This window comes from Streptococcus parasanguinis (assembly GCF_016648855.1).
In the GTDB taxonomy this organism is placed as follows: Bacteria; Bacillota; Bacilli; order Lactobacillales; family Streptococcaceae; genus Streptococcus; species Streptococcus parasanguinis_L.
Genome location: NZ_JACLQU010000013.1, coordinates 1 through 57,671, shown reverse-complemented (window position 1 = coordinate 57,671; position 57,671 = coordinate 1). Strand labels below are relative to the sequence as shown.

Annotated in this window: 49 protein-coding genes and 1 pseudogene (1 of these 50 running past the window's edge); 43 read left to right on the top strand and 7 right to left on the bottom strand. The window is 44.2% G+C overall.

Translation table 11 applies throughout. From position 1 onward, the window contains the following. The 3 genes in view from rexB to H7T92_RS08335 are tightly spaced (at most 3 nt apart) and all read left to right on the top strand, a layout consistent with a single transcriptional unit that may run on beyond the window. Window positions 1–2,375, top strand: partial view of an ATP-dependent nuclease subunit B gene (gene rexB, locus H7T92_RS08345; RefSeq protein WP_201037517.1) — the 3' portion only. The gene continues 892 nt to the left of window position 1, outside the view; the window shows 2,375 of its 3,267 coding nt (coding positions 893–3,267); the start codon falls outside the window, past its left edge; the stop codon is at window positions 2,373–2,375. After that, window positions 2,372–6,037, top strand: a complete 3,666-nt coding sequence (gene addA / locus H7T92_RS08340) for a helicase-exonuclease AddAB subunit AddA (RefSeq protein ID WP_201037523.1) — start codon at window positions 2,372–2,374, stop codon at window positions 6,035–6,037. Before rexB ends, addA begins: the two co-directional genes overlap by 4 nt. Before the next feature lie 3 nt (window positions 6,038–6,040). After that, complete coding sequence (locus H7T92_RS08335; RefSeq protein ID WP_201037516.1) at window positions 6,041–6,358, top strand: DUF4298 domain-containing protein; 318 nt, start codon at window positions 6,041–6,043, stop codon at window positions 6,356–6,358. 357 nt (window positions 6,359–6,715) lie between these two features. Here H7T92_RS08335 and H7T92_RS08330 read toward each other — a convergent pair whose 3' ends face one another. Beyond that, the gene (locus tag H7T92_RS08330; protein ID WP_003002781.1) at window positions 6,716–6,886 is read right to left on the bottom strand and encodes a DUF3042 family protein; all 171 of its coding nucleotides are present in this window, start codon (window positions 6,884–6,886) and stop codon (window positions 6,716–6,718) included. Between the two features lie 83 nt (window positions 6,887–6,969). Between H7T92_RS08330 and miaA the strand changes: the two genes are divergently transcribed. From miaA to H7T92_RS10465, 9 genes are all read left to right on the top strand, one after another. Next, entirely contained in the window at window positions 6,970–7,857 is an 888-nt protein-coding gene (miaA, locus tag H7T92_RS08325) for a tRNA (adenosine(37)-N6)-dimethylallyltransferase MiaA (RefSeq protein ID WP_201037515.1), read from the top strand. Next, on the top strand, window positions 7,850–9,097 hold the full coding sequence (gene hflX, locus H7T92_RS08320; RefSeq protein WP_031576943.1) for a GTPase HflX: 1,248 nt from the start codon (window positions 7,850–7,852) through the stop codon (window positions 9,095–9,097). Before miaA ends, hflX begins: the two co-directional genes overlap by 8 nt. Continuing rightward, complete coding sequence (locus H7T92_RS08315; protein ID WP_201037514.1) at window positions 9,081–9,710, top strand: cystathionine beta-lyase; 630 nt, start codon at window positions 9,081–9,083, stop codon at window positions 9,708–9,710. The genes hflX and H7T92_RS08315 overlap by 17 nt, the downstream gene beginning before the upstream one ends. A gap of 3 nt (window positions 9,711–9,713) precedes the next feature. Continuing rightward, window positions 9,714–10,643, top strand: a complete 930-nt coding sequence (rnz, locus tag H7T92_RS08310) for a ribonuclease Z (RefSeq protein WP_003011107.1) — start codon at window positions 9,714–9,716, stop codon at window positions 10,641–10,643. Window position 10,644: 1 nt separating this feature from the next. Beyond that, window positions 10,645–11,400 carry an SDR family NAD(P)-dependent oxidoreductase gene (locus H7T92_RS08305; protein ID WP_201037513.1) on the top strand — a complete coding sequence of 252 codons (756 nt, stop codon included), beginning with the start codon at window positions 10,645–10,647 and terminating at the stop codon, window positions 11,398–11,400. Window positions 11,401–11,410: 10 nt separating this feature from the next. Then, on the top strand, window positions 11,411–12,121 hold the full coding sequence (locus H7T92_RS08300) for a class I SAM-dependent methyltransferase (RefSeq protein WP_021153521.1): 711 nt from the start codon (window positions 11,411–11,413) through the stop codon (window positions 12,119–12,121). A 1-nt stretch (window position 12,122) separates the two neighbouring features. Continuing rightward, on the top strand, window positions 12,123–12,527 hold the full coding sequence (locus tag H7T92_RS08295; protein WP_201037512.1) for a GNAT family N-acetyltransferase: 405 nt from the start codon (window positions 12,123–12,125) through the stop codon (window positions 12,525–12,527). 240 nt (window positions 12,528–12,767) lie between these two features. Then, a complete protein-coding gene (locus H7T92_RS08290) occupies window positions 12,768–14,159 on the top strand; it encodes a hypothetical protein (RefSeq protein WP_201037511.1) in 1,392 nt (463 codons plus the stop codon). A 34-nt stretch (window positions 14,160–14,193) separates the two neighbouring features. Beyond that, window positions 14,194–14,958 (top strand): hypothetical protein, encoded by a 765-nt coding sequence (locus tag H7T92_RS10465; RefSeq protein WP_260314294.1) that lies wholly within the window; start codon window positions 14,194–14,196, stop codon window positions 14,956–14,958. Window positions 14,959–15,013: 55 nt separating this feature from the next. On the opposite strand, the gene H7T92_RS10375 is transcribed toward H7T92_RS10465, so the two are convergent. Continuing rightward, window positions 15,014–19,204 carry a Spy0128 family protein gene (locus H7T92_RS10375; protein ID WP_201037509.1) on the bottom strand — a complete coding sequence of 1,397 codons (4,191 nt, stop codon included), beginning with the start codon at window positions 19,202–19,204 and terminating at the stop codon, window positions 15,014–15,016. 513 nt (window positions 19,205–19,717) lie between these two features. Between H7T92_RS10375 and recJ the strand changes: the two genes are divergently transcribed. From recJ to H7T92_RS08250, 5 genes are all read left to right on the top strand, one after another. Continuing rightward, window positions 19,718–21,943: a single-stranded-DNA-specific exonuclease RecJ gene (gene recJ, locus H7T92_RS08270; RefSeq protein WP_201037508.1), complete on the top strand. Its 2,226-nt coding sequence runs from the start codon at window positions 19,718–19,720 to the stop codon at window positions 21,941–21,943. Then, window positions 21,940–22,533, top strand: coding sequence for a TipC family immunity protein (locus tag H7T92_RS08265; RefSeq protein ID WP_201037507.1), 594 nt, complete (start codon window positions 21,940–21,942; stop codon window positions 22,531–22,533). Before recJ ends, H7T92_RS08265 begins: the two co-directional genes overlap by 4 nt. A gap of 154 nt (window positions 22,534–22,687) precedes the next feature. Continuing rightward, complete coding sequence (locus H7T92_RS08260) at window positions 22,688–23,200, top strand: adenine phosphoribosyltransferase (RefSeq protein ID WP_003007878.1); 513 nt, start codon at window positions 22,688–22,690, stop codon at window positions 23,198–23,200. Between the two features lie 101 nt (window positions 23,201–23,301). Beyond that, window positions 23,302–24,246: a homoserine O-acetyltransferase MetA gene (metA, locus tag H7T92_RS08255; protein WP_201037506.1), complete on the top strand. Its 945-nt coding sequence runs from the start codon at window positions 23,302–23,304 to the stop codon at window positions 24,244–24,246. 9 nt (window positions 24,247–24,255) lie between these two features. After that, the gene (locus H7T92_RS08250; RefSeq protein ID WP_049483308.1) at window positions 24,256–24,939 is read left to right on the top strand and encodes a DnaD domain-containing protein; all 684 of its coding nucleotides are present in this window, start codon (window positions 24,256–24,258) and stop codon (window positions 24,937–24,939) included. Between the two features lie 318 nt (window positions 24,940–25,257). On the opposite strand, the gene add is transcribed toward H7T92_RS08250, so the two are convergent. Beyond that, entirely contained in the window at window positions 25,258–26,277 is a 1,020-nt protein-coding gene (gene add, locus H7T92_RS08245) for an adenosine deaminase (RefSeq protein WP_049472316.1), read from the bottom strand. Window positions 26,278–26,413: 136 nt separating this feature from the next. Here add and yghU point away from each other — a divergent pair, with 136 nt between their 5' ends. The 16 genes and pseudogenes from yghU to H7T92_RS08165 all read left to right on the top strand — a co-directional run bounded on the left by yghU (window position 26,414) and on the right by H7T92_RS08165 (window position 41,703). Beyond that, window positions 26,414–27,202, top strand: a complete 789-nt coding sequence (gene yghU / locus H7T92_RS08240; RefSeq protein ID WP_049472313.1) for a glutathione-dependent disulfide-bond oxidoreductase — start codon at window positions 26,414–26,416, stop codon at window positions 27,200–27,202. Between the two features lie 270 nt (window positions 27,203–27,472). Beyond that, entirely contained in the window at window positions 27,473–28,162 is a 690-nt protein-coding gene (locus H7T92_RS08235; RefSeq protein WP_049472311.1) for a tRNA (adenine(22)-N(1))-methyltransferase, read from the top strand. Next, a complete protein-coding gene (locus tag H7T92_RS08230) occupies window positions 28,149–28,946 on the top strand; it encodes a Nif3-like dinuclear metal center hexameric protein (protein ID WP_049472310.1) in 798 nt (265 codons plus the stop codon). Before H7T92_RS08235 ends, H7T92_RS08230 begins: the two co-directional genes overlap by 14 nt. A 6-nt stretch (window positions 28,947–28,952) precedes the next feature. Next, entirely contained in the window at window positions 28,953–30,044 is a 1,092-nt protein-coding gene (locus H7T92_RS08225; RefSeq protein ID WP_375788570.1) for an NAD(P)/FAD-dependent oxidoreductase, read from the top strand. A gap of 252 nt (window positions 30,045–30,296) precedes the next feature. Continuing rightward, window positions 30,297–31,123 (top strand): annotated as a pseudogene (locus tag H7T92_RS08220) (ZIP family metal transporter). A 118-nt stretch (window positions 31,124–31,241) separates the two neighbouring features. Next, the gene (locus H7T92_RS08215) at window positions 31,242–31,676 is read left to right on the top strand and encodes a hypothetical protein (RefSeq protein ID WP_049472464.1); all 435 of its coding nucleotides are present in this window, start codon (window positions 31,242–31,244) and stop codon (window positions 31,674–31,676) included. A gap of 144 nt (window positions 31,677–31,820) precedes the next feature. Next, window positions 31,821–32,690: a glucose-1-phosphate thymidylyltransferase RfbA gene (gene rfbA, locus H7T92_RS08210; protein ID WP_003002772.1), complete on the top strand. Its 870-nt coding sequence runs from the start codon at window positions 31,821–31,823 to the stop codon at window positions 32,688–32,690. Then, window positions 32,690–33,283 (top strand): dTDP-4-dehydrorhamnose 3,5-epimerase family protein, encoded by a 594-nt coding sequence (locus tag H7T92_RS08205; protein WP_049472463.1) that lies wholly within the window; start codon window positions 32,690–32,692, stop codon window positions 33,281–33,283. Before rfbA ends, H7T92_RS08205 begins: the two co-directional genes overlap by 1 nt. Before the next feature lie 405 nt (window positions 33,284–33,688). Next, entirely contained in the window at window positions 33,689–34,735 is a 1,047-nt protein-coding gene (rfbB, locus tag H7T92_RS08200; protein WP_201037504.1) for a dTDP-glucose 4,6-dehydratase, read from the top strand. Between the two features lie 125 nt (window positions 34,736–34,860). Then, a complete protein-coding gene (locus H7T92_RS08195) occupies window positions 34,861–35,940 on the top strand; it encodes a hypothetical protein (RefSeq protein WP_201037503.1) in 1,080 nt (359 codons plus the stop codon). Window positions 35,941–36,052: 112 nt separating this feature from the next. After that, window positions 36,053–37,144 carry a DUF1720 domain-containing protein gene (locus H7T92_RS08190; RefSeq protein WP_049498022.1) on the top strand — a complete coding sequence of 364 codons (1,092 nt, stop codon included), beginning with the start codon at window positions 36,053–36,055 and terminating at the stop codon, window positions 37,142–37,144. 141 nt (window positions 37,145–37,285) lie between these two features. After that, window positions 37,286–37,924: a uridine kinase gene (gene udk / locus H7T92_RS08185; protein WP_003002524.1), complete on the top strand. Its 639-nt coding sequence runs from the start codon at window positions 37,286–37,288 to the stop codon at window positions 37,922–37,924. A gap of 193 nt (window positions 37,925–38,117) precedes the next feature. After that, the gene (locus tag H7T92_RS08180) at window positions 38,118–38,798 is read left to right on the top strand and encodes a YoaK family protein (protein ID WP_049472456.1); all 681 of its coding nucleotides are present in this window, start codon (window positions 38,118–38,120) and stop codon (window positions 38,796–38,798) included. Between the two features lie 495 nt (window positions 38,799–39,293). Then, the gene (locus H7T92_RS08175) at window positions 39,294–39,791 is read left to right on the top strand and encodes a GAF domain-containing protein (protein ID WP_311626416.1); all 498 of its coding nucleotides are present in this window, start codon (window positions 39,294–39,296) and stop codon (window positions 39,789–39,791) included. Continuing rightward, window positions 39,791–41,467 (top strand): DNA polymerase III subunit gamma/tau, encoded by a 1,677-nt coding sequence (dnaX, locus tag H7T92_RS08170; RefSeq protein WP_201037501.1) that lies wholly within the window; start codon window positions 39,791–39,793, stop codon window positions 41,465–41,467. Before H7T92_RS08175 ends, dnaX begins: the two co-directional genes overlap by 1 nt. Window positions 41,468–41,505: 38 nt before the next feature. Then, on the top strand, window positions 41,506–41,703 hold the full coding sequence (locus tag H7T92_RS08165; protein ID WP_003002577.1) for a DUF3272 family protein: 198 nt from the start codon (window positions 41,506–41,508) through the stop codon (window positions 41,701–41,703). A 42-nt stretch (window positions 41,704–41,745) separates the two neighbouring features. Here H7T92_RS08165 and H7T92_RS08160 read toward each other — a convergent pair whose 3' ends face one another. Further along, the gene (locus H7T92_RS08160; RefSeq protein WP_260314293.1) at window positions 41,746–43,290 is read right to left on the bottom strand and encodes a helix-turn-helix domain-containing protein; all 1,545 of its coding nucleotides are present in this window, start codon (window positions 43,288–43,290) and stop codon (window positions 41,746–41,748) included. Further along, window positions 43,271–44,938, bottom strand: a complete 1,668-nt coding sequence (locus tag H7T92_RS08155) for a sensor histidine kinase (protein ID WP_201037499.1) — start codon at window positions 44,936–44,938, stop codon at window positions 43,271–43,273. Before H7T92_RS08155 ends, H7T92_RS08160 begins: the two co-directional genes overlap by 20 nt. A 195-nt stretch (window positions 44,939–45,133) precedes the next feature. Between H7T92_RS08155 and H7T92_RS08150 the strand changes: the two genes are divergently transcribed. From H7T92_RS08150 to H7T92_RS08110, 9 genes are all read left to right on the top strand, one after another. Then, complete coding sequence (locus H7T92_RS08150) at window positions 45,134–46,051, top strand: ABC transporter permease (protein ID WP_195529361.1); 918 nt, start codon at window positions 45,134–45,136, stop codon at window positions 46,049–46,051. Between the two features lie 15 nt (window positions 46,052–46,066). Further along, complete coding sequence (locus H7T92_RS08145) at window positions 46,067–46,963, top strand: carbohydrate ABC transporter permease (RefSeq protein ID WP_023918477.1); 897 nt, start codon at window positions 46,067–46,069, stop codon at window positions 46,961–46,963. Window positions 46,964–46,972: 9 nt separating this feature from the next. Then, window positions 46,973–48,535, top strand: a complete 1,563-nt coding sequence (locus H7T92_RS08140) for a type 2 periplasmic-binding domain-containing protein (RefSeq protein WP_031575601.1) — start codon at window positions 46,973–46,975, stop codon at window positions 48,533–48,535. 105 nt (window positions 48,536–48,640) lie between these two features. Further along, window positions 48,641–49,279, top strand: a complete 639-nt coding sequence (locus H7T92_RS08135; protein WP_201037498.1) for a YesL family protein — start codon at window positions 48,641–48,643, stop codon at window positions 49,277–49,279. A 329-nt stretch (window positions 49,280–49,608) separates the two neighbouring features. Next, window positions 49,609–50,871: an ABC transporter permease gene (locus H7T92_RS08130; RefSeq protein ID WP_049491955.1), complete on the top strand. Its 1,263-nt coding sequence runs from the start codon at window positions 49,609–49,611 to the stop codon at window positions 50,869–50,871. Window positions 50,872–50,880: 9 nt separating this feature from the next. Further along, the gene (locus tag H7T92_RS08125; protein ID WP_201037522.1) at window positions 50,881–51,519 is read left to right on the top strand and encodes an ABC transporter ATP-binding protein; all 639 of its coding nucleotides are present in this window, start codon (window positions 50,881–50,883) and stop codon (window positions 51,517–51,519) included. 12 nt (window positions 51,520–51,531) lie between these two features. Then, complete coding sequence (locus H7T92_RS08120; RefSeq protein ID WP_024055723.1) at window positions 51,532–52,908, top strand: ABC transporter permease; 1,377 nt, start codon at window positions 51,532–51,534, stop codon at window positions 52,906–52,908. Between the two features lie 72 nt (window positions 52,909–52,980). Continuing rightward, entirely contained in the window at window positions 52,981–53,634 is a 654-nt protein-coding gene (locus tag H7T92_RS08115; protein WP_195187747.1) for a response regulator transcription factor, read from the top strand. Continuing rightward, window positions 53,631–54,956 carry a sensor histidine kinase gene (locus H7T92_RS08110; RefSeq protein ID WP_201037497.1) on the top strand — a complete coding sequence of 442 codons (1,326 nt, stop codon included), beginning with the start codon at window positions 53,631–53,633 and terminating at the stop codon, window positions 54,954–54,956. The genes H7T92_RS08115 and H7T92_RS08110 overlap by 4 nt, the downstream gene beginning before the upstream one ends. 184 nt (window positions 54,957–55,140) lie before the next feature. Here H7T92_RS08110 and H7T92_RS08105 read toward each other — a convergent pair whose 3' ends face one another. Next, entirely contained in the window at window positions 55,141–55,830 is a 690-nt protein-coding gene (locus H7T92_RS08105; RefSeq protein WP_070675743.1) for an ABC transporter ATP-binding protein, read from the bottom strand. Window position 55,831: 1 nt separating this feature from the next. Further along, window positions 55,832–56,935, bottom strand: coding sequence for an ABC transporter permease (locus H7T92_RS08100; RefSeq protein WP_201037496.1), 1,104 nt, complete (start codon window positions 56,933–56,935; stop codon window positions 55,832–55,834). Between the two features lie 98 nt (window positions 56,936–57,033). On the opposite strand from H7T92_RS08100, the gene H7T92_RS08095 reads away from it, so the two are divergent. Next, window positions 57,034–57,210, top strand: a complete 177-nt coding sequence (locus H7T92_RS08095) for a hypothetical protein (RefSeq protein WP_201037495.1) — start codon at window positions 57,034–57,036, stop codon at window positions 57,208–57,210. Window positions 57,211–57,671: the final 461 nt, after the last annotated feature.

Sequence of the window (57,671 nt, the reverse complement as noted above, 5' to 3'; positions counted from 1 at the left end):
AAACCAATACGCAAAAAGAAGAGTTGGAATTTGTTGCCAAATCCATCCGTCAGCGTCTTCATGATGGGGCCCGCTATCGGGATATTCGGGTCTTGTTAGGCGATGTAGAAGCTTATCAACTGCAGCTCAAGACCATTTTTGACCAGTATCAGATCCCCTTTTACTTGGGACGAAGTGAGGCCATGGTCCACCATCCCTTGATTCAGGTCATTGAATCGCTAGGGCGGATCAAGCAGTTCAATTACCAGACGGAAGACGTCATCAATCTGTTAAAAACGGGTCTGTATAGTGATCTGACGCAAGAAGAAGTTGATGCTTTTGAGCAATACCTTCGCTTTGCGGAAGTAAAGGGTGCTACAAAATTTCACAAGCCTTTTACCAGCAATCGTCAAGGTAAGTTTAATTTGGAAGAGCTCAATACTCTCCGGCAACGCGTCGTCGAACCTCTAGTCCCTTTCTTTTCACAGCGCAAACAAAAGGTGACCCGTCTCTTAACGGCCTTTACAGAGTTTCTGCAAGAGGCCCAACTTTCTCAGAATCTCCAAGCTTTGATCAAGGATCTAGCCTTGGAGGAGCAGGAGCGCTATGATCAGGTCTGGAAGGCTTTTCTCCATGTCTTAGAGGAGTTGAACCTGGTCTTTGAGGACCAAGAGCTGACAGTGGATGACTTTTTGGCCCTCCTCTTATCGGGGATGCAATTGTCTCAATACCGGACAATTCCTGCTACGGTCGATGTGGTGACGGTTCAGTCCTATGACTTGATTGAACCCTTGACAGCGCCTTATGTCTACGCGATCGGGCTGACCCAGGAGCGTTTTCCAAAGATTGCTCAGAACACCTCTCTACTCAGTGAAGAAGAGCGCCAGCAGCTCAATGAGGCCACCCAAGAAGGAGCAGAGCTCCAGGTGGTGACCAGCGAAAATCTCAAGAAAAATCGCTTTGTGGCAGTTTCGCTCCTCAATGCGGCAACCAGCCAACTGGTCTTATCGGCTCCTAGCTTAGTCAATGAAATGGAAGATAGTGTCTCTCCTTACCTTGTAGAATTGGCCAAGGAACCTATTGCCATCGAGTGGACAACCAAACAAGCCCAAGCTTCGAGTGATGACATTGGGACCTACCGTGCCCTCTTAGCGCGCGTGATCGAACTCCATCAAGAGGAGATCGCTAGTGAGTTGTCTCCTGAAGAAGCCAGCTTTTGGGGTGTGGCGGTACGGGTCTTGCGTAAGAAATTAGCCGCTAAAGGCATCCAGATTCCTCAGATTTCAACGGAATTAAAGAGCCGTCAGCTTCAGTCGGATACGCTTCAAGCGCTCTATCCAGAGGGCAAAGCCTTGACCTTATCCGCTTCTGCCTTGAATGAATACTACAAGCACCAGTATGCCTTTTATCTGCGCTATGTCTTGGGCTTACAAGAGGATGAAACCATCCGGCCAGACGCCCGCAGTCATGGGAATTTCTTGCACCGGATCTTTGAACTAGTCTTAAAAGATGGCTCCGATCAAGCGTTTGATCGGCGTTTAAACGAGGCGATTCGAGAAACCAGCCAAGAAGCAGAGTTTCAGCAATTGTATGGAGAAAATGGAGAGACCGAGTTTATTCGCAACTTGCTTCTTGATACCGCGAAAACAACGGGGCGTGTCCTCGCCCAGCAAAATGGTATCGAGACCATCGGTGAGGAGACCCTCTTTGGTGGAAGTACCCACACCTCTTATCCATTGTCCGATGGCCGTCTCCTGCAGCTACGAGGCAAGGTGGACCGTATTGATCAATTGAGGGATCGGGGAGCCCTCGGAGTCGTGGACTATAAGTCCAGTCTGACGCAGTTCCACTATGACAAGTTCTTTAATGGACTGAATTCTCAATTGCCGACCTATCTCTCTGCGATTCAGGATTTGAAGGAATACCAAGAGGAGCAGGGGATTTTCGGGGCCATGTATTTGGAAATGGGAGACCCCCTAGTGGATCTGAAAAAGACCAAGACAGTAGAGGATGCCATCAACCAAACCATGAAAAGTCAACAGTACAAGGGGCTCTTTATGGCAGATCAGGCCCCTTATCTGGGCGAAGCCTATGATAAGAATAAGGCTATGATGCTGAGTAAGGAAGAACTGGACTTGCTTCTCTTGTACAACGCTTATCTCTATAAAACAGCAGCAGAAGGGATCCTCAAGGGGCAATTTGCCATCAATCCCTATAGTGAAAATGGGCGCAATATCGCACCATTTGTGGAGCAGTTTAAATCCATCACGGGATTTGAAGCCGATCGTCACCTAGGTCAGGCACGGTTCTTGACCAAACTAGACCAAAAAGGAATACGCGGTGAAAAGGTGAAAGCCGCTTGGATCGAGAAGATGAAGGAGGTCTTGAACAAATGATCAAACAAGCATTTTTGACAAGAGAAGAAATCAAGGCCCTTCAGGCCCAAGAGGCAGCTTCTACCAAAGAGCAAAAGCGGACGCCAGAACAGATCGACGCCATCTATAGTTCGGGGACCAATATCCTGGTGTCAGCCTCTGCTGGATCAGGAAAGACCTTTGTCATGGTGCAGCGGATACTGGATCAGATCCAGCGAGGCATTTCGATTAAGGAGCTCTTTATCTCGACCTTTACGGTCAAGGCAGCAGGAGAGCTCAAGGAGCGTTTGGAAAGTGAACTTGGAAAAGCCTTGCAAGCAAGTGATGACTCAGAGCTCAAGCAACACTTGGCCCGTCAAATCGCAGATGTCGCCACCAGCGATATTGGAACCATGGACTCCTTTACCCAAAAGGTCCTAACGCGCTATGGCTATTTGCTTGGGTTGGCGCCTCAGTTTCGCATTTTACAAAACGCCAGTGAGCAACGCCTCTTACAAAATGAAGTTTTTCAAGCTGTTTTTGATCGCTATTACCAGGGAGAAAACCAAGAAGCCTTTGTGCAGATGGTCAAGAATTTCACCGGCCAGCGCAAAAATTTGACCTTGTTTAAAGAACAGGTCTACCAGATCTATGACTTTCTTCAGTCGACCAGTGATCCGGAGAAATGGCTGGAAGAGCATTTTCTAAAAGGCTATGAGGAGACCGATTTTGAACAGGTTGAAGGCGATCTAATGGAGAGCATCCAGCAGGCCCTTTATGAGGCAGAAAGCTTTTTTGCCTTTCATTTGTCCAATGAAGGCCAAGCATTTGGTAAGGCTAAATATTTGGAAGCTGTAGAAGAGGTGCTCGATCAGATTGGAAGCCTGACAGGTCGCACCAATAAAGAGCAATTGACCTCTGTCCTAAAGGCGGTCGTGGCGATTAGTCGGGCTTCAAATGGGGGAGCCTTGACCAACAGAGCCCGAAAAGAAGAGTTGAAAGAGTTAGTCACGGCTTATAACCAGGATAAAACCATACATATCAACCGCCTCAGAGACTTGGAAAATCAGCTCTATCAGCTGGAATTTCAACAAGCCTACCACCAAGAAGAAGGCCCCATGCTCTACTTGCTAAGGGACTTTATCAGAGACTTTGCTCGCGCTTATCTGGAGCGAAAAATCCAAGAAAAAGCTTATGAATTTGGGGATATCAGTCATTTTGCCATTCAAATTTTAGAGCAATTCCCAGAGGTGAGACAAGCCTTTCAAGAGCGTTATCATGAGGTCATGGTCGATGAGTACCAGGATACCAACCACACCCAAGAACGGATGTTGGACTTGCTGTCAAATGGCCACAATCGCTTCATGGTGGGAGATATCAAGCAATCCATTTATCGCTTCCGTCAGGCAGATCCACAGATTTTCAATGATAAATTTAAAGCCTACCAAGAAGAAGGGGCGAAAGGGCGGTTGATCCTCCTCAAGGAAAATTTCCGGAGTCATGTGGAGGTATTGGACGCGACCAATGATGTCTTTCGCCATTTGATGGACGAAGAGGTAGGAGAGATTGACTACAATCAAACCCACTATCTGGTCGCAGGAAGCGACAAGCAACGGATGGCCTTGCCACAACATCGGGCAGAATTTTTGCTCTATGATGGCTCCCAAGATCAGGAAGAAAAGACCGAAGACGAGGAAGCTCCCCTTGGAGTCGAGACGATTTCCAAGGGAGAAATTCTCCTAGTCATCAAAGAAATTTTACGTCTCCATCGGGTGGAAAAAGTGCCCTTTAAAGAGATCACGCTCTTGACTGCGTCTCGAACGCGAAATGATGCGATACTGGAAGCCTTTGACCTGTACCATATTCCGATTGTGGCAGATAGCGGACAGGCGCATTATCTTGAGTCACTGGAAGTGATGGTCATGCTGGATACCTTGCGGACCATTAACAATCCCTTGCATGATTATGCCTTGGTTGCTCTCATGAAATCCCCCATGTTTGACTTTGATGAAGATGAGCTGGCACGGATTTCCTTACAGACGCTTCCAGAGCAAAAGCAAATGCCCTTCTACCACAAGGTCCAGTTAGCCCTTGAAAAGACCGCAGAGCATGCAAATCTGATCGATGCCAAGCTCTTTGCTAAAATTGAGAACTTCCTCAAGGTTTTATCCGCTTGGCGGGCTGCTGCCAAGACCCATTCGCTCTATGATTTGCTGTGGAAAATCTATGAGGATCGCTATTACTATGACTATGTAGGCGCCCTTCCAAATGGGGCCCAGCGCCAGGCCAATCTCTATGCCTTGACGCTTCGGGCCAATGATTATGAGAAGGCCAGCATTAAGGGTTTGTCGCGCTTTATTGCCATGATCGACAAGGTGATCGAAAATGAACACGATTTGGCCAGCGTCCCTCTTGCGACTCCAAAAGATGCCGTCCAGCTCATGACCGTCCATAAGAGTAAGGGGCTGGAATTCAAGTATGTCTTTATTCTCAATATGGACAAGGCCTTTAACCGTAAGGATCAATCGGGGCCAATTATTCTCAGTCGTCAAAAAGGGATTGGCTTTAAATATGTTGCGAACCTGCCGGTTGAGACAGAGAATCCAGCTGCTCCAAAATCCATTCGCCTGCAGATCGAAACGCCTTGCTACCAACGGAACGTGGAAGAAACAAAATTGGCCACGATTTCTGAGCAGATGCGTCTTCTTTATGTCGCCATGACACGGGCTGAGCTCAAGCTCTATCTGGTCGGAAAAGGCCGCGAGGACAAACTGCGTGATACCGATTGGGGGACTAGTCGCAATGGCAAGTTGGATCCGGAAAAACGAAAAGCATGGACCTCTTATCAGGACTGGCTCTTTGCTATTCAAGATGTGTTTACTAAGAATACCCTGGCTTATGACACGCGTTTTGTGACAGATGAAGACTTGACACCAGACCACCTGGAACCTTTAGAAAAGGAAAAGGATGCCCGGCTGGATCAGCTCAAGGATGTCCGTCAGTCAGAGGATATTCGTCGGGCCTTGGATATCTTGGAAAATGTTGATCGGCTCAATCAGCTCTATGCTCCGGCCATTCATTTACCAAGTGTCCGTACTCCTAGTCAGATCAAGAAATTCTACGAGCCGGTCATGGATGCCAATGGCGTCCAAATTATGGATGCAAAGACTGTGACGCCTGACTTTGAGCTCCCAACTTTTGGTCAAGAAAAAGCCGTGACAGGGGCCCAGGTCGGTAGTGCTGTCCATGAACTCATGCAGCGCGTGCCTCTTGAGGAAGAAATCACGCTGGATAAGCTGCGTCAAGCCTTGGAGCAAGTTCAAGCAGAGCCAGCGGTCAAAGCCCGCATCAAGCTAGAGGCCATCCTTGCTTTCTATGAGACACCTTTGGGGACCTTGCTTCAAAAAGAAGCCTCTCGAGTCCGCCGCGAAGCTCCTTTTGCCATGCTGAAGAAAGATCCAGCTAGTGGTGAGGACTTTGTCGTGCGGGGGATCTTGGATGGTTATTTGGTGCTAGAAGACCGGATCTTGCTCTTTGATTATAAGACGGATCACTACAAGGTTCCTAGCCAATTGGTCGAACGCTACCGGGATCAGCTCGATCTCTATGCAGAAGCTCTTCGTCGTTCTTATGGCAAAGAGCAAGTAGAAAAATACCTCGTGCTTCTAGGTGGCCCCCATCTAGAAGTGGTAAAAGTGGAGTAAATCATGGCAATTGCACAGAAAAACATCGAACGGATCCAAAGAATGGAAGGTTATTTGAATGACTATGCCAAAACTTTGGAAGAAACCAAAAAAGCAGTGGATCAGCTAAGAGAGCATCAAGAAAGCTATATCCAACTGCGCGATTATTATAGTAGTCAGGTCTATTTTGATGATTTGGATTTTTCCAATCAAGCTGACTTTCCGGCAGATCTTCCTTGTGGTGTCCTGTCCGAAGATGCCGTCTATGATTTGTTAGACGAGCACTTTCAGATGGGAGTGGAGCTCTTGGAGATCGCAACGAAGATGATCAAAGAACGGTGAAATTTCAATCTAAAAGCTCAGGTTTCCCGAGGCTTTTAGATTGAAGACAAACGTCATCATAGAAACTTTCCTTAGGTGAGTACGGACGTCAGCGAACTTCGAAGAAGTTCCATGACTTAGTTTTGAACCTAAAGTTTCAAAACTACCGAGTGCTAGAAACCATAGTGTTTCTAGCACTTTTCTCACGGCGGAAAGTTTCAGTATATGTTTGAATAAGCATAATATATATCATTCTAATTCTTTTAGCATTACTTGTGTTAGCATATCGTGACAAACCCTACCAGTAAAAGAAAATTTTCCAAAATGGACTTTTTCTTCAGCAAAAAAAGCTCCGGTTTCCCGGAGCTTTTTGAATGATTAGTGTGAGACACGGCGACGTGCTGCTTTTTTGCGGTTTTCTTCGATGAAAGCTGCTTTTTGTTCTTCTGGTTCGATTACTTTCTTCTTGAATGTGTAAACTGCACCTGCGACAGCAGCAACTGTACCAGCAACACCAGTAACAAAACCTTTACCAAATCCTTTAGCCATGAGAATTTCTCCTTTTCTGAACTTTAAATATTTATGTTATAATATATGGTAACGAAAAAACGTGAATTTTGCAAGGAAAAACGATGAAAACCAAGATAATTGTGATTGTGGGACCAACTGCTGTTGGGAAAACAGCTCTTGCGATCGATTTGGCGCAAGCCCTCAATGGTGAAATTATCAGTGGCGATAGCCAGCAAGTCTATCGCAAGCTGGATATTGGAACAGCCAAGGCGACACCAGAAGAGCAAGCTGCAGCTCCTCATCATTTGATCGATGTGCGGGAGGTGACCGAGTCTTACTCGGCTTTTGATTTTGTAAGAGAAGCTAAGACTGCGATTGAGGATATCACAGCTCGAGGCAAGCTTCCTATCATTGCTGGTGGAACGGGCCTTTACATCCAAAGTCTGCTCGAAGGTTATCATCTAGGTGGTGAAGTTCCTCATGAAGAGATTCTGGCCTATCGCGCTCAATTGGACTTGCTGTCGGACGAAGACTTGTACCAAAGGGTAGCGGAGCAAGGACTTGTGATTCCTCAGCTCAATCGCCGTCGGGCCATGCGGGCTCTTGAAATTGCGCATTTTAGGCAGGACCTCGCAAACGAAGAGACGGACTATGAACCTTATCTCATCTGTCTAGATGATGAACGGTCCTTGATCTATGATCGCATCAATCGCAGGGTTGATCGCATGCTAGAGGAGGGCTTGCTGGATGAAGCTCGGTGGCTCTATGATGACCATCCGGAAGTTCAGGCAGCTAAAGGCATTGGTTACAAGGAACTCTTTCCTTACTTTAAGGGAGAGCAGAGCCTTGCGGAAGCCAGTGAGATCCTCAAGCGCAATACGCGTCGTTTTGCCAAACGGCAGCTGACCTGGTTTCGAAATCGGATGGAAGTAAAATTTTACGCCATTTATGCCCCCCACTTCAAGGAGCAGGTTCTTGCAGATGTAAAGGAGTTTTTACAGCATGATTGAAACAGAAAAAAAACAAGAACGCATCCTTTTGGTCGGTGTGGAACTTCAAGGCATGGACAATTTTGACATGTCTATGGAGGAGTTGGCGAGCCTGGCTAAAACAGCTGGTGGAGATGTCCGGGGTTCCTATACACAAAAGCGGGAGAAATATGACACCAAGACCTTTGTCGGCTCAGGAAAACTAGAAGAAATCGCTCAAATGGTCGAAGCAGATGAGATTACGACCGTGGTGGTCAATAATCGCCTGACCCCCCGTCAAAATGTCAACTTAGAAGAAATCCTTGGGGTTAAGGTCATTGACCGGATGCAGCTGATTTTAGATATCTTTGCTATGCGGGCTAGGAGTCATGAAGGCAAGTTGCAGGTACACTTGGCCCAGCTCAAATACCTCTTGCCACGCCTTGTCGGTCAAGGAATCATGCTCAGCCGTCAAGCTGGGGGAATTGGTTCTCGTGGTCCAGGGGAAAGTCAGTTGGAGTTGAACCGCCGGAGCGTTCGCAATCAAATCACCGATATCGAGCGCCAGCTCAAGGCAGTTGAAAAAAACCGGGAAACCCTTCGTGAAAAACGCTTGGAATCACCTGTCTTCAAGATTGGTTTGATCGGCTATACCAATGCAGGAAAGTCGACCATTATGAATCAGCTGACCAGTAAGAGTCAGTATGAAGCCGATGAACTCTTTGCGACATTAGACGCCACAACCAAGAGCATCCATCTAACAGGCAATCTGCAAGTGACACTGACCGATACGGTTGGCTTTATCCAAGATCTACCAACAGAGTTGGTATCGAGCTTTAAGTCGACCTTGGAAGAAAGTAAGAATGTAGACCTTCTGGTCCATGTCATCGATGCATCTGATCCTAATCACGAGGAGCATGAAAAGACCGTGCTTTCGATCATGAAGGACCTGGATATGTTGGAGATCCCTCGCTTGACGCTTTACAACAAAGCAGATAAAGTGGCAGACTTTACACCAACCCAGACACCTTTTAGCTTGATTTCAGCACGCTCTGAGACAGCCCGTGAAGATCTCCAGGCTTTGCTTCTAGAAAAACTGAGAGAACTCTTTGTTCCCTTTACCATTCGCGTTCCTTTTTCAAAATCTTATCGGACACATGATCTAGAAACAGTAGCGATCATTGACCAGCGCGAATTTGAAGAGGATGTCGAGGTCATTCAAGGCTATATCGCAGAGAAAAATAAGTGGAAGTTGGAAGAATTTTATGACGGATTACGTTGATTTAGCAATAAAATATGGAGGCTATACCAGCCTCGATCGGGTCTACCTGACCAATCTTTTAAGCACAATCCCTGAGGAATTGCGTCTCCGTGTGATTACGCCTCCCCCAAGTGTGATCAACGCCTATTTCGCAGAGCTCTATCAAAAGAAGAGCCCCGAGGAGGCCATGGATTATTTCTTGGACTTGAGTCGGGTATTTGACTTATTCACAGTTCAGCAAAGCTTTGATGAATGGAAGCCCTTTATCCGCCTCAATTTATCAGGTAAGTCTTATGGCTTGGCCTACGCAAATGAAGAGCTAGCCTGTGTCTTTGCTGAACATCCAACAGAGGATATCACCCCTGCCATTTTATTCGAAATTGCAGAGATCTTTCCACATTGTTTGGTCTTTGAAAAAGATGGCAAGATCTGCTTGCAAGAGGCTGAACCAGAAGGGGTCACTAAAACAGAAGCCCTCTCAGCCCTAACTGACTTGATGACCTTGGAAGATGGACGCTTAAAACTGTCAGGATATAACCAAGAAGAGCTCCTCGAGTTAGCGCAAGCCTACCCAGGCAACCTTTCTTTCCGTTCAGAGAACCGGACGGCCATGATTTATATAGATAGAAAGTAGACAATGGACATTCAATTTTTAGGAACGGGAGCTGGGCAACCCTCAAAAGCCCGTAATGTATCGAGCCTAGCGCTCAAATTGCTGGACGAGATCAATGAAGTCTGGCTCTTTGATTGTGGCGAAGCGACACAGAATCAAATTTTAGAAACGACTATTCGTCCGCGAAAGGTTAGCAAGATCTTTATTACTCACCTACACGGAGATCATATTTTTGGTTTGCCAGGTTTCCTCTCTAGTCGGGCCTTTCAGGCCAATGAAGAGCAGACGGATCTGGATATCTATGGACCAGTAGGGATCAAATCCTTTGTGATGACTAGTCTTCGCGTATCAGGCTCTCGTCTGCCTTACCGCATCCATTTTCATGAATTCGATGAACATTCTCTGGGTAAGATTTTAGAAACTGATAAATTCACGGTTTACGCGGAAGCTTTGGACCACACCATTTTCTGTGTCGGTTATCGGATCATGCAGAAGGACCTCGAAGGAACACTCGACGCAGATAAGCTCAAGGCAGCGGGCGTTCCATTTGGACCGCTCTTTGGTCAGGTTAAAAATGGACAAGATGTCACCCTGGAAGATGGCACCAAGATCATTGCTGCTGATTATATTTCAGCTCCTCGACCTGGTAAGATTATCACGATCCTTGGAGATACCAGAAAGACGGATGCCAGTGTCCGCCTTGGAGTCAATGCAGATGTCCTCGTCCATGAGTCCACCTATGGTAAGGGCGATGAGAAGATTGCTAAGAAACACGGTCACTCGACCAATATGCAGGCAGCAGAAGTAGCGCGTGAAGCTGGAGCGAAGCGCCTTCTTCTCAACCACATCAGTGCTCGCTTCTTATCAAAAGACATCAGCCAATTGCGCAAGGATGCATCCAGCATTTTTGAAAATGTCTATGTCGTCAAAGATTTGGAAGAAGTGGAGATCTAAGATGCGAACCATTCTCATAACAGGAGCAAGTGGAGGCTTGGCCCAAGAAATGGTCAAGCTCCTCCCTGAAGATCGGCTGATTCTTCTAGGTAGAAATCAAGAAAACCTAGAAAAACTCTATGCCAGTCATCCTCAAGCTGAATGCATCGGGATCGATATCACAGATTCATCAGCTGTCCAAGATTTGGTAGAAGAGCTCTATCAGCGCTACGGGCAGATCGATATCTTGGTCAACAATGCAGGCTATGGGATCTTTGAAGAGTTTGACCAGATTACCAATGAGCAAATTCATGCTATGTTTGAAGTCAATACCTTTGCCCTCATGCAGCTCTCACGCTTGATGGGTGTGCACATGAAGGCGGCAGGAAAGGGGCACATCGTCAACATCGTCAGCATGGCGGGTCTCGTCGCAACTGCCAAATCCAGCCTTTATTCGGCTACTAAGTTTGCAGCCATTGGCTTCTCCAATGCCCTGCGCTTGGAACTCATGCCCTTTGGTGTCCATGTGACGACGGTTAATCCAGGCCCCATCCGGACCACTTTCTTTGACCAGGCAGACCCAGACGGAAGCTATGTCAAGGCTGTGGACCGCTACATTTTGGAACCAGACTTTGTGGCTAAGAAGATTGTGAAGAACTTTGGAAAAGCAAAACGCGAGCTCAATTTGCCTTGGCTCTTGAACCTAACTCACAAGCTCTATACCCTTTTCCCACGCATCTCAGACAAGCTAGCCAGCAAGATGTTCAATTTCAAATAGGAGGAGATCGATGGCCGTGAATATTCAAGCCTATTTAGAAAACCTCCAGCAACCCTGGGGACAGATCTATTATGATATCCTTTTTGAACAATTACAGGACATCAAGGGAAAACGGGTGCTTGATTTCGGGAGTGGTTTTGGCCTTGTAGCCAACCATCTAGCGCAAGAAAATCAAGTCCTAGCTGTGGAGCCTAATGAGGAAATGGTGGCCTTGCGGGTCCAGGACCATCCCTACCAGCAACTCGTCGGGAGTCTGGACCAGTTAGCAAGTCTTGAAGATGCCAGTTTTGATGTCATCCTCTGTCACAATGTCTTGGAGTATGTAGAGGATCGCAAGGTGGTTCTCAAGGCATTCACTCGTCTCTTGAAACCAGGAGGCCTGCTCTCTATCGTCAAGCACAATGAGGTTGGCCGCGTCCTGCAGACCGTCGTCTTTGAAAATGATACTCAGAAGGCGCTTGATCTCTTAGCCGGTCAAGACTTGGAAACCCACTCCATGGGCTTGGCACAGGCCTATGATCTAGATAGAGCAGTAGACGATCTAGCCCTCGAAGTTCAGGACTACCAAGGGATCCGTGTCTTTTATGCCTTGCAGGACAATCGCTTCAAGGGCCAAGAAGGCTGGCGAGAGTCTATGCTCAAGATGGAGCTATCTGTTTGCCAAGAGTCCCCTTACCGAGATATCGCCTTCTTCCAGCACTATCGGTTAAAAAGGAGTTAAGATGTTAGATTATAAAAAAGAAATTCCAGCGATGACAGACCTACTCGCACTCTACACCTCGGTGGGTTGGACCAATTATACCAACAACCCATCTATGCTGGAACAAGCTGTCAAAGCTAGTCTCTGGCAGTTGGCCGTCTATGATGAGAAAGAGCTCGTCGCCTACATTCGCTTGGTAGGTGATGGCCACTCGGTTATTTTTGTGCAGGACCTTTTGGTAAGACCAGATCACCAGCGCCAAGGCATTGGAAAGAAACTCTTAAAAGAGGCTTTAGCGACCTTCCCAAATGTCTATCAACGGCTCCTTGCCACTGAACGTAGCGAGAAAAATCTAGCCTTTTACCAATCCCTGGGCTTTGTTGAACTTTCAGAGCAAGCCTGTACAGGGATGATCTATATGAAATAAAGAGAGTGGGACAGAAATCGGTAATTCGTTAGAATTCGATTTCGTCGTCCCACCTCCGCACAGTTGAGTAGGGCTGTAAAAGCTGATGAAATCAGCGTAGTAGAGCCCACTCAACCACTGCGTCTTGCTCGACAATCCAAAAACAATTGAGAGGCTAGGACTTTTGTCCCAGCCTTATCTATTTGACTGACAAAAGGGGGGATTGATGGTAAAATGAGGAAGAGATTAGGAGGAGATGGAATGAAGAAGGTTTTTAAATCAATCAAGTTTTGGATATTTGTATTACTCGTTACCTTGGCAGGAGGCTGGTTCATCCGGTATGAAATTCATAAGCGTGATATATCACAATTTGTAACTTGGAAACCTCGTCCAAACATAGTTGACTCCCAATTTATTGCAGGTGGGAAAGCAGTAGCCATTCAATGGGATAATAAAGAGGAAGTGGATGAGGCGCTGGAAGCATATTCGTATAATTCAAAAGTTAAAGTAGAATGGTTTATAAATGGTGGAAATAGTGAACGGTACATTGCACAAGAAAGTTACAAATTAAAATCTGACCCACGTCTCTATTTTCAATATTATATTCGTGGTAATCAAGTTCCTTACCTAACTACAAATAAAGCACAAAAGGGAGAGTACTGGCTCATTGATGTCTATGATACCAAGGACAAGCGCTTAGTGAAGAAAACATATGATGTTTTTAAGATAGTACGAGATATGGATAAGAATTATATCCCCTTATCTGTTAAAGTTTCTTCTATGTTGTTGGATACAGATGATGGAGAAACATACATTCCGATTGATATTCTTGTCGATAAGAAAGACAAATATATTGTAAAACCTGGAAATATCTATGTACAAACAGAGTATCAATCTCGTATAGGGTTAATGAATGTTAAGGATGGAAAGTTCGCTTGGAAAACCTCATCAGGCAAAGGTTATGAACAAGTTCAAAAAGAAAATCGAGAAAGCGACAAAGACTTACATCCATTTGAATACAATTTTGAAGGAGGACAATTGCAGCTCCAACATTCACGTTTGTTATTTACAGATCGTAGTGATTATACTAAGGACATCCCATTGAAAACACTCTATCCGAAAGTATATTCTATTTTAAGCAAAGGGAATAATCCAACTACTGTAAAATGGGGTGAAGAATCGACAAAAGGGGAGAATGCCTATCTATACTTTCTCGGACCAGAAGATCTCAACTTTGATATTTCATTTTTGGAACTGCTTTATAAAGTTCCAGAGCAGCGTTCAGGTGGATGGTATGATGTCCTACAGTATCATAAGATACCAGCAGAGCTTTCAAAAGATGGTCAAGAACATCTTGCGAATAATAAAAAAGAATTTTTCCAATATTTTAAAAAGGAATTAAATCAAAGTAAGGATACTACAGAGTTCTCATTGCTGAGACGCTTGTATGAAGTACAGAACTACGTGGTCTCTAGAGATTTTGGTCAGTCCTTCGCTAATCTGACCATACCAGCTGAGTATACTAAAGATGGGAAGGTTCATGTCGTTCAAAATGATGAAGAATTCTTCAAATATATGGATTTAGAGAAAATTCCTAATAAAAAGATGAAAGAAGATATTAAAAAAATGTTCCCATATGATGTAAATAATTAATCGATTAGGTCGGATTTAACAAGGAGGTCAGGCTATGAAGCTCAACTATTTCAAACTATTCGCAGGAATTCCACTTATTCTATGTTGCCTGTTTCTTTCCAGTTGTAAGATCATGAAACCGAGTGATTATAAAAAGGCGAAGGAAGTAGTCAGCAGTGAGCTTGCTAAGGTTGGTCTGCATGGGGATGTGACCATAAACAAACTGGATTGGACTGCTTTGGAAATCCCAACTTATCATGTGTCTTATACCTACTCTGAGAAAACCTATGATGGACAAACAGTGACATTAGAAACGGATACGGTGTTTCATAATGATTGGACAGATACAACTAGTGACCATCTTCCAGAGTATAAGGAAGCGTACTTGAAGCAGCAATCTGTCCAAAAGAAGGAGAAGAAAATTGAGGGACAATTAAAGAAGCAATCTCTAGGTCTTCATATTAGTTTCTTTGGTTTTTTATCTAACTCCAACCGTGATGAGAAGGAGCAAATTCTAGATAGTATCGCAAGTCAAAATCTCAAAGAAGGGAAAAAGGACTTTGCTGGTTACTATCAAATCCCTTTTCAGACCTTAATCGATCAAGAGTTAATCCGTATGACTATTTATATAAAGGATGGTGTATCCGTTAAGGAACAAGACTTAAAAGCAGCAGCCAAAAAATTAGACGCTAGCAAACTACCGGATGGTGCCTATGATTTCTACTATTCCAAAGGCAGTTACGCCGATTCCATTAGTTACTCATTCAAGGTTAAAGATGGGAAAGTTGTTTTTTATGAAGATCAAAATATTCAGAATTGAGTAACCGAATACAAGAAAAAGATCTAGTCGTGTTTGACTAGATCTTTCATGTTGCTTAGAAGTCTTCCTTCTTCTTAAGTGTCATAGAAGCAATAGCTGTAGCGACGAATGTCAAACCAGTTACAAGAAGTCCTAAATGATCTTCCGTTCCTGTTGAAGGAAGGGATCGTTTACTTTCTTTAGGCTTGTCACTAGATTTAGGAGTTTCACTAGATTTAGGTTTGTCACTAGGCTTAGGCTTATCTCCATTTGGTGATGGATTTTTAGGTTTGCTATTACTTGGTGTTGGTATATTTGGAATATCAATTGATGGTGAAGGTGGAAGAAGTTTATTTACCACATTTCCTTTATCAACGACAAGGTTTGTAGCTGAAGTAAAGTCGCTTGTAGTAACTTTGATGGATGTATCTGAAAGTTGGTAACCATTAGGAGCAGAGAGCTCTTTGATCACGTAATTTTTCGCTTCAAATCCAACAAAGCTTGCAAGTCCATCTTGACCAGAAATTGCTTGCGCTTGGCCTTGTCCATAAGGATTTGCAACAGGTGTCACACCATCTGCTTCAAAGAGTCCAAATACTGCACCAGCTAGGTAATCACCCTTTTCATCCACTTTACGAACCCTAAGGGTATAAAGTTTCAATTCAGGATTATTCACTGTTGGTGGAGTTGGTGGGATAACCTTGTTGATAAAGGTTTTCTTATCTCCATAAGCAACGACTGCTTGGATAGCATTTGATGCTTCATCCTTTGTGACGGTAACTGTGACATCCACTTGACCTTCATCATATTGGATGTTTGCCTGATCAGCTGGAACGACTTCTTTAATGGTATATTTATGAGTACCAATCATCGCTTCCGTGTAGGCGATTGCATCAAATGTCACTGTACCATCTGCAGCATTTTGTTTTGTCTGAAGAACAGTACCATTTTCGTCCAAGAGGTTAAAGCTAAATTCACCACCTTGAAGGTCACGACCTTCTAAAATCTTGCTTGTGGTAATTTGTTTTTCACTTGGAGTTGGAGGTGTCGGAGGTGTATACGTGTTGGTAAAAGTAGGAGTATCTTTCTTACCGTCGTATTGCACATCCGCATTCAATTGTCCATTTGCATCCTTAGTGACAGTCACTGTTACAGTATGAACAGATTCATCATAAGTGATTGCTGATTCTGGTGTAGCTGGTTTTTGTTCAGTAATTGTGTAGGTGAACGTACCAGCTTCATTAAAGCTTACTGGATTGAAGAGAATATCGCCATTCTCACCATTTGTCTTGGTATCAATGAGCGTACCAGCTTGATCCTTGAGAAGGAAAGTAAACTCATTTGCTTTCAACGTACGGTCGCTCGAACCATTGATCGCCAATACTTTTTTAGCCTTGAATTGAGCTGTCGTTGGTTTCACTGTTGGAGGAACAGGAGTTGGAGGTGTATACGTGTTAGTAAAAGTAGGAGTATCCTTTTTACCGTCGTATTGCACATCCGCATTCAATTGTCCATTTTCGTCTTTTGTAACAGTCACTGTTACAGTATGAACAGATTCATCATAAGTAATTGCTGATTCCGGTGTAGCTGGTTTTTGTTCAACAATTGTGTAGGTGAACGTACCAGCTTCATTAAAGCTTACTGGATTGAAGAGAATATCCCCATTCTCACCATTTGTCTTGGTATCAACGAGCGTACCAGCTTGATCCTTGAGAAGGAAAGTAAACTCATTTGCTTTCAATGTACGATCACTCGAACCATTGATCGCCAATACTTTTTTAGCCTTGAATTGAGCTGTCGTTGGTTTCACTGTTGGAGGAACAGGCGCTGGAGGTGTTTTCGTATTTGTAAACGTATCTCCTTTTTCAGTATCCCCACCTGAGTAAGTCACAGTAGCGACGAGTTTGTCGTTTACTTTCTTCACTTCAACGGTAGCAGTGATGGTTTGTGTGCTATAGTTGATAGAAGCATCCGTACCTTTATTTTCGGTAATGGTATAAGTATGTGTTCCTTCTGCAGTATAAGAAAGTTCCTTAAAGGTTACAGTACCATTTGCTTTGTTTTTAGCAGTTTCAAGGGTATTGTCTCCTTCTTTCAAGACAAATTCAAATTGATCGTCTGTCAACGGTAAGTTTGTTTCACCTTCTTTAAGAAGCTTTTTAACTTGAAGGCTAGCTGTTACACTTTCTGTTTTAGGAGCTTCTTTTTTGTTCGTGAACGTATCTGTGGCATTTTCACCATCAGAGTAAGTGACTTGTTCTACAACCAAAGCGTTGTCTTTTTCAACCACTACAACAGTAGCTGTGATGGTTTTATCACTGTAAGTAATGGTCTTGTCACTACCTTTTGTTTCAGTGATGGTATATTTGAATGTACCAGCATGGTCTACAGTGATGTTATCAAAAGTAATTGAACCATCTTTTTTGTTCTTGGTTGTGCCAACAACTTTATCGTTTGAATCTTTTGCAACAAACTCAAAGTCATCACCCTTAAGTTCGCCACCTTCAAATGCTTTTTTAAGGTTTAAGGTCACTTTAGCATTTGAAACTTTTGGTTTGTTTTGAGTATTGGTGATCGTATTTTTTTGTTCACCATCTCCACCTGAGTAAGTGACAGTAGCGACGAGTTTGTCGTTTTCTTTTTTCACATCGACAGTAGCCGTGATGCTTTGTGTACTATAGTTGATAGTAGCATCCGTACCCTTGTTTTCAGTGATAGTGTATGTATAGCTACCTTCCTTATTGAAGGTTAGAGACTTGAAGTTGACAGTGCCATCTGCTTTATTTTTAGCAGTTTCAACTACCGTATTATTTTCATCTTTCAAGACAAACTCAAATTGACCTTCTGTGATTGGAACTTGTTTATGTTCTTGATCACCGGCTACTTCGAAAGCTTTTTTAACAACAAGATTTGCAGTAGTTTCAGTTACTTTTGGTTTGTTTGAAGTGTTTACAACTTTAATAACATTCGACTCATTGATTGGTTCAACTTTTGAAGTATAACCATCAGGTGTATTCGTTTCTTCTACTGAATAAACAATCGGTTGTCCATCTTTAATCCCTGGTAATTTAGAAAATTCTGCAGTCCAACCTGAAGCCTTTGTCAAGGTCTTAGTCATACCGTCTAATTTTTTACCATCAGCTAATAATTGAACTGTGATATCTTTACGGTCAGCTTCTTCATCACCAACCCATTCTTTTTGAACAGTTATAGTTTTATCACCGGATACCCAGAAGTTTAATTCTGTGTTATTCCAGAATGCTGGGTCTTTTAATGGTGTTTTGATTTCATCAGCTGTTAACGTAGCATTGTTGTCAACGCGAACGGTTGTCTTAGGAATTAATGTTTGGTATTCAACGATCAATTCATCGCTTGATGCTGTTTTAAAGACATCACTGACATCTGATAAATTCACGGTAAATCCATTGCCGTCCGCATCGAATTTCACATGTTTCCAGAAGTCCCAACCAGAAGCTACCACTTGTCCACCTTTTCTCAAAGTGAAGGATGGTTTCAAGTAAGTTCCTACAAAGAATTCACTTGCAGCGTGGTTTGCAGCAGGAGCAAAAGTGATTTTTGAGTAATCTACAGCTGGAGCTTGGATTTTATCTGACACAACAGGGTTTGTGATGGCTTGTTTCTTACCATCTCCGTTGATACGAATGAACCAAGTAGTGAGATAATAGTCATCTCCAACATTCATCCATGCATAGTTTTCAGATGCGTCTAATTTGAATTGTTTAGAAACATAATCACCTGTACGATTATATTTATTTAAGATTGCTTCGAAAACTCCTGGCCCATCAGGACGTGTGATGACGACTGATTCTGAACCAACTTTTGAGGTAGCCGTTTTATTTCCAGGATTTCCCGGAGTGTTATCCCATTCTGCTTTGTATGAGAAACCACCCTTAACGTTTTGGTTCATGGATTCGATGGCTTTTTTAAAAGTAAAAGTAATCTTTTTGTTTGTCATCGAAATGGTTGCGACTTCAGCTCCATTTGCTTGGAGTGATTGAGTTGCAACTTCAGTGATATTGACACCTTCTGGAGCATCAATGGTAAACGTATCACCTTCTTTAACTGATTTACCAGTTAAATCCCAGTCAAATGAAAAGATAACTTTTTGTCCACTTGCCTGAGCCTTTAAATTGGTGACGGTTGGTGAAACAGTAGCCGCGCTAACAGGTTTGATCACAGACAAGCCTAAGGCTACCACGGCGATGATAGCTACAAATGCAACTATCTTTTTATATAGAAATTTCAATTGGCCTCATTTCCTTTCTTTTGCATAAATTTCGTAAAGTTTTTCTATATAGTGATATCTCCTAAAACTGAAAAACTCCTGATCTTTGCTCCATACAATCAGTTGCTTTATTTGAACATGTATTTAGAGAAGAAGGACCTTACCTCTATTGAGAAAATATGGGGGCATACCTCAATATCCTATCTTTAGTCTGTCCATACTAGAGGATTGGTTGGACCTGAAACAAACTTTCTAAAAACAATGATTCGATAGAAAAACGGAAGAAATTTACGCTTCATAATATAAAATGATAATAAGCAGTGCAAACTTAACAGAATAATCATCCCATTGCATATTTAAAAGATTATTATCAACATTATTATATTCTTTTAGTGTGATAAGTCAAGTTAAATGCAACAAAAATAAGGCAAAATGTTGATTTTGGTTTTTGTATAAGTCGACCTTTTATTTCCCGCCATTTTAGCCTTTCATGTTATAATATTCAGATAAGAAAAAGAGGAGACCAAAAGCTAGATGATCACTTCAAAATACGATTGGCAGTTAGCTTCGCCAAGTGCAGATGAGGCTTTTTTAGCCCTTGCCAAAAAAGCGGGCCTGGAAGCATCCGTAGCAACCTTGCTGTATGAGCGTGGCATTCAAACCAAAGAGGATTTAGAAGACTTTTTAGAACCCAAGTTGGAGAAGCTACATGACCCTTATTTGCTCCATGATATGGACAAGGCAGTGGAGCGCATCCGACGGGCCATCGAAGATTATGAGCAGATCCTCATCTACGGAGACTATGATGCGGACGGGATGACCTCAGCCTCCATTATGAAGGAAACCTTGGAGCAGATGGGTGCAGAGGTGCAAGTCTACCTACCCAACCGCTTCACAGACGGCTACGGTCCCAATGAGAGTGTCTACAAATACTTTATCGAGCAGCAAGGCATTTCCCTGATTGTCACGGTGGACAATGGGGTCGCGGGCAATCAAGCAATTGCCATGGCCCAAGCGATGGGAGTTGATGTTATCGTGACCGACCACCACTCTATGCCAGAGGTTTTACCGGATGCTTATGCGATCATCCATCCGGAGCATCCTGATGCGGATTATCCCTTCCATTATCTAGCAGGATGTGGTGTGGCCTTTAAGTTGGCCTGTGCCCTCCTAGAGGAAGTACCAGTCGATCTCTTAGACCTGGTAGCAATTGGGACCATTGCTGACATGGTGAGCCTGACAGATGAGAATCGGATTCTGGTCAAATACGGTCTGGGTGTTCTCCAACATACCCAGCGCATGGGCTTGCAGGAGCTCTTGGAGATCGCAGGGATTCGTCCGGAGGATGTCAATGAAGAAACAGTTGGTTTTCAGATTGCTCCTCGTCTCAATGCCCTTGGACGCCTCGATGACCCTAATCCAGCTATCGAACTACTGACTGGTTTTGACGATGAAGAGGCACACGAGATTGCCCTCATGATTCATCAAAAGAATGAAGAACGAAAAGAGATCGTCCAAGCTATCTATGACGAAGCCAAAACCATGGTCGATCCAAGCTTATCCGCCCAGGTCTTAGCCAAGGAAGGCTGGAATCCAGGGGTCCTTGGTATTGTCGCCGGCCGTCTATTAGAAGAGCTTCATCAGCCAGTTGTTGTTTTAAGTATTGAAGATAGGCGGGCTAAAGGAAGCGCTCGGAGTCCTGAGTCGGTCAATATCTTTGAGGCCCTCGATCCTCACCGGTCGCTCTTTGTCGCCTTTGGAGGACATGCCGGTGCAGCAGGAATGACGCTGGAGGTGGACCAACTTCCTGCCCTGTCTCAGGCTCTTACGGATTACATTGCAGAGCAAGAGATTGATCTCAGCAGCAAGTCCACCCTAGCCATCGACGAGGAACTGCATCTAACAGAACTAACGCTTGAGACCTTGAAAAGCTTTGATCGCTTGAGTCCATTTGGCATGGACAATAAAAAGCCCGTCTTTCTAGTCCGTAATTTCAAGGTAGAAGGGGCACGCTCGATGGGAGCTGGCAATACCCACTTGAAACTCAAAATTTCTCAAGAAGATGCGACCTTTGAGGTGGTTGCCTTTGGCTTGGGAAGCTTAGAGTCAGAGTTTGCGCAAGCGCAAGACCTAGAGCTAGCTGTGCAGTTGTCGGTCAACCAATGGAATGGTCAAACGACCCTCCAGCTCATGCTGGTTGATGCGCGTGTGGATGGTGTGCAGCTCTTTAATATCCGCTCTAAAAATGCCAGCCTCCCCGCAGGTGTTCCCATTCTTGATTTTACTAAAGAACTGCCAGATTTGACAGGGACATCCGCGGTTGTAGTTGGAAATATCCCTGAGGATTTAGAACAACTACGGCAAATCTTCCAAGAGCATGATTTCCAGGCTGTCTATTTCAAAAATGAGATCGCCAAAGCCTACTATCTGACAGGATATGGTAGCAGGGACCAATATGCCAAGCTCTATAAGACCATCTACCAGTACCCAGAGTTCGATGTCCGCTACAAACTCAAAGACCTAGCGGCCTATCTCAAGATCCAGCAGATCCTCTTGGTCAAAATGATTCAGATCTTTCAAGAGTTGGGCTTCGTGACCATTGAAAATGGCATCATGAAGGTCAATAAAGAAGCAGAAAAACGCGAAATCGCAGAAAGTAGCATCTACCAAAATCTCAAACAAACCGTTAAAGAACAGGAATTGATGGCCCTTGGAACGGTTCGCGAAATCTACGACTACCTGACAGGACAGGACTCATGAAAAAACACCTAAAAAAATTCCTCTGGCTCAGTCCCTTCCTGCTTTTTGGACTTTATTGGGTAGGAATCTACCTGAGCCTCAAAAACCCTATGGAGGAGATTAACTACTCTGAAAATGGTGGATTGATGCGCTATGTGATGTTTAAGCCATTTACAGAAACGATCGGAAGTGATCGCATCTGGAAGGAAGATGAAGGATTTCAAATGTATCCCTATTCAGATAAAATCGTTGGGGGACAAGAAGACCTGTCCGTCATGATGTTTCGAAACAGTTCGGAATGGGTTTATAGGTATAAATATCAGTTAAAAGAAAATGTATCGGTTCGTATGATGTTCAAATACAATTCTAAAAAAAGAGCATTGATTCAAGAAGAAGTCTATCTTTATGCGGATGATCAAGAAGTAGAGGGTAGTGATTTTCTAAAGAAACTTGCCGCCTATGGCAAAGACCGTGCTTGGTTGAAAAAGCAAAGTAAGAAGGTAGCTGAACAATATATTCTTGGTACTTGGTTCAAGAATGGAAGCTCCCGTTACTCTTGGAAAAACTTAGGGGATATGAAAATCAAGTACAATAAAGTATTAGATGAATAGTAAGCATGTTTCCAATCCCACATCATTTTTCGGATGTGGGATTTTTGCTTTTGACGCGGGAGCTTGGGAAAATGATTTGGCAAAAAATGATGCAAGTTAGTGGAATTCATGATATAATGGAATGTAAAAAATTTTTTATGAAAGAAAGTTAACCATGAATTTAAAAGATTACATTGCAAGCATTGAAAACTATCCACAAGAAGGTATTACCTTCCGTGATATCAGCCCTTTGATGGCAGATGGCAATGCTTATAGTTATGCGATTCGTGAAATCGTTCAATACGCAACGGATAAGAAAATTGACATGATCGTTGGTCCTGAAGCGCGTGGGTTCATCGTTGGATGTCCGGTCGCTTTTGAGTTGGGAATTGGATTTGCGCCTGTTCGTAAGCCTGGTAAATTGCCACGTGAAGTCATCTCTGCTGACTACGAAAAAGAATACGGTGTGGATACCCTCTGCATGCACGCAGATGCCATCAAACCAGGTCAACGCGTCCTCATCGTTGATGACCTCTTGGCGACTGGTGGTACGGTGAAAGCAACCATCGAAATGATCGAAAAACTCGGTGGGGTCGTTGCAGGCTGTGCCTTCTTGATCGAGTTGGATGAATTGAAAGGTCGCGAAGCGATCGGTGATTACGACTACAAAGTCTTGATGCATTACTAATATAGTCTAATACTATAACTGGCTACAGAAAAACCATAATTGAAAACTATAAGCTCCTATCATATAATGTTAGTTAAGAACTTGTAAGATGGGAGCTTTTTATGCCAATTACTCTAGATAAAAAATTACCAGCAGTCGATATCCTTCGTTCAGAAAATATTTTTGTCATGGATGATGTTCGGGCGACTCACCAGGATATTCGGCCGATGAATGTTCTCATTCTTAATCTGATGCCGACCAAGGTTGCGACAGAAACCCAGCTCTTACGGCTCCTTGCCAACACGCCCTTGCAGATCAATGTTGATTTCCTCTACATGGCGAGCCATGAATCCAAGAATACGGCGGCTGAGCATTTGGAGAGCTTCTACAAGACCTTTGAGGATATCAAGAATAATTACTATGACGGCTTGATTGTGACAGGAGCGCCTGTCGAAAAGATGGACTTTGAGGAAGTAGACTACTGGGAAGAATTGACCCAGGTCTTTGAATGGTCCAAGCGGCATGTCTTTTCTACCTTGCACCTTTGTTGGGGAGCCCAGGCTGGACTGTACCACCGTTACGGGATTCAAAAAGTAGAACTCTGTGACAAGCTATCGGGTATCTATGACCAAGCAGTGGTGCGTCCCGATAGTCTGCTCATGAGAGGCTTTGACGATCGCTTCCTTGCCCCTCATTCTCGTTATACAGATATTCCTTTGAAGGAAGTCCTTGAAAAGAGCAATCTTCAAGTGATCGCTCAGGGAAATGAAGTTGGGCTTTCCATCATTGCCAGTCCAGACATGCGTGAGGTCTATAGCTTTGGCCATCTGGAGTATGATCGCGATACGCTGGCAAAAGAATACCACCGAGATGTCAAGGCGGGCTTGGATCCGGACGTTCCCAAGAATTATTTTGATGGGGATGACGCTAATACAGAGCCTCGCATTCGTTGGAATCTAGCTGCGACGACTTTCTTTAGTAATTGGATCAACTATGCGGTTTATCAAGAAACACCTTACCGCTTGGAAGAATTGGAAAAAGATATTTCATTTTATGGTTACCTATAAAGGGGAATTATGACATATTCACAAGCATTTAAGTATGGCAACTTGGTTCTTCCAAGTGCCTTGCTTTTTCATTATCATGAATTGTTTGACCAAGCAGATGACTACTTGGTTTGGCAGTTTTTCTTCCTTCAAAATACGACTGGTCAAGAGGCCTTGACTCCTAATCAGATTGCTAGTCATCTAGGAAAAACGGTGACAGAAGTCAATCGGATTATGTCCAATTTGACCACCAAGGGACTCCTTCAGTACCGGACCATTGAGCTCAATGGCGAGATTGAAGCCATCTTTGATGCGACCATTGCCCTGGAGCGCTTGGATGAGATTTTAGAAGCCCAGACACAAGGGAAGACACAGAGCGCGCCTGCTAAGGGAAATGTCATCAAGGACTTGGTGGAAACCTTCCAACAAGAACTGGGACGACTCTTGACGCCTTTTGAGATTGAAGACTTGACCAAGACTGTGCGCGAGGATCAGACAGATCCAGATGTGATCAAGGCAGCCTTACGAGAAGCCGTCTTTAACGGTAAGCCTCACTGGAAATATATCCAAGCTATTTTACGCAACTGGCGCAGTGAAGGCATCAACAGCCTGGCCCAAGTAGAGGCGAAACTACAAGAACGCGAGCAAGCCAACCCACGCAATGTGACCGTTTCAGACGATTTCTTGAAGGCCATGGATTTGTGGAAGGATTAAAAAAACTAGCACTTATTTGAGTGCTAGCTGCAGATGGAAGGTTAAGTCTTCCTAGAAACTTTTTTTATGTGAGTACGGACGTCAGCGAACTTCGAAGAAGTTCCATGACTTAGTTTTGAACCTAAGGTTTCAAAACTCCCGAGTGCCTGAAACAATAGTGTTTCAGGCACTTTTCTCACGGCGGAAAGTTTTTAGTTTATACTTGAATAGTTTTAAAAATAAGACATTATTTTTACTGAAACAAATAGGTTCTTAATTGAAAAAATAATTTTTAACCATACAAAAAGCTAGCAGTCATATATTGCTAGCATTTTTCGTTTATAGATAGTCCGCGTAAGCTTTTTCTAGTTTGGTAAGGAGTTCTTGTTTTTCCTCCTCACTAGCAAAGGAAGCCTGGATGGCATGGACATTGTGCTGGTAAAAGTCAGTTTCCTTGGTTTGGAAATGCTGATGATAGAGGGCGTATTCCTTGGTGAGGTCGGTATCAGATACAGTCCGATTATCGGTATTGATACTGATTCGAGCACCTGCTTCCTTCATTTTCAAATAAGGAAAATCCTCTAAAGTCGGCGCTGCTTTTGTCTGTAAGTTGCTGGTCAAGCAGAGTTCACCAGTGACCCCATTTTCAATAAAGGATTGGAGTAAGGCTGGTTCATGAGATAGAGCCGTCACGTGCCCATTGCGTTTGATGCCAAATGCAATCGATTGGGCAACAAAGTGTGGGCAATGACACTCACCTGCATGAAGCGTCATAGGCCGATGGTAACTCTTGACTTGCTCGATTAAAGTTCGAATATCTTCTGGAGAGTAGTTGTGCTCATCTCCGGCAAAGTCAAAACCAACAAAATCCTGATCACTAACTTGGTTGGCTTCTGCAAGAATGCGAGAGGTGACCTCTTGATCGGACTGGCGCATGCCACAGACCAAGGCTTTTGCAACAATGCCAAATTCCTCCTGGGCTTGGCGTAGACCATCGCAGACAGCATCGATGGTTTCTGGAACGGTGAGGCCTTGGTCCATGGACAATTCTGGTGCGAAGCGGACTTCGATGTAGACGACATTTTCAAGAGCAGCTTGCTTGGCCACATCGTAAGCAGCAAGCGTCAAGGCTTCTTTGGTTTGAAGAAGGGGCCGAATGTAGTCAAAGGCCTCCAAATAGTCCAAAAGATTCTCACAGTGGGCAGGCGCAGTGACATGGTGCTTGAGCTCCTCATCGCTAGCAGGTAGGTCAATATTGGCCATAGCTGCCAGCTGGCGAATGGTCGGAAGAGACAAGGAACCATCTAAGTGGCAGTGCAATTCTGTCTTTGCCAAACTATGAAAGTCGATCGTGGACATGGTTTTCTCCTTAAAATTGTATTTTTTCTATACTATCATTTTGACAAAAAAAGTCAAGTAGCCTTCGCGTAGCAGATCTTTGAAAGGGAGCCCGATATTTGATATGCTAGGAGTAGCGAAATAAAGGAGAAGAAAGATGTCAGACTATCAATTACCAGAAGTATGGAAAGCACCGAGCCAAATGGGAGGAGCCTGGGGTGGCTTGAACCAACCAACAGCAGGTGCCCGCTTTGAACAAACTCTTCCAAAAGGGGATCAACCTTTCCAACTCTATACCCTTCCAACACCCAATGGGATCAAGGCCACCATTATGCTGGAGGAATTGAAAGAGCTGGGAGTGGATGCAGGCTATGACGCTTATCGGATCAAGATTGGTGAGGGAGATCAGTTTGGTAGTGACTTTGTAGCCATCAACCCAAACTCGAAAATTCCAGCCATGTTGGATCAATCAGGCGATCAAGCCATTCGTGTCTTTGAATCGGCCAATATCCTCCTGTATCTAGCAGAGAAATTTGGCAAATTAATCCCTACTGATCTGGCTAAACGGACAGAAGTGCTCAACTGGCTCTTCTGGCAGACGGGGGCTGCACCTTTCCTAGGGGGAGGCTTTGGTCATTTCTTCCACTATGCACCTGAGAAAATCGAGTATGCCATCAATCGCTTTGCCATGGAAGCCAAACGCCAATTGGACCTACTGGACAAGGAATTGGCTACCAAACCTTATATTGCAGGAGATGACTATACCATTGCAGATATTGCCATCTGGTCTTGGTATGGCCGTCTCGCCCAAGACAAGGTCTGGGACCGAGCAGGAATTTTCCTAAATGTAAAGGAATACAAGCATTTGCAAGCTTGGACAGAGAAAATTGCCAATCGCCCAGCCGTGCAACGTGGCTTGGAAGTAGAATATAAGGAAATTGACTAAAGTCTAATATCGGCTTGTTGAGGATGATAGCGAGAGTTTCCGCCGTGAGTATAGCACATGAAACGTATAAGTTTCATGTGCCCGGAAGTTTTGAGACATTAGACTCAAAACTTAGTCATGGAACTTTGAAGAAGTTCGCTGACGTCCGGACTCACCTAAGGAAAGTCTAAAGTAATACCTTTCCATAATAGACAAGGCGCCGTTGCGCCTTTTTTTAATGGTGCAAACATGGTATACTATAGGATGGAATAAAAGTATAGAAAGAAGCACATGGAATTTACAAAATTATCAAATCGCTTGAATCTGGTGGCCAGTTTCGTCCCAGCTGGAGCGCGTCTGTTGGACGTGGGGAGTGATCATGCTTATCTCCCAATCGCCCTCTTACAAGAAGGCAAGATTGAGGCTGCCATTGCTGGGGAAGTGGTAGAGGGGCCTTATCAGTCTGCCCTCCAAAATGTCGTCGATAATGGTTTAGAGGACAAGATTGAAGTCCGTCTGGCCAATGGCTTGGCTGCCTTTGAACCAGCAGACGGCATTTCCTGTATCACCATTGCTGGCATGGGCGGACGCTTGATTGCAGATATCTTAGCGGCAGGTCTTGAGAAATTAGCCAATGTCTCTCGCTTGGTTCTGCAGCCCAATAATCGAGAGGATGAACTGCGGGCTTGGTTAGTCGACCATGATTTCCACATTGTTGATGAAGCTATCTTGGAAGAAAATGAGAAGTTTTATGAGATCCTTGTGGTGGAACACGGTTCTCAAGAGTTGACAGCCAAGGAACTACGCTTTGGTCCCCATTTGATGCGGGAACAAGCTCCAGCCTTTGTCCAAAAGTGGTCCAAGGAAGTGGAGAAATTAGCCTTCGCCTTGGAGCAGGTCCCAGTTGAGAATCAATCTGCCAGAGCATCGTTAGAAGAGCGCATCGCTCACATCAAGGAGGTTCTACATGTTAGCAAGTGAAGTCATCAAACGCTATGAATCCTATTGTCCTCAGGAATTGTCTATGGAGGGAGATGTCCGTGGCCTACAAGTCGGCACGCTACAAAAAGACATCAAGAAGGTCATGGTAGCCCTAGATATTCGGGAGCAGACGGTGGCAGAAGCAATCGCTCATGGGGTGGACTTGATCATCGTCAAGCACGCGCCTATTTTCCGTCCCATCAAGGATTTGGTAGCTGATCGGGCCCAAAATCAGATCTATATCGATTTGATCAAGCATGATATCGCAGTCTACGTCAGCCATACTAATATTGACATTGTCCCAGATGGTCTCAACGATTGGTTTTGCCAGCTCTTGGAAATTGAAGATACAGAGCCCCTCAGTATGACAGGGGAAGGACTTGGAATCGGCCGGATCGGTCGGGTAGCTACACAAACCTTTGGACAGTTGACTAGCAAGGTTAAAGAAACCTTTGGCTTAGATGCTTTGCGCATAGTCAGTTATGATCAGGCGGATTTGGATCGGGTTATCAAGCATGTCGCAATCTGTGGAGGAAGTGGCCAGTCCTTTTACAAGGATGCTCTCGCCAAGGGAGCAGATGTTTATATCACAGGAGATATCTACTACCACACGGCTCAGGACATGCTGAGCGATGGCCTCTTGGCCTTAGATCCCGGGCACCATATCGAGGTTCTCTTTGTGTCAAAACTAGTAGAAAAGCTCAATCAGTGGAAGGCTGAGGAAGCCTGGGAGATTGAAGTGATTGGCAGTCAAGCCAGCACCAATCCTTTTTACCATATCTAAGGGGTCATGATGAAAGTTGCGATTATTGGTGCAGGGATCGTGGGATCCACTGCAGCCTATTATTTATCCAAAGAAGCACAAGTGGATGTGACTGTCTATGACCATGGAGTCGGCCAAGCAACCAAGGCGGCGGCAGGCATTATTAGCCCTTGGTTTTCTAAACGGCGTAATAAGGCTTGGTATCGCCTGGCTCGTCTGGGGGCTGATTTCTACCAAGAATTGGTAGAAGACCTGGCCAAGGACGGAATTCATACAGATTTTTACCAGCAGACCGGCGTCTATCTCCTCAAGAAAAAGGAAGAAAAATTAGACGAACTCTATCAGTTGGCGCTGAGTCGTCGGGAAGAATCTCCCTTGATCGGAGACTTAGCGATTTTAAACAAAGAAGAAGTGTGCCAACAATTCCCAGGTCTACAAGGCTTTGAACAGCTCCTTTATGCCTCAGGTGGGGCCCATGTAGAGGGAGCCCTTCTAACGGAAACTCTCCTTGAAGCCAGTGGCGCAAGACTGATTAAGGAAGAGGTTGCTTTGGCTATTACAGAGGATGGTTTTCAGATAGCAGGAGAAAGCTATGACAAAGTCATCTTGGCAACAGGAGCCTGGTTGGGTCAAATGCTCGAGCCACTTGGCTACCAAGTTGATGTCCGGCCTCAAAAAGGACAGTTGAGGGATTATCAGCTAGACCGAGATATTGCTGATTATCCAGTGGTCATGCCGGAAGGAGAGCTGGATATCATTCCCTTTCAGAAGGGCAAGATCAGTATGGGAGCCACTCATGAGAATGAGATGGGCTTTGACCTGACGGTGGATCAGGCTTTGCTGAATCAGATGGAAACAGAAGCCTTGGCCTACTATCCAGAACTCGCTCAAGCAGAAGTTATCGGGGAGCGCGTGGGAACCCGTGCCTACACCAGTGACTTTTCACCATTTTGGGGAGCTGTTCCTGATCAAGTAGGCCTCTATGTCGCCAGTGGACTTGGTTCGTCTGGCCTCACAACTGGTCCCCTCATTGGGTGGCACCTATCCCAACTCGTGGTAGGAGGAAACCTGCGCTTAGATCCAGCAGATTATCCAGTTGAACAATATGTGAAGAAGTAGGCTGGGACAAAAGTCCTAGCCTCTCAATTGTCTTTGGATTGTCGAGCAAGACGCAGTGGTTGAGTGGGCTCTACTACGCTGATTTCATCAGCTTTTACAGCCCTACTCAACTTTGCGGAGGTGGGACGACGAAATCGAATTCTAACGAATTACCGATTTCTGTCCCACTCTCTTTTTTTCGAAAGACCTTCCGTAATTTGGCTAAAAATAGTAGAATAGAAGAAGTGAATCATCGAGAAAATGGGAGTTGTTATGAATTGGTTTCAATCGCAATCCGTGGTCTTACAGGCCTTTCTCGCAGGATTGTTTACATGGGGCTGTACCATTGTCGGGTCAGCCATCGTTTTTTTCTTTAAGCATATCAGTCGTAAGTTACTGGACATCATGATGGGCTTTGCGGCAGGGGTCATGATTGCGGCGTCACTTTGGTCCCTCTTGCAACCGTCGATTTAGTATGTGGAAAACTCTCCTATGGGAGCTTGGCTTGGTTGCCAGCGGCTATCGGTTTTTTAGCTGGAGGTTTTTTCCTCCGTTTGATCGACGCCATCGTCCCTCTCCTTCATATGACGAAGGAGATTGATGAGGCTGAGAGTATCCATACGCCGCGGGAGAAGAAGTTGTCTAAAACAATCCTCCTTTTTCTCGCCATTACCATCCACAATTTCCCAGAAGGCTTAGCGGTTGGGGTGGCCTTTGGAGCTCTGGCTAGCAATCCAAGTCCAGAAGCCTTTATCGGGGCGGTTGGCCTGGCCATTGGGATTGGCTTGCAAAATATCCCAGAAGGGGCTGCTCTTTCAATCCCAATCCGGACGGATGGAAAATCCCGTCTCAATGCCTTTTATTGGGGATCTATGTCAGCCATCGTCGAGCCCATCGGAGCCCTTCTAGGAGCAGTGGCCGTCTTATCCATGACGGCTATCTTGCCTTATGCTCTCTCTTTTGCGGCAGGCGCTATGATCTTCGTGGTGGTTGAAGAGTTGATCCCAGATTCCCAGACTAACGGCAACACAGATGTTGCGACCCTGGGTCTCATGGTTGGCTTTGTCATTATGATGATCCTAGACGTCGCTTTGGGATAAGGAACTGAAAAGGAGAGCATCAGGACAAGCTCTCTTTTTGATTGCTGTTATTGTCTTTGAGAAAAAAGATAGTCAGATACAGCTCAAAGGGTTCTTCATTAGTCAGGAGTATTATCTTATGGTAAAAATCAAGTTTATAAAGAAAAGCAAAAGGATGATGAGTGTCATCGCTTTGGCTCTCCTTATGGTAGTTGGGATCTTTTTGTTTCATATGAACAAAAAAATGGAAGAGAAGCGACGCAATAGAGAGTATGAAGTCAGCTTTGTAAAGACCTTGAAGCATTCTTACAAGGGAATTGAGGAAATTGAGATTAAAAACCCATCCTATAGCTCCATTACTTCAGACGCATGGGGAGCTGATGTCAAAATTACATTTGTTGATGGGACTACAAAGCAACACGAATTAGCCTATGATAAAGATGTTCATAAAATGAAGATAGGGGTCTATCATAATGAAGATGAGGAATTTCAGAGCTTTATGGATTCTAGGAAAGGCACGACCAAATCTGAAGTAAAGGTAAGGTTTTCAGACGGCTCAGTCAAGGAGCAGTAATCTATTTGAATCATGAGTAAGACCAATGCTAACAATTCTACAACACTCATCTCCTGTCATCACCTTGTAACACAAATGCAAGGTGACTTTTTTATATAAACATGATAAAATAAGGGTAATGACTACGTAGAAAGGCCTAACATTATGAAAGGTATTATTTTAGCAGGGGGCTCAGGAACTCGTTTGTATCCATTGACACGTGCGGCTTCTAAACAATTGATGCCCATTTATGACAAACCAATGATCTACTATCCGCTGTCAACGCTTATGTTGGCTGGGATCAAAGATATCCTGATCATCTCGACGCCTCAAGACCTACCTCGTTTTGAAGAGCTTCTTGGAGATGGTTCTGAACTTGGTATTTCCCTCTCTTATGCAGAGCAGCCAAGTCCAGATGGCTTGGCGCAAGCCTTCATCATAGGAGAAGACTTTATCGGTGACGATCATGTTGCCCTCATCCTTGGGGACAATATCTTCCACGGAAACGGCTTAACCAAGATGTTGCAACGGGCAGAAGCGAAGGAAAAAGGAGCGACTGTCTTTGGTTACCAAGTCAAAGATCCGGAACGCTTTGGTGTGGTAGAGTTTGACGCGGATATGAATGCCATCTCTATCGAAGAAAAACCAGAACATCCAAAATCCAACTTTGCAGTGACTGGACTTTACTTCTATGACAATGATGTGGTAGAGATTGCCAAAAACATCAAACCAAGTCCTCGTGGCGAGCTTGAAATCACAGATGTCAACAAGGCTTATTTGGAGCGTGGAGATCTCTCTGTTGAGCTCATGGGCCGTGGTTTTGCCTGGTTGGATACAGGAACTCACGAAAGTCTCTTGCAAGCATCTCAATATATCGAAACTGTTCAACGCTTGCAAAATGTCCAAGTGGCTAACCTTGAGGAAATTGCCTATCGCATGGGTTATATCACCAAAGAACAAGTCCATGAATTAGCGCAATCACTGAAGAAAAACGAATACGGACAATATTTGCTCCGTTTGATTGGAGAAGCTTAATGACGGAACAATTTTTTGATAAAGAATTAGCAGCACGCAAAATTGAAGCCATCCCAGGCTTGATGGAGTTTGATATTCCTGTGCGTGGGGACAACCGTGGTTGGTTTAAAGAAAACTTCCAAAAAGAAAAAATGCTTCCTCTTGGCTTCCCTGAAAGCTTCTTTGCGGAAGGCAAGTTGCAAAACAATATTTCATTCTCTCGTAAAAATGTTTTGCGTGGCTTGCATGCAGAGCCTTGGGACAAGTACATCTCTGTAGCAGATGAAGGCAAGGTTCTTGGAACTTGGGTAGACCTTCGTGAAGGCGATAGCTTTGGGAACACCTACCAAACTGTGATCGATGCTTCAAAAGGCATCTTCGTCCCTCGTGGTGTAGCCAATGGGTTCCAAGTTTTGACAGATAAAGTTGCTTATACATACTTAGTCAATGATTACTGGGCATTGGAACTCAAACCAAAATATGCTTTTGTCAACTACGCAGACCCAAGCCTAGACATCCAATGGGAAAACTTGGCAGAAGCAGAAGTCTCAGAAGCAGACAAGAACCACCCACTGCTCAAAGACGTCAAACCCCTAAAAGCAGAAGATTTGTAAGAATAGCTCTTTAAACAATCAAAGAAAGCATTCTATAGTTTTTAGCTTTGCTATAAACGAGCGAAGCGAGTTATATACTTAGCTTTCCGCCGTGAGAAAAGCACCTGAACTATTTTTGTTTCAGGTGCTCGGAAGTTTTGAGACATTAGGCTCAAAACTAATTGAACACGGGCTACGGATTGTGTCAAAAAGATAAGTTTTCCTAGAATCGAAAAATTCTGCGTCAAACTTCCTATTTTGACTTTATCCGCAAACGCCCTTTGTATCTTAATTTAGTCATGGAACTTCCTGGATTGCTGAAATCATCCACTGGATAATTTCACCTAACTTCCGTACTCACCTAAGGAAAGCTAAAAAAAGATTGATTTAAGGAACAATCAAAACTAAAAATTATTTGGAGAAAAAATGTCAGAATATAAACATATCATCGTAACTGGTGGAGCTGGTTTCATCGGTTCAAACTTCGTACACTATGTCTACAACAACCATCCAGACGTACATGTGACTGTCCTTGACAAACTCACTTACGCTGGTAACCGTGCCAACATTGAAGAAATCCTTGGAGATCGTGTCGAGTTGGTTGTGGGGGACATCGCTGATGCTGAATTGGTTGATAAATTGGCTGCTAAGGCAGATGCGATCGTTCACTATGCAGCTGAAAGCCACAATGACAATTCCTTGAACGACCCGTCACCATTTATCCACACCAACTTCATCGGTACCTACACACTTTTGGAAGCGGCTCGCAAGTACGATATTCGTTTCCACCACGTGTCAACAGACGAAGTCTATGGGGACCTTCCATTGCGTGAAGATCTTCCTGGACATGGGGAAGGTCCTGGTGAAAAATTCACTGCTGAAACCAAATACAACCCATCATCCCCTTATTCATCAACCAAGGCTGCTTCAGACTTGATCGTGAAGGCTTGGGTTCGTTCCTTCGGTGTTAAGGCAACCATTTCAAACTGTTCAAACAACTATGGACCATACCAACACATCGAGAAGTTCATCCCACGTCAAATCACCAATATCTTGTCTGGTATCAAACCAAAACTTTATGGTGAAGGGAAGAACGTCCGTGACTGGATCCACACTAACGACCACTCAACGGGTGTATGGGCTATTCTCACTAAAGGCCGTATCGGTGAAACTTACTTGATCGGTGCTGATGGTGAAAAGAATAACAAGGAAGTGCTTGAACTCATCCTTGAAAAAATGGGTCAACCAAAAGATTCTTACGACCGTGTCACAGACCGTGCTGGTCACGATTTGCGTTACGCCATTGATTCAACAAAATTGCGTGAAGAATTGGGTTGGGAACCACAATTCACAAACTTCGAAGCAGGTTTGGAAGACACTATCAAGTGGTATACAGACCACCAAGACTGGTGGAAGGCTGAAAAAGAAGCTGTAGAAGCCAACTACGCGAAAACACAAAAAGTTTTGAAATAAGGAAGAAAGTCCAAGTGGAAAACTACTTGGACTTTTTTCTTTTATTTTCTGAAAATGAGTGAGAGATCTTCCATGTATGGTATAATAGGATCAGTTTGAAAACAATTATCGATTAGGAGGAATAGATGAATCAAAAAGATTGGGTTGACTATTTTGAAGCACTCCATAACCGGAAGCCGAGTCTGCAAGAGTTTCAAGATGCACGAGCGAATGGTGAGTTTGTAGTGGAACGAAAAGAGAACGATCCTGAAGCACAAGTTCCATCAGCGGTATTCTCACCAGAGAAGAGTGAGCAGGTTCAAATGCAGTCGCAAGTAGAGTCGAGGCATGCGGCACCAGCTATCAAACGCTTTGATGTGAAATGGAATAAGCAGACAAAATGGGTTTTATCAGGTGTAGGAATACTAGCCTTTATTGTACTGGCTTACTTCTTTTTCTTCCAACCGACTCCAAGTTTGGAAGGAATTTGGGTTGGGCCTTCTGATTCAACAGCAGTAGTTTATGAATTAAATCAAGAAGAGCTACGATCTAATGGTAAGTATAAGATTGAAAAAGTTTATAAGGGGAAGGAAGCGAGTCAAGAGTTTCAGAAAGCTTTAAACCAGTTAAACTACTCCAAGCTGAAAACCTTAGCTGATGTTGATAGAAAATTTGACCTCCACACGAGGGAAGTTGTCATCATCAAAGACGAACATGGGCTTGTTTATAATCTACTCCAAAGCAATGGGACCAATGTAATTTTAGCTAATGACTTGATGGATTTGGTGACCTATAGTGATCATTCAGAGAGCTTTAAGAAAAATGCTATTTTTCACAAGACAGAAATTCCTAAAGTGTTAGTTGGGAAATGGAAAATTGAGCGTTCTTATGACGATGAAACCAATTACCTTGAATTAAATGATCGTGGAATTCTTACTTATAGTGAATTTGATAGCAGCGAAGGTACGGCTTTTTATACCCTAGAAGAACTCCAAAAGATGCCTTCAACTAAGTTTGACCAAGAAAAGACAGCTGACAAAGTGAAAGAGGTATATGAAGATCTTCAAGATGCGGTGGATTCTCAAGATTATCAGTTAAATAGTATGAAAGACGTGTACAAGCAACTAGGATCTGATTTTTATTATATCCCTGTAAATGGAGGAAAGACAGTTCTTGTTTTCACAGAAGACTATCATTTAGTTGAAAAATTGGAAAAAGTGAAATAAATCAGAAGGGCCGAAAGGTCCTTTTCATTTATTTTCTGAAAATCACAAAATAAACCATGGATTTGTGGTATAATATGGTTAGTTTTTATAATGAATCAATAAGGGGGATATGATGAATCAAAAAGATTGGGTTGAATACTTTGAAGCGGTTAATGGTCGCAAGCCAAGTATGCAAGAATTTCAAGAAGCGCGTGAAAAAGGGGAGTTTGTCGTAGAGCGAAAAGAAGCACCAGCTCCATCAACTGAAGCGCAGGCTCCTTCTCAGGAAGCACCTGTTGCACCTAGTGCGCCTCTTTCACAAGAGCAGACGGGTTTTGTCCAACCACAACCATCTGCGAAAACCTTGCAACCTGTGCCAAGACCGAAAAAATTGACATTTTCTTTCAATAAACAAACAAAGATTGGGGTCGCAGTTGCGGGACTTGTCGCAGTGATTGCTCTTGCTTGGTTCTTTTTCTTTTCAGGTGGACCAAGTCTAGATGGGGTTTGGTTGAGAAATACGGATTCTAGTCCGGTTACTTATGAACTAAGTGGAAAGAAACAAAAAGTCAATGGTGGTGAGACCATCAAAAAGGTTCTCAAGGGGAATGAAGCGAAAAAAGAATTTAATACAGCACTTTCTTTGTTAAATGCAACAGACTTGCATTCACTTGCGGATGTCGATAAGAAATTTAACCTGAAGACGACAGAAATTGTTGTTATTAAGTCTGGTGGGAACACACGCTATAACTTGCTCCAAAAAGACGGAAGCAATATTATTTTAAGAAATGATTTATTCGACTTGAAAACTTATAAGTCATACAAAGGAAACTTTGAAGATAATTTGGTCTATCACAAGGTTGAAACACCAAAGGCCATGGTTGGAAAATGGAAGAATGTGACAGAAGGAGATAATACAACTGTTCAGATTTCAGATCATGGAATTATAAGTGATAAGTATTACGATAACAAGGCTTACGCATTCTATTCTCTAGCTGATCAAGAAAAGTATGATGGAGACACGACTTCTAAAGAAGAGATTGAACACACATTTGACGTAATTCAAGAAGCGGTGAAATCAGAAGGCTATCAAGTGAAGAGCGCTAAGGAAGTCTATATACAAGCTAATTCAAATTATTGTTTCGTACCTGTCAATGGTGGAAAAAATATACTCGTCTTACGTGGTGGTAATGAATTTGCCGCTAAATTAGAAAAAGTGAAGTAATGAAAGGACCGCAAGGTCCTTTTTGTTTCCAAACTTCTTACTGAAAAACTATTCATGTCTAGGCAAAAATATGGTAAAATGGATAAGATGTGTCTGAGATGTCTATTTCTTCTCAGACGACTACAGGTAATGGAGTAGAAAATGCAAAATAGACCTATTATTATTGGTGTTACTGGTGGTTCTGGTGGTGGAAAGACCAGTGTGTCTCGTGCCATTTTGGCTAATTTCCCGAATGAAAAGATTGCCATGATTGAGCATGATTCTTATTACAAGGACCAAAGTCATTTGACCTTTGAGGAGCGGATCAAGACCAACTATGACCATCCTTTTGCCTTTGATACGGACTTGATGATTGCGCAGATCAATGAACTCTTGGAGGGTCGTCCGGTGGATATCCCAACTTATGACTATGCTGAACATACGCGCAGCAGCAAGACCTATCGTCAGGAACCACAAGATGTCTTCATCGTGGAAGGAATCTTAGTCCTTGAAGACAAGCGCCTTCGGGACTTGATGGATATCAAGATTTTCGTTGATACCGATGATGATGTGCGGATCATTCGCCGTATCAAGCGGGACATGGAAGAGCGTGGACGGAGTCTCGATAGCGTCATTGAGCAATACCTTGGTGTGGTAAAACCGATGTACCACCAGTTCATCGAGCCAACCAAGCGCTATGCGGACGTGATCATTCCTGAGGGCGTAACCAATACGGTTGCGATTGACTTGATCACAACCAAGATTGAAAAAATCCTCAACGAAGCGCGTGAGGGAAAATAGAAAAAGAGAGAAGAAGGGCAACTGGTCACCAAGTGTCTACGGATATGAGGAGTGACGGAATGTCTCAGTAGTTGATGAGACTCTTCATTCGCTAAAAGACTCGAAAGAGTTCTCCATCAATGTTGCGGGGGAGGTACGAAAAACGTTATGTAACGTTCTGTACCACTCCCTCTTTTTCCTAAGGAGAATGGAAATGAAAAGGGAGTTTCATTCGCGGACCAAGGCGTTCGCTTGTTTATTGACCATGTGTGCTGGTTTTTCAGATGCTTATACCTTTATTTGTCGGGGTGGGACCTTGGCGGCAGGCCAGACGGGAAATGTGGTCTTTCTATCGGTTGGTTTGATCGGCCAGCAGATCTCAGATGTAGAAGTGAAGTTAGCCACGATGCTGGCCTTTATGCTGGGGATCTTTTTAATGACGGTCTTGCGTCGCTTGATTGATAATTCAGTCTGGCGCTTGAGTACCCTAGTGCCCTATATCCTCACAACTTTGGTGACAGGATTTTTACCAGCATCGGTAAAAAATGTCTTCATCGTGCCTTTTTTTGGCCTGAGTTTAGGAATCGTAGCGACCTCATTTGGAGAAGTAGGTAGCTATGCCTACAACCACTCTTTTATGACCGGAAATCTCAAGAAAACCATGGTGGCTTATGGAAATTTTGTCAGAGAAAAGGAGATGAAATTCCTCTGGGAAGCCATCTTTATGACCTGCTTGATCGGGAGTTTCGTCTGTGGGGCCATCTTTTCGACCTACTTGATCCAGTTTTATGGTTTAAAAACTATCTGGCTAGTGGCCATCATCTTGACCATCTTTTTAATCTACCGGGCCATTCAATATTTTGAAGTCTTTCGCTTCAATCGGCGACATGAATAGATAAAGGTATCATAAAAAACTTTCCTTAGGTGAGTGCGGACGTCAGCGAACTTCTTTTAAGAAGTTCCATGACTAATTATTGAGCCTAAGGTCTCAATAATTCCGTGTGCCTGAAGCAGTTAAGCTTCAGGCACTTTTCTCACAGCGGAAAGTTTAGTATATTCTTTATCAATTTAAATTAATGAGACCTCGATTTTATCTCTTTGCAGAATCGCTTAAGTTATTTTACTAAAAATTAGTTTATCTATATTCCAGAGGCTGGGACAAAAGTCCTAGCCTCTCAATTGTTTTTGGATTGTCGAGCAAGACGCAGTGGTCGCAGTGGTTGAGTGGGCTCTACGACGCTGATTTCATCAGCTTTTACAGCCCTACTCAACTGTGCGGAGGTGGGACGACGAAATCGAATTCTAACGAATTACCGATTTCTGTCCCACTCTCTTTTCTTTCGCTGTTTGAAGCTTAATTTTTGGGCAAAGATTTGGTATAATGGAAGGTATGAAACATTCGGAAAAAGAATCACAATACCAGCTCTTGCTGGCTCAGTTAGACGCTCTCTTAACAGGAGAAACCAATGCCTTGGCTAATCTGTCCAATGCCAGTGCTCTTTTAAATCAAGCCCTGCCTCGTTCGGTCTTTGCAGGTTTTTATTTGTATGACCAAACGGAATTGATCTTGGGACCTTTTCAGGGAGGTGTTTCTTGTGTCCATATCGCTCTTGGAAAGGGTGTCTGTGGAGAAGCAGCTCAAAAGCAGGAAACCATGATTGTCGATGATGTGCGCCAGCATGCCAACTATATTTCCTGTGATAGTCGGGCTATGAGTGAGATTGTGGTGCCTATGGTCATGGACGGTCAGCTCCTTGGGGTTTTAGACCTGGATTCGGAGTGTGTCTCTGACTACGATCAGCTGGATCAAGAGTATTTGGAAAAGTTTGTCACCATCTTGATCGAAAAGACAAACTGGGACTTTAAGATGTTTGGAGTTAAGAACTAATGTATCAAGCTTTATATCGGAAATACCGTAGCCAGACCTTTGGCCAATTGGTCGGCCAGCAAGTGGTGGCACGGACATTGAGACAGGCTGTCGAGCAGGAGAAGATCAGCCATGCCTATCTCTTTTCGGGTCCTCGTGGTACTGGGAAAACCAGTGTGGCCAAGATCTTTGCTAAGGCTATGAACTGTCCTAATCAAGTCAATGGGGAGCCTTGTAACGACTGCTATATCTGTGAATCCATTACCAATGGGAGCCTAGAAGATGTCATTGAGATCGACGCGGCGTCCAACAATGGGGTCGATGAAATTCGGGATATTCGCGACAAATCCACTTATGCTCCGAGTCTAGTCAAGCACAAGGTCTACATTATCGATGAGGTCCATATGCTTTCAACAGGGGCCTTTAATGCCTTGTTGAAGACGCTGGAAGAGCCGACGGAAAATGTGGTCTTTATCCTTGCAACAACGGAGTTGCACAAGATTCCAGCTACTATTCTGTCACGGGTGCAACGCTTTGAATTCAAATCTATCAAATTGCCAGATATTGTCCAGCATTTGGAAAATATCCTAGCTACTGAAGGCATTGCCTATGAAGCAGATGCTGTTCAGATCATCGCCCGACGCGCTGAAGGTGGGATGCGGGATGCCTTGTCCATTTTGGACCAAGCCCTGAGTCTAACTGCAGGTAGTGAGTTGACGACAGCAATCGCTGAAGAGATTACGGGCTCAATCAGCCTAGCTGCGCTCGATCAGTACGTAGCTGCCATCCTGGCTCATGATGCGACAGCGGCGCTGGATCAGCTGGCGATTATCTTTGATAACGGGAAGAATATGGCCCGTTTCGTTACGGACTTACTTCAATACCTGAGAGATCTCTTGATTGTCCAGACAGGTGGCGAAAACACTCACGCTAGTGACTTGTTTGCGGCGAATCTGGAAGCTGATCAAGCCCGTCTTTTTGCCCTGATTGACCAGGCGACGACCAGTCTTGCGGACATCAAAAATAGTTTGCAACCGCGTATCTATACTGAAATGATGACCATTAAATTGGCTGAAAGCACAGGCCAAGTTTCTAACTCAGCTGCTGTGGAAGTTCCTTCCAATGTGCTAGCCCAGCTGGAAGAGTTGAAGAAAGAAGTCGCTCAGCTCAAGCAACAATTGATCCAGGCCGGTGCTAGCCTTCCTGCTTCAAAACCGACAGTAGCTCGTCCAACCAAGTCGAACAAGGGCTACCGTGCAGATCGAAACAAGGTCAACGCCATTTTACAAGAGGCGGTTGAAAACCCAGAGTTGGCACGGACCAACTTGATCCGTCTTCAGAACGCTTGGGGGGAAATTATCGAGAGCTTGGCAGGTGCGGATAAGGCCCTCTTAATCGGATCCCAGCCGGTTGCTGCCAATGAAAATCACGCTATTTTAGCCTTTGAGTCTGCCTTTAATGCTGAACAGACCATGAAGCGGGACAACCTCAATACCATGTTTGGCAATATTCTCAGCAATGCTGCCGGCTTCTCGCCAGAGATTTTAGCGGTTTCGATGGAAGAATGGACTCAAATTCGGGCAGAGTTTTCGGCTAAGGCGCGTGGTCAAAAAGCGGAAGTGGTGGAAGAAGAGGAAAGTGTCATCCCTGAGGAATTTCACTTTTTATCCGATAAAATCACCCTGCAAGACGATTAATACATGAATTTTTTACTGAATCATGGTAAAATAATTTTATGAATAGAAAACAATTTGCAGTGATAGCAGTCTTTACTGCTATGGAGACATACTTTTTCAATGAAGCGACCATGGCGGGTCAAATGCTCTTTGCATGCTTTTGGGCCCTCTTGATCTTGCGCAATCTCCAGACGGCCTATATGGTGGAGAAGATTGCTAGTGCCATTGAAAAAGAAATCAGAAAGAAAAGAAAATAAAACCTTTGAAAAGGAATCCTTTTTCAAAGGTTTTTTCTTGTTTTAAAAGGCTTCTTGGCATTGTTTGCGGTAATCTCCTGGGGAGAGGCCGACCTTTTGTTTAAAAGCCTTTGTAAAGTAGGAGTAGTTGTCATAGCCCACCTGGAGGGCGACTTGGTAAATGGGGGTATCGCTTTGCGATAGCATCTCTTTTGCGGCGGCCATCCGTTTATCGGTGATGTATTTCACCAAGGTTTCGCCGGTGTCGCGCTTAAACACCCGTGCTAGATGATCTGGACTAAGAAAAACCATTTCGGCCAGCTTAGTGCGACTGATATCCTCCTTGTAATGGTGGTCGATGTAGTCGGTGATCCGCTGGATGAGATTGGATTGGTGTTCTAGATCGATCACATAATGGCGAGCAGAGCTCCAGTAATCTCCAATATAGGCCTCAAAAGCTTCGATGGCATGAAACCGCCGTTCGAAGAGAAATTGATGGTGTTTGTTTTGAAATAACTTGTGGGCGAGAATGCCGTTCTTGTCCAGATAAATCCCAATTTGCTGGGTCCAGTCTAGCTGGAGTTCACTTAGAGCTGAGAGCGGAATGCGATCTTGAGTCTCTAAGCTATGGATGATTTGGAGGAGCTGTTCTGTCTCTAGTTGATTTGTAAAAGTGAGCGATGTCCGATGAGCAGGCTTTTGAGGTAGTGGAGCCAAAGAAGCATAGGAGTGGATACTGTTCCAATGGAAGACTTGTTCTTCACTGTATTGGCAGAGTTGCAGAGCCTGCATCAATAGCGTCTCAAGGGAAATAGCATCTGAATAGAGAAGGATAGAGGATCGGTCTAAGTCTTGCTGAATCTTCTGCTGGATAGCCTTTAGGAAGTCTGCACACTCTGTAGTCTGATTCTTTTTGAAGAGGCAGAGGTAGCGATCGGTCTGGCTTTCGATTTTACTGAGGGCGCAGTAGTGGACAGGGAAATCCAGGGAGAGCTCCTTGATACAATGGCGGAGCTGCAAGCGCCAAGAAGGGACGCTGGGGTGAAAGTCTTCTTCAATTAAGTGGAGAGTGATGAGGACTAAGAGGTAGTCTTCATGAGGTTTGGGGCTATAGCCCCGTTTTGCCACTTCTTGAAGGAGCTGTTCTGCTTGAGATGGACGCGGTTTTCGCAAGTAGTCATGCCAAAATTCAGCTTCTTTTTGTCCTTGCTGGGCTAATTGGGCCGCACTCTTGTGGCGCTTGATCTTATTGAGGGCTTTTTGAATGATAAATTCTAAGCGGTCGGGGTCAATCGGTTTGAGGTAGTATTCAAAACTTTGGAGTTCAATGGCTTTTTGGGCATAATTGAAATCAGCATAATTGGTGAGGAAGATCGTTTGAATGTCATATTTTTCTGACCGGACCCAGGCTAGGAGATCTAGCCCACTGCCTTGTGGCATCTCGATATCACTGATCATGAGGGCGATTGGGTGACTTTGAATGATGGCTTGGGCTTGGCTCAGACTGGAGGCAGTATATACCTGCTCAATGCCCAAGGCTTCCCAATGGATGGTTTCCTGTAGGGCTTTAATGATAAAACGATCATCGTCAACGAGTAGGATATTCATGTGTGTCTCCTTTGTAGGGTTCATAAGGAAGGCTCAGTTGGATGCGGGCCCCTCCTTGGGATCCATTTGAAAATTGAAGCGTGTAGTGATCTGGATAGAGGAGATCTAGTCGTTCCCGTGCATTGGTCAAACCAATGTGGTGGCCATCTTCTGTGACTAAGGATTTTTTCTCTGCTAGATCTTGTAAGATAGCGGAGCTAAAACCAGGACCATTATCCTGAAGGCAAATAGCAAGGTGTTGGTTTGCTTCTTCATGAATGGAAAGCTGGATGTGGAAGGAATCTTGGAAAGAAAAGCCGTGTTTGATGGCATTTTCCACAAAGGTTTGTAACAGCAGAGGGGGAATAGCAGCATCTTTCAGACCAGGATCCCAGTCCAGGTCAAAGTGGATGCTGTCGCCATAGCGGATTTTCTGGATCTCTAGGTAATTTCGGATATGTTGGATTTCATCTGCTAAGCGATTGAAATCTTGGTTGGCTTGAAAGAGGTGACGCAAGTAGTTGGAAGTCACCTTGGTCAACTCCTCGATTTCCTTATAGTCCTTGGTTTGGAGCATGCTGTGAATCATGGAGAGCATGTTGAGGTAAAAGTGGGGTCGGACTTGATTTTTGAGGTAATTGAGTTCGACTTTTTTGAGATTGAGTTGCGCGTGGTAGGCTCGAATTTGGAGGTCTTTCATATGGATCAGAACCTGATTGAGCTTGTGATTGGCCTGATCGATCTCTAAGATCCCTTGGTCTTCGATTACATCTAGCTTGGTAGAAGCAGCATCTAGCTGAGAAAGACGCTGGGTGAGTCGTTTCATTGGCTGGATCATCCGTTGACGAATATAAAGGATCAGAATGGTGGAGAGAACAGCGATGATCAAAGGAACCAAGGAGAGGAGAGTTTCAAGTACGATATTTGTACGGAAAACGTCCCCGTAATCAACTGTCACATAAAGATCAAAAGGCAGGTGGGTTTGATTGCTATCGGCTTGAATAACGGAATCTGTAGCATGGATCTGATTGGGGCGTTCGATGGATAAGCGCCCTTTTTTTCCAATATTGAGCTTTTGCAAGGGTCTTAAAATATCCTGGGTAGAAATGATGGCATAGATAGCCTTGCCCTTGTAATGAAGGGATTTCAAGAGATAATCATGCTGGTTCAGGCTGATTCGTTGCCATTTTTGACGGGTCTTGTCTGTTTCTTTGTCATAGGTTTTAAGATGATCTTTCAATTGTACATAGTCCAGGTAGGGCAGTTGAAGACTGGAAGCGTTGAAAAAATGTGGGATATCTTTTGTCTCTATGAAAAAGGTAATGGGGCTATCCATCTGGTACTGAAACTCCGTGAAATCAATCCGCAGTTTTTTTAGATTTTCATGAAAATCTGTGAAATCAAGCGGAGTATTGAGCTCTGTCAAATAGTCATTGTGACTAATGGTACTGTACATAAAACGCTCAACGGAGTGAAGCTCTGTATTTAAGGAATCCGCATAGATATGAATCGAGTCCTCTAAATGGAGCATATTTTGGTGTTTAATAAAATTTCGGCTAATCCCACCAATCAAAAGGTTGATCAAGGTATTGACAACTAAGAGGAGAAAGAGTAGGCGCGAAAAAAATTGAATCGAGTGATCTCGTGTACTTCTGTGAATAGCTTTCATAATGAGCACCTCACATATATTATAGCACTATTTGAAAACGGATTCATGAACAAAACCGATATTAAAGTAAAAAAAATCGGGAAAGTGCATGTTTTTGTGTGGAGAAAACGGAAAAGTGAATGAAGATGCACGAAAAAGTTCTATAAAGATGGAAAGGATTCCTATAAAATAAAGGAGAAAGAAAAGGAGGGCCTTATGAAAAGCGAAGTTAATGCGAAGCAGAGCAAATTTAAGAAAAATATTCCTTTATATGTGCTGCTCCTGCCATCGATTATTTTATTGATTTTATTTGCCTATATCCCTATGGCGGGTCTAGTCATCGCTTTTAAAGATTACTCTCCCGCTACTGGGATATTTGGAAGTCCTTGGGCTGGTCTCAAGTATTTTAACCAGTTCTTCTCATCCTTCCAATTTGCGACAACCATGAAGAATACCTTGAAAATTTCTATTTACAGTATTCTGGTTGGTTTTCCCTTGCCGATTGTTCTAGCCATTATTTGCAACCAGATTCGTGTGGGCAAGTTCAAAAAAGTCTTTCAAGTAACGACTTATTTGCCTCATTTTATCTCGACCATGGTCATGTGTGGGATGATTATTCTCTTTCTCTCCCCAAGTAGTGGACTGTTAGCCAATGTCCTCAAATTGGTTGGCTTAAAGATGCCTGCCCTCTTATCTAAACCAGGTAGCTTTGCGGGTGTCTATGTCTGGAGCGATGTCTGGCAACATATCGGTTGGGATAGTATCATCTATCTAGCCGCTCTATCGGCCATTGATCCGACCTTTTATGAGGCAGCGACCATGGACGGGGCGAGTCGATTGCAAAAAATCCGTCATATTGACTTACCCTTACTGTTACCAACGGCGATGATTCTCTTGATTCTCAGAGCAGGAAGCCTACTCAGTGTTGGTTTTGAAAAGGTCTTGCTCTTGCAAAATCCACTTAATCTGGCAGGAAGTGAAATCATTTCGACCTATGTCTACAAAGTGGGGATGATTAATTTTCAATATAGTTATTCGACAGCGATCGGTCTCTTTAATACCTTGGTCAACTTGATCATCTTACTGTCGGTCAACTGGTTTGCGAAACGCTATACCAAGACGGGATTGTTCTAGGAAGGAGGAGAAATTGTGAAATTGTTTCAACATGCGAGAAAGACCAAGTCAGAAATCCTCTTTGATATTTTTATCTATGGTCTAGCGATTTGCTTGATTCTCTTGATTGTCTACCCTTTGTGGTTTGTTATCATTGCCTCCTTTAGTAATCCGTCTGATGTAGCAACTGGTAAGGTTTGGTTTATCCCGAGGGAATGGCGACTAGACGGCTATCAACGTTTGATTGAGCAGCCTTTGTTTCTAAAGAGCTATCTTAACACCATCCTCTACACGGTTGTAGGGACCATCGTTGCCCTGGTCATTAATATCCCGGCTGGTTACGCCTTGTCGCGAAAGGACCTCTTTGCTAAGAAATGGGTCAGTGTCTTCTTTATCGTTCCCATGTTCGTCTCTGGGGGCTTGATTCCCATTTATTTGACAGTGAAACAATTGGGCTTGGTCGACACCTTCTGGGTAATGGTCGTACCGTTTGCAGTATCTCCTTACAATATCGTTGTAGCTCGGACTTTCTTTAACAATAGTATTCCAGAAGGGATGTGGGAAGCCGCCCAGATCGATGGGTGCGGAACCATTTATTACTTTAGAAAGATCGTGCTCCCCTTGTCCAAGGCTATTATTGCCGTTATTGGACTTTGGACAGCAGTAGGGATCTGGAATTCTTGGTTCAATGCCTTGATTTATTTGACCAATGAAAATCTTCAACCCCTGCAATTGATCCTGCGCCGTCTCTTAATTAGTAATCAAATGTTGCAATCGCAAGCAACAGGGGAGGTAGCTTCTGACCTCCGTATTAAGGCTGATATGATGAAATATGCAGCCATCGTTATCTCAACAGCACCGATTATGATGCTGTATCCATTCGTCCAAAAATACTTTAATCAAGGTGTCATGATAGGTGCCTTGAAAGAATAGGAGAAGATCATGAAAAACAGGAAATTTGCCTATCTGCTCCTTGGAGCAGCTGCTTTAGCTGGCTTGACGGCTTGTGGAGCTTCCACAAATAAATCAAGCAATGACAAGAATGATGGAAATACCTTCAAGATCACGACCGTTCGTTGGTCGGATTGGGGGGAAGACTATCACAAAGGTTTTCTAGATGATTCAGCCAAGGAATCAGGTATCAAGATCAAATGGGATACCATGGTGGCTGCAGACTGGTCTGATAAGAAATCTGTTCTTGTTGCCAGTGGAGATTTACCAGACGCTTTCTTGGGATCCAATGCCTTCACGGATTCTGAAATCGCTCAGAACCAAAACATGTTCATTCCATTGGAAGACTTGATCAAGGATAATATGCCAAACTTGAACAAGGCCTTTGAAAAAGAACCGAAATTAAAAGCCATGGTGACCAACCCAGATGGTCATATTTACAGCCTGCCTAAGAAATTGCCAATGCGGCCAATCGTCGGCAACCAACTCTTTATTAATAAGAAATGGTTGGACAACCTTGGCTTGAAGATGCCGGAAACCTATGATGAATTGGTGACTGTTTTACAAGCATTTAAGGATAAGGATGCTAATGGCAATGGCGATGTCAATGATGAAATTCCATTTGGCTCTGGTAACTTTGATCCGACCTTCTCTTATATTTTGCCATTCAACAACCGTCTGGGTGGAGATAATACCTATGAAATGTCCGTCAAAGATGGCAAGCCGGTCTATCTACGAACAGAAGAAAGTTATAAACAAGGGATAGCGGCGATGCATGAAGCCTACAAGAAAGGCTTGATCGACCCTGAACTCTTTACAGAAGATACCTCCATGTCTGTTGCCAAACGGATGGATAAGGGTGTGGCGCGTGTCGGTGTGTCAAGTGGTTGGACAGCAGATGCAACCTTTGGCCAACATGCCAGCGAATATGCTCCTCTCCCAGCATTGAAAGGCCCGGATGGCAAACAATATGTCATTTCTGACCCAGATCATTTGAACTATGGACGCAATGAAATACTGATCACGAATAAGTGCAAGGACCCTGCAAAATTGCTCAAATGGTTGGATAAATTCTACACGGACGATGCCAGCATCCAAAACTTCTATGGATCCTTTGGCATTGCAACTGAAAAAGATGGTGACAAGTACAAGGTCTTGGCTCCAAAAGATGGTAAATCTGCCGATGAATGGGCTTGGATTAATTCCCTTCGTGACTTTGGACCAAAATATGTGTCAGATGATATCAATAGTCATGTCGACATCGACCAAACGCAAGGTGATGGCCTCAAATTGAAGATGGACAAAGAATTGAAACAATACGCTTTGCCAGCATATCCAAATGTCATCTACTCTCAAGAAGAATTGAACAAATTGTCCTCTATTTATGTCGATATCAACTCCTATGTTACCCAACAAGCTTCTAAATGGGTAGTCGAAGGGGGCGTCGAAAAGGATTGGGACGATTACAAAGCAACATTGAAGAAGATGGGCATTGATGACTTTATGAAGATTCAACAGGATGCCTATGATCGTTACCAAAAAGAAGTGAAGTAACAGGAGTCTAAATGGATTCAAGTAAGTAACTCAGGGGCCTAAAGCCCCTGAGTGCTTCCTTGGAGGAAGTGGAAGAAAATAGAGATGAAGAACAAGGAGAAGAAGATGCAAAAATTATTTTCATTGGATGGACGCTTGGTCAAGACCTTGACCCGGTTGACAGACATCATTATCTTGAACACCTTGTTTATCGTTTGCTGCCTTCCAATTCTCACGATCGGTGCATCGCTTACGGCTTTAGCAACCATGTGGCACCGCTTGTTGAAAGGGGAAGATACGGATATCGTTTTTCATTTTTTCCGTCTCTTTCGCGCTAATTTCAAGCAAGCGACGGTGATTTGGCTGACTTGTCTAGGACTATCTGCCCTTCTTTATCTGGATTACTGTCTTTTTTCAAATACGGACTTCTTAAGTGAGTATGGGATTTGGATCTTGCTTCCCTTTATCGTCCTTCTATGTGGAGGGATGACCTTGATCTTCCCTTATATCGGCCTCTTTGAAGATCCTACAAGAAAGGTCTGTCTAAATAGTTTCCTCATTGCTCTTTTAAATCCAATTCAAACCATCTTTCTTATTTTCTTCAATCTGGCAGTAGTTTATATCAGTCTCAGTAGTCCTGAACGGTTACTGACAGCTATTTATCTCTTTACCTTTGGTGGTTTTGCTCTTTGGAGCTTCTTGAATGTTCGACTGACCGATCAGATCTTTTCAAGGATCCAAGAAGGAGAAATCTTTGAAAAATAAGGTCAAGCAAGTGGGGCGCATATTTTCCTAATATTATTTAAATCGAATAGAGGCTGGGACAAAAGTCCTAGCCTCTCAATTGTTTTTGGTTTGTCGAGCAAGACGCAGTGGTTGAGTGGGCTCTACTACGCTGATTTCATCAGCTTTTACAGCCCTACTCAACTGTGCGTAGGTGGGACGACGAAATCGAATTCTAACGAATTACCGATTTCTGTCCCACTCTCTTTCTATTTCATAAACATTTCACATTTCTTTTCTATAATAACTATAACAAATGATGAAAGCGTCCACATGGCATTGCCGTGGACCTTGAAATGGAGGGTGAGTTCATGATCTTACAACAGGCAATCGCCTATATTTCTCGAAAAAGAACGAGGAATCTGGTTCTCTTTCTGATTCTCCTCTTGATCCTTTCTTGCTTGTATTTCTGTTTTTCACTGATGCAAGTGGGAGGAAGGTTAGAGGAACATATCAAGCAATCGGCTGGGACCAGTTTTGCTCTGACCAGTAAGCAGGGGGCTACTCCCTTTGCGCTGAAGGAGGCTGAAAAGGTGCGACAGCTAGCTGGAGTTGGATCTATGGTTCCTCAATATGAAAGTCCCGTTCGTATTCTTGGGAAAGAAGCGGTGACGGGACAGCAGTCGGTAGAACGGGATGATCTGGGGCAGGAAGCCAAGCAAGCGCTAGGTGCTGTCTTTACCCAGAAGACAGACCAGCACCTGGATTTCCGGAGTAGCAGTTTCCAACTGGTGCAAGGCAAGCACTTATCCGACAAGGCTCGCGGCCAGATCTTAATTCACCAAGAGTTGGCTAAGAAGAATAAGCTAAAGGTCGGAGATTCCTTGACCTTATCCAGCTTTCAGATGGGAGAGACTCCTGCCAAAGAGCAAACCTTTAAAATCGTTGGGATCTTTTCGGGTAAGAAACAGGAAAAATTCACAGGGATGACCTCAGACCTGAGTGAAAACCAAGTCTACCTCCCTTATGAGGATGCGACTAAGCTCCTTGGTCTCAGTCAGCAAGAAGTGACGCAGGTCACCTTTGGCGTCAAAGATCCTGAGAAAATCGATGCCCTCTTGAAGCAAGTTAAAAGCTTGGATCTGGATTGGCAATCGCTACGCGTGGTCGAAGATCGCAAGGCCTTTGACCAGATGAAGGAATCCTCTCAGACCCTAGAAGGCCTGGTGCGGATCATGATGATCGTCCTCCTGGTGACGGGAGCCGGTGCTCTATCGCTCTTACTCAGTCTCTGGACACGGGAGCGGATCCATGAAATCGGCGTCCTCTTATCCATTGGGAAGAGTAAGGGCCGGATCTTTAGACAGTTCCTCTTGGAGGTGGTGCTGGTATCCTTACTAGCGGTGATCCCAGCATTTCTCATCGGGCGGATGGTCAGCCATCGTTTCTTAGAGCAGTTTGTCGGACAGACCGGTCAACAGCAGACCCTAGACTTGCTCAACCAAGTCCCTCAAGGCCTTTCCTTAGGAATCGCCTATGCTAGCCTCTTGTGCTTGATCCTTTTGTCGCTCGGTGTAACTACCAGCATGATCTGGCGCAAGAGCCCAAAAGAAATATTAACAAAAATGAGTTAAGGAGAAATGATACTTATGTTAGAACTCAAACATGTATCCTATAGTTACCAAAGCTACCAAGAAGAGATCTTCTCAGACGTGAACTATCAGTTCGCAAATGGGACATTTTACAGCATTATCGGTCAGTCTGGAGCAGGGAAATCGACCCTCCTCTCCCTCTTGGCTGGTCTGGACAATCCCAAGAAGGGGCAGGTTCTCTTTGATGGGGAGGACATCCAGACCAAAGGGTCTAGCTACCACCGCAAGCACCATGTCTCCCTGGTCTTTCAGAATTACAATCTGATTGATTATTTGACGCCACTTGAAAATGTCCGCCTGGTCAACAAACAAGCTGGGAAAGACATTCTCTTGGAATTGGGATTGGACGAAACGCAAATCAAACGCAATGTCCTGCAATTATCTGGAGGGCAGCAACAGCGGGTAGCCATTGCGCGTGCGCTCGTTTCAGAAGCACCTGTCATCTTGGCGGATGAGCCGACTGGAAACCTTGACGAACAGACAGCTGGTGACATCATTGCCATTTTGAAGAAGTTGGCCAAGGAACGCCAAAAATGTGTCATCGTCGTCACCCACAGTAAGGAAGTGGCAGAGGCCTCCGATGTGGTCTTGGAATTGAGTCGCCGTAGCCTCGTTGAGAAGAGCAAGTAAGGAGGGAATGCTATGTTGCGCAATGCTTTTGCTTATATCACACGGAAATGGCCCAAGTCTCTCCTGCTCTTTGCCATCATTCTCCTCATGGGGACCTTGAGCTTGATCGGACTCTCCATGAAGGGGGCAACCCAAAAAGCTTCATCGGAAAGCCTGGGATCCATCACCAATAGCTTTTCCATGCAGATCAACCGACGGACCAATCCGGGAACCCCTCGTGGAGCTGGGAATCTCAGAGGAGAAGATATCGAAAAAATTAGCCAGGTAGAGGGGATCACCTCCTCGATCAGGCGGATCAATGCCATCGCAGATATCCTAGACCATGAGATCATTGAGACCGAAGAGACCTTGCAAAACCAATCTCCAGAGCGGGCCAAATACTTCAAGAATACCTTGATGGTGACGGGGGTCAATGACTCTTCAAAAGAAGATAAATTTGTCTCTGGAGCCTACAAGCTGGTCCAAGGGGAGCACCTGACCGATAAGGATAAAAACCAAATCCTCATGCATGAAGATTTGGCGAAAAAGAATGGTCTTAAGGTGGGCGATAAGGTGCGTCTCAAGTCCAATCTCTACGATGCTGACAATGAAAAAGGGGCTAATGAAACTGTCGAAGTGACCATTAAGGGTCTGTTCTCAGGGAAGAACCAAGCTCCTCTAACTTACGCCCAAGAATTGTATGAAGATACCCTCATCTCTGACCTGGATACAGCTGCCAAACTCTACGGCAATACTGTTCAAACAGCTACCTATGAGGATGCGACCTTCTTTGCCAAAGGGGATCAGGACCTCGATCAATTGATCGAAAAAATCAAAGCACTTGACATTGACTGGAACCTCTATGACTTGGTTAAGAGCTCTTCCAACTACCCGGCCTTGCAAAAATCGATCAGCAGCATGTTCCAAGTAGCGGACTACTTGTTTATCGGTAGCCTCGTCTTTGCTAGCTTGCTTCTCACCCTTCTCCTCGTCTTGTGGCTCAATGCCCGTCGCAGAGAAGTGGGTATCTTGTTAGCTCTGGGACTCTCCAAGGTGCAGATTGCAGGGCAATTCGTGGCAGAATTGGTCATGATTTCCATCCCAGCCTTCCTCCTCTCCTATGGAGTTGCAGGACTTCTTGCCAAAACAGTCGGAGATACGGTACTCAAGAACGTAACCAGTGGCATTGCCAAACAAATGGCTCAAGAATCCTCTGCAGCCAACCTTGGTGGTGGAGCTGAGGCAGAAAGCTTCAGTAAGACCCTGACAGACCTCCATATGGACATCCAACCGAGCCAATTGTTGGTGATTGTGTTGGTCGGTGGCCTCCTCTTGATTCTCGTATCCATCCTTTCTTCTCAATGGCTCTTGCATAAGAAACCAAAAGATCTCTTGGTGGATGTCGAATAAGAGATTGTTTCCTAAAATAGAAATAGGGTATAATAGGAGGTAGAAGAAGTTTCTTAGATAAAAGGAAAGTGTATGAAGATACTAATCGTAGAAGATGAAGTCCTGATTCGCGAAGGGATGAGCGACTATCTCATGGAATGTGGCTATGAGGTCTTTGAAGCAGGTGATGGGCAGGAGGCCCTGGACCTCTTTCACATAGAAGCGCCGGATCTAGTCTTGCTGGACATCCAACTTCCCATCCTCAATGGCTTGGAAGTCCTCAAGGCCATCCGCAAGACCAGCTCAGTCCCTGTCCTGATGCTAACGGCCTTCCATGATGAGGACTATAAGTTGACGGCCTTTGGAGAGTTGGCAGATGGCTATCTGGAAAAACCCTTCTCCTTGTCCCTCTTGAAGGTCCGTATCGAAGCTATTTTTAAAAAGCTCCAGCCTTCCCGGGTCTTCACCTATGGAGAGGCACGAGTGGATTTTGAGAGCTACACAGCCAGCCTAGCAGGCCAAGCCATTTCCATGAATGCCAAGGAGTTGGAAATATTGGAATACTTGCTCCAGCATGAAGGCAAGGCCCGGACCCGCTCTCAGATCCTCGATGCCGTCTGGAAGGAGACGGAGGAGATTCCTTTTGACCGGGTGATTGATGTCTATATCAAGGAACTACGAAAAAAACTAGAGCTGGACTGTATCGTTACGGTACGCAATGTCGGCTATAAATTGGAGAGACCATGACCAAACGGAGTATCTTTGCAAAGATCTTTCTGATCACCTTTGCCCTTTTTAGTGGCTTAGTCATCCTTCTACATGCTTCGGTTTACTTTATTTTCCCCTCTACCTATATCGAGTCTCAACGCCAGACGATTTTGAAGAAATCACAGGCCTTGGCTAAGAGTTTTCAAGGCCAGAAAGAAGGAACTATTGAGTCGGTCATCGACCTTTATTCCAAGACCAATGATATCAAGGTCTCGATCAAGGGCAAGGAAAAACAAAATGCCCTAGAGGTCAAGGATGACTTGCTCCTGAACCCGGATAGCCAGAACAATTCCCTGGTCATTGAGGAGCGAAAGATCCAGACTAAAGAGGGGAAGGACTTGACCTTGCAATTCTTAGCAACTGTCGATTCCCAAAAGGAAGCGCGGGACATCAGTCTGGGCTTTCTTCCCTATAGTCTCCTCGCTTCCTTTGTTCTGTCACTGATTGCCTCCTATCTCTATGCCCGCCTGATTTCTGCTCCGATCCTGGAGATCAAGCAGATGACCAAGCGGATGAAGCGACTGGATCGGACGGCCAGTCTTCCCATTCATTCGCAGGATGAGATCGGCGTCCTCAAGCAACAGATCAACGACCTCTATCACCATCTCCTAGAAGTGATCGACAATCTAGAGCAGCAGAAACAGGAAAATCTGAAGTTGGAGCAGATGAAGGTCGAATTCCTACGGGGGGCCTCGCATGAGCTCAAGACGCCGCTAGCCAGCTTGAAGATTATCCTAGAAAATATGCGGGATAAGATTGGCCGCTACAAGGATCGGGACCGCTACCTGTCGGTCTCCCTCGATATCGTCGATGAGATGAACCAGATCGTCCTAGAAATCCTGTCCCTGTCCTCTGTCCAAGAATTGGCCGGTAACAAGGAGTGGATCCAGCTGGATCAGGTCGTAGAGCAGATCCTCGACCAGTACAAGGTCTTGGCTCAATCCCGCGCGCTCACGATTGACAATCAGATCCCTGACAAAGCCGTCTATATGGACCCAGCGATTCTGAAATTGGTTCTCTCAAATGTCATCAGTAATGCCGTTAAGCATTCGGATGCGGGTGGAGAGATCCAGCTCCGTCTCGAAGAGGAAGGGACGCACTTGGCGATTGAAAATGCCAGCCAGGAAATGGTAGAGACCGCCGAGCTGCCAATGACCGCTAGCCGTCAGAAGAAGGAAGGAGGTCTGGGACTCTTCGTGGTCCAACACTTGCTAGACCATGAAGAACTGGCCTACCAATTTGATAAAACAGCTATGGGCTTGCGCTTCCGTATGGAGCTGCCCAAGGAGCCACAAGAATAAAAAGAGGCTGGGACAAAAGTCCTAGCCTCTCAATTATTTTTGGATTGTTTAGCAAGACGCAGTGGTTGAGTGGGCTCTACTACGCTGATTTCATCAGCTTTTACAGCCCTACTCAACTGTGCGGAGGTGGGACGACGAAATCGAATTCTAACGAATTACCGATTTCTGTCCCACTCTCTTGTATTTAATCAACCTTTTCTACCTTATGCAATTGGCCGTGTTTTAATTCATAAATGGTATCCACATAGGTCAGGATGGAGCGGTCATGGGTGACCATGATGGCGCTCTTGTTTTTGGATTTGACTTCTTTTTGGATCAATTGGGCGATTTCTTGCCCTCGATCTGGGTCTAGGCTAGCCGTTGGTTCATCGGCCAAAATGACCTGTGGATTTCCGATGAAGGCGCGAGCGATGGCTGCCCGTTGTTTTTGCCCACCGGACATCTGATTAGGATATTGGTGGTAACAAGCTTCGATGCCAAGATCTGCCAACAAGGCTTTGACTTCCTCTTGGCGTTTTTTCTTGTCCTTTTCCCCTTTTAATTTGGCCACCAGTTCTAACTGATCACCGATTTTCATATAGGAGAGGAGCTGGTGGTCTTGGAAGATAAAGCCGAGTAATTCCAGCCGTTTTTGCGTCCATTGGCCTTGGTTGAGACCAGTCAAGTCTTGGCCTGCGATGCGAATCCGCCCCTCATCCGCTGATAAAAGCAAGCCAGCGATGGCCAAAAGCGTGGATTTACCAGATCCTGAAGGGCCCAAGATGGCGACGAATTCGTTGGGTTCGACGCTTAAATTCAGCTGGTTGAGGACATGGTGCATCTGGCTACCATCGGCGTAGGATTTTCTGATATTTTCTAATTCGATAATGGCCATCTTATTCTCCATTTCCACCAATGACTTCGATTGGATCTACTTTTTTGATTTTGACAAGGGACAAGGCACCACACAAAATAGAGGTCAGGATAAAGCTAACCGAGATGGTGAGATTGTCCTTCAGGGTCATAAAGGAAGGGACGCTATTGGGTAAAAATGGCGCCATTATGGTTGCCAAGCCAAGTCCCAGCAGCACTCCGATGAGGGAGATAATGGTGAGCTGGGATAGTTGGACATAGGTAATCTGGCTCATGGACATGCCAATGGCCTTCAAGACGCCGAACTGTTTCAACTTCTGCAAGGTAAGGATATAGAAGAAAACCCCAAGGATAGCAGAAGAAGCGAGTAAGAGCACCCACGTGATCATCCGTAGCGTCAGATTTTGAGCCTTGTAGCCAGGGATTTTATCGATCACCTGCTTCTTATCCGCCACCATCAAGTTGCTGGCTAGATCACTAGAAGGGATGCTTTTCTTGGTCACAAGGGTTTGGGCTTGCCATTGATAGCTTGGATCTGTTTTTTGTCGCATGCCTGTGTAGGTATCCGAGCTGATAAAACCAATCTCGCTATAGCCGTATTTGGCATTTTTCGCGAAGGCCACGACCTTGAGTTTTTGCTTAGAGGTTTTATCGATCACGTGATCGCCGACTTGGATCCCTTCATCCTCTTTGAAAGAACTGTCCAAAATGATCTCGTTTTTCTTTAAGTCGGAGATCTTGAGGTCTGTATCTTCTATGATTGGGTTGAGGATTTTTTTTTCATTGTGATCGGTCGCGAAGTAGGTGATATCCAGAGTGTTGGAATCCTCTGTTTTTGAGACGGTTGCCCGCTGGATCGACAAGCCAGAATAGTCCATCCCTTTTATCTTTTGGACCTCATCTAAATCTTTCGCTGTAATGGTTGAAAAGGGGATAATCCCTTCTGAATCCGTCGAAAGGATGTAGTGCAGGGCCCCATAGTTATCGATTTGGGCCGATACCGAACGGCCCAGTCCATTTGTCAGCCCGGATAAGAACACCACCATAAACATGAGGATGATAATGAGGAGTTCAATCAGGATAAACTTCTTGGGTTGGTATTTAATTTCATTCCATGCGATTTTCATATTCGTTCTCCTTTTAGCACGGAGGTGCTCAAGTGGCTTGGCACCTAAACATACTCTACCATCATACCACAAGTGGGGGGATAATAGGGGGATGGTGTTTGGTAGAGTATGAAGGAATCGGATTTGTTTACTGTGTTCAATTTGATTCTCAATTATTAATTGTTAATGAATACAAAAATAAATCTGCTATAGACAAGAAAAAAAGTCTTGATTTCAAGGCTTTTCCTGTTGATTTAGATGCCCCTGCATGGATTTGGAAAGAACTTTCATATTGAGAGTAAAAATGTTGAAATTTAATTGAATTTCGGAAGGCGCTTTTAGGTATTTTCAATATCATGATTAAAAAGTAGGGCAAAAAACATACTGAATTGAACTGTTTAGTAGCTTAAATATATCACGCTGTTATCTAAAAAGTTAATTTTATAGAGTTTACTAAGATAGTTGCTGAGCTTTTATTTATCACTCCAACTATATTATTATACCATAAAAATAATTAGAAAAACAGACTTGTATTATTTTGAAATTTGTATATGATTAAGGTGTAAGAACTATAAAATAGCCTGTTAGAAAGAGGAGGAAAAGAATGAATCAGGCTATATAAAATTGGTGATTGGTATTTAATGTTGTAAAACAAGAAAGGGTAGGGTAAAAAATGCAAATACATAAAAAAATTTTTATAGTGGCGTTGGTTTTATCTATTTGTATCTCACTATATTTTCTTATCAATCCGTCTAAT

Bases quoted from the DNA above. Each gene is read 5' to 3' on its own strand.
- addA (WP_201037523.1), top strand. From the start codon at position 2,372: ATGATCAAACAAGCATTTTTGACAAGAGAAGAAATCAAGGCCCTTCAG.
- H7T92_RS08335 (WP_201037516.1), top strand. From the start codon at position 6,041: ATGGCAATTGCACAGAAAAACATCGAACGGATCCAAAGAATGGAAGGT.
- H7T92_RS08330 (WP_003002781.1), bottom strand. From the start codon at position 6,886: ATGGCTAAAGGATTTGGTAAAGGTTTTGTTACTGGTGTTGCTGGTACA.
- miaA (WP_201037515.1), top strand. From the start codon at position 6,970: ATGAAAACCAAGATAATTGTGATTGTGGGACCAACTGCTGTTGGGAAA.
- hflX (WP_031576943.1), top strand. From the start codon at position 7,850: ATGATTGAAACAGAAAAAAAACAAGAACGCATCCTTTTGGTCGGTGTG.
- H7T92_RS08315 (WP_201037514.1), top strand. From the start codon at position 9,081: ATGACGGATTACGTTGATTTAGCAATAAAATATGGAGGCTATACCAGC.
- rnz (WP_003011107.1), top strand. From the start codon at position 9,714: ATGGACATTCAATTTTTAGGAACGGGAGCTGGGCAACCCTCAAAAGCC.
- H7T92_RS08305 (WP_201037513.1), top strand. From the start codon at position 10,645: ATGCGAACCATTCTCATAACAGGAGCAAGTGGAGGCTTGGCCCAAGAA.
- H7T92_RS08300 (WP_021153521.1), top strand. From the start codon at position 11,411: ATGGCCGTGAATATTCAAGCCTATTTAGAAAACCTCCAGCAACCCTGG.
- H7T92_RS08295 (WP_201037512.1), top strand. From the start codon at position 12,123: ATGTTAGATTATAAAAAAGAAATTCCAGCGATGACAGACCTACTCGCA.
- H7T92_RS08290 (WP_201037511.1), top strand. From the start codon at position 12,768: ATGAAGAAGGTTTTTAAATCAATCAAGTTTTGGATATTTGTATTACTC.
- H7T92_RS10465 (WP_260314294.1), top strand. From the start codon at position 14,194: ATGAAGCTCAACTATTTCAAACTATTCGCAGGAATTCCACTTATTCTA.
- recJ (WP_201037508.1), top strand. From the start codon at position 19,718: ATGATCACTTCAAAATACGATTGGCAGTTAGCTTCGCCAAGTGCAGAT.
- H7T92_RS08265 (WP_201037507.1), top strand. From the start codon at position 21,940: ATGAAAAAACACCTAAAAAAATTCCTCTGGCTCAGTCCCTTCCTGCTT.
- H7T92_RS08260 (WP_003007878.1), top strand. From the start codon at position 22,688: ATGAATTTAAAAGATTACATTGCAAGCATTGAAAACTATCCACAAGAA.
- metA (WP_201037506.1), top strand. From the start codon at position 23,302: ATGCCAATTACTCTAGATAAAAAATTACCAGCAGTCGATATCCTTCGT.
- H7T92_RS08250 (WP_049483308.1), top strand. From the start codon at position 24,256: ATGACATATTCACAAGCATTTAAGTATGGCAACTTGGTTCTTCCAAGT.
- add (WP_049472316.1), bottom strand. From the start codon at position 26,277: ATGTCCACGATCGACTTTCATAGTTTGGCAAAGACAGAATTGCACTGC.
- yghU (WP_049472313.1), top strand. From the start codon at position 26,414: ATGTCAGACTATCAATTACCAGAAGTATGGAAAGCACCGAGCCAAATG.
- H7T92_RS08235 (WP_049472311.1), top strand. From the start codon at position 27,473: ATGGAATTTACAAAATTATCAAATCGCTTGAATCTGGTGGCCAGTTTC.
- H7T92_RS08230 (WP_049472310.1), top strand. From the start codon at position 28,149: ATGTTAGCAAGTGAAGTCATCAAACGCTATGAATCCTATTGTCCTCAG.
- H7T92_RS08225 (WP_375788570.1), top strand. From the start codon at position 28,953: ATGATGAAAGTTGCGATTATTGGTGCAGGGATCGTGGGATCCACTGCA.
- H7T92_RS08215 (WP_049472464.1), top strand. From the start codon at position 31,242: ATGGTAAAAATCAAGTTTATAAAGAAAAGCAAAAGGATGATGAGTGTC.
- rfbA (WP_003002772.1), top strand. From the start codon at position 31,821: ATGAAAGGTATTATTTTAGCAGGGGGCTCAGGAACTCGTTTGTATCCA.
- H7T92_RS08205 (WP_049472463.1), top strand. From the start codon at position 32,690: ATGACGGAACAATTTTTTGATAAAGAATTAGCAGCACGCAAAATTGAA.
- rfbB (WP_201037504.1), top strand. From the start codon at position 33,689: ATGTCAGAATATAAACATATCATCGTAACTGGTGGAGCTGGTTTCATC.
- H7T92_RS08195 (WP_201037503.1), top strand. From the start codon at position 34,861: ATGAATCAAAAAGATTGGGTTGACTATTTTGAAGCACTCCATAACCGG.
- H7T92_RS08190 (WP_049498022.1), top strand. From the start codon at position 36,053: ATGAATCAAAAAGATTGGGTTGAATACTTTGAAGCGGTTAATGGTCGC.
- udk (WP_003002524.1), top strand. From the start codon at position 37,286: ATGCAAAATAGACCTATTATTATTGGTGTTACTGGTGGTTCTGGTGGT.
- H7T92_RS08180 (WP_049472456.1), top strand. From the start codon at position 38,118: ATGAAAAGGGAGTTTCATTCGCGGACCAAGGCGTTCGCTTGTTTATTG.
- H7T92_RS08175 (WP_311626416.1), top strand. From the start codon at position 39,294: ATGAAACATTCGGAAAAAGAATCACAATACCAGCTCTTGCTGGCTCAG.
- dnaX (WP_201037501.1), top strand. From the start codon at position 39,791: ATGTATCAAGCTTTATATCGGAAATACCGTAGCCAGACCTTTGGCCAA.
- H7T92_RS08165 (WP_003002577.1), top strand. From the start codon at position 41,506: ATGAATAGAAAACAATTTGCAGTGATAGCAGTCTTTACTGCTATGGAG.
- H7T92_RS08160 (WP_260314293.1), bottom strand. From the start codon at position 43,290: ATGAATATCCTACTCGTTGACGATGATCGTTTTATCATTAAAGCCCTA.
- H7T92_RS08155 (WP_201037499.1), bottom strand. From the start codon at position 44,938: ATGAAAGCTATTCACAGAAGTACACGAGATCACTCGATTCAATTTTTT.
- H7T92_RS08150 (WP_195529361.1), top strand. From the start codon at position 45,134: ATGAAAAGCGAAGTTAATGCGAAGCAGAGCAAATTTAAGAAAAATATT.
- H7T92_RS08140 (WP_031575601.1), top strand. From the start codon at position 46,973: ATGAAAAACAGGAAATTTGCCTATCTGCTCCTTGGAGCAGCTGCTTTA.
- H7T92_RS08135 (WP_201037498.1), top strand. From the start codon at position 48,641: ATGCAAAAATTATTTTCATTGGATGGACGCTTGGTCAAGACCTTGACC.
- H7T92_RS08130 (WP_049491955.1), top strand. From the start codon at position 49,609: ATGATCTTACAACAGGCAATCGCCTATATTTCTCGAAAAAGAACGAGG.
- H7T92_RS08120 (WP_024055723.1), top strand. From the start codon at position 51,532: ATGTTGCGCAATGCTTTTGCTTATATCACACGGAAATGGCCCAAGTCT.
- H7T92_RS08115 (WP_195187747.1), top strand. From the start codon at position 52,981: ATGAAGATACTAATCGTAGAAGATGAAGTCCTGATTCGCGAAGGGATG.
- H7T92_RS08110 (WP_201037497.1), top strand. From the start codon at position 53,631: ATGACCAAACGGAGTATCTTTGCAAAGATCTTTCTGATCACCTTTGCC.
- H7T92_RS08105 (WP_070675743.1), bottom strand. From the start codon at position 55,830: ATGGCCATTATCGAATTAGAAAATATCAGAAAATCCTACGCCGATGGT.
- H7T92_RS08100 (WP_201037496.1), bottom strand. From the start codon at position 56,935: ATGAAAATCGCATGGAATGAAATTAAATACCAACCCAAGAAGTTTATC.